This window comes from Geodermatophilus sp. SYSU D00697, assembly GCF_054050175.1.
In genome coordinates this window covers 115,344-158,476 of the sequence record NZ_JBJGYV010000010.1, presented here as the reverse complement: position 1 = coordinate 158,476, position 43,133 = coordinate 115,344, and the positions used below count along the sequence as shown (strand labels likewise).

The 43,133-nt window shown below is 74.1% G+C and carries 35 protein-coding genes (1 of these 35 only partly in view); 10 read left to right on the top strand and 25 right to left on the bottom strand.

All coding sequences use genetic code 11. The features are described from left to right. Window positions 1–30: 30 nt before the first annotated feature. The 6 genes from ACI79C_RS11270 to ACI79C_RS11245 form a co-directional block, all read right to left on the bottom strand. Window positions 31–1,785, bottom strand: a complete 1,755-nt coding sequence (locus ACI79C_RS11270; RefSeq protein WP_456945744.1) for a CocE/NonD family hydrolase — start codon at window positions 1,783–1,785, stop codon at window positions 31–33. Between the two features lie 55 nt (window positions 1,786–1,840). After that, on the bottom strand, window positions 1,841–2,674 hold the full coding sequence (locus tag ACI79C_RS11265) for an ABC transporter ATP-binding protein (RefSeq protein WP_456945743.1): 834 nt from the start codon (window positions 2,672–2,674) through the stop codon (window positions 1,841–1,843). Between the two features lie 26 nt (window positions 2,675–2,700). Then, window positions 2,701–4,464 (bottom strand): CocE/NonD family hydrolase, encoded by a 1,764-nt coding sequence (locus ACI79C_RS11260; protein ID WP_456945742.1) that lies wholly within the window; start codon window positions 4,462–4,464, stop codon window positions 2,701–2,703. Between the two features lie 77 nt (window positions 4,465–4,541). After that, window positions 4,542–5,450: an ABC transporter permease gene (locus ACI79C_RS11255; protein ID WP_456945741.1), complete on the bottom strand. Its 909-nt coding sequence runs from the start codon at window positions 5,448–5,450 to the stop codon at window positions 4,542–4,544. Then, window positions 5,447–6,208 carry an ABC transporter permease gene (locus ACI79C_RS11250; protein WP_456945740.1) on the bottom strand — a complete coding sequence of 254 codons (762 nt, stop codon included), beginning with the start codon at window positions 6,206–6,208 and terminating at the stop codon, window positions 5,447–5,449. The genes ACI79C_RS11255 and ACI79C_RS11250 overlap by 4 nt, the downstream gene beginning before the upstream one ends. A 30-nt stretch (window positions 6,209–6,238) precedes the next feature. Beyond that, window positions 6,239–7,306, bottom strand: a complete 1,068-nt coding sequence (locus ACI79C_RS11245) for an ABC transporter substrate-binding protein (RefSeq protein WP_456945739.1) — start codon at window positions 7,304–7,306, stop codon at window positions 6,239–6,241. Between the two features lie 243 nt (window positions 7,307–7,549). On the opposite strand from ACI79C_RS11245, the gene ACI79C_RS11240 reads away from it, so the two are divergent. Both ACI79C_RS11240 and ACI79C_RS11235 read left to right on the top strand, forming a co-directional pair. Next, window positions 7,550–8,302, top strand: coding sequence for an SDR family oxidoreductase (locus ACI79C_RS11240; RefSeq protein ID WP_456945738.1), 753 nt, complete (start codon window positions 7,550–7,552; stop codon window positions 8,300–8,302). A 4-nt stretch (window positions 8,303–8,306) separates the two neighbouring features. Continuing rightward, entirely contained in the window at window positions 8,307–10,208 is a 1,902-nt protein-coding gene (locus ACI79C_RS11235; protein WP_456945737.1) for an oxidoreductase, read from the top strand. 46 nt (window positions 10,209–10,254) lie between these two features. On the opposite strand, the gene ACI79C_RS11230 is transcribed toward ACI79C_RS11235, so the two are convergent. The 3 genes from ACI79C_RS11230 to ACI79C_RS11220 are packed head-to-tail and all read right to left on the bottom strand — an operon-like array spanning window position 10,255 to window position 13,324. Continuing rightward, on the bottom strand, window positions 10,255–11,007 hold the full coding sequence (locus tag ACI79C_RS11230; protein ID WP_456945736.1) for an SDR family NAD(P)-dependent oxidoreductase: 753 nt from the start codon (window positions 11,005–11,007) through the stop codon (window positions 10,255–10,257). Window positions 11,008–11,045: 38 nt separating this feature from the next. Continuing rightward, on the bottom strand, window positions 11,046–12,029 hold the full coding sequence (locus ACI79C_RS11225) for a cyclase family protein (RefSeq protein WP_456945735.1): 984 nt from the start codon (window positions 12,027–12,029) through the stop codon (window positions 11,046–11,048). A 59-nt stretch (window positions 12,030–12,088) separates the two neighbouring features. Further along, window positions 12,089–13,324 (bottom strand): FAD binding domain-containing protein, encoded by a 1,236-nt coding sequence (locus ACI79C_RS11220; RefSeq protein ID WP_456945734.1) that lies wholly within the window; start codon window positions 13,322–13,324, stop codon window positions 12,089–12,091. A gap of 134 nt (window positions 13,325–13,458) precedes the next feature. On the opposite strand from ACI79C_RS11220, the gene ACI79C_RS11215 reads away from it, so the two are divergent. Beyond that, on the top strand, window positions 13,459–14,706 hold the full coding sequence (locus tag ACI79C_RS11215; RefSeq protein ID WP_456945733.1) for a PucR family transcriptional regulator: 1,248 nt from the start codon (window positions 13,459–13,461) through the stop codon (window positions 14,704–14,706). Between the two features lie 17 nt (window positions 14,707–14,723). Here ACI79C_RS11215 and ACI79C_RS11210 read toward each other — a convergent pair whose 3' ends face one another. Genes ACI79C_RS11210 through ACI79C_RS11195 form a run of 4 tightly spaced genes read right to left on the bottom strand, consistent with a single transcriptional unit; the run spans window position 14,724 to window position 18,089 of the window. Beyond that, window positions 14,724–15,608: an NAD(P)-dependent oxidoreductase gene (locus ACI79C_RS11210; protein WP_456945732.1), complete on the bottom strand. Its 885-nt coding sequence runs from the start codon at window positions 15,606–15,608 to the stop codon at window positions 14,724–14,726. Continuing rightward, a complete protein-coding gene (locus ACI79C_RS11205) occupies window positions 15,605–16,384 on the bottom strand; it encodes an alpha/beta fold hydrolase (protein ID WP_456945731.1) in 780 nt (259 codons plus the stop codon). Before ACI79C_RS11205 ends, ACI79C_RS11210 begins: the two co-directional genes overlap by 4 nt. Next, window positions 16,381–16,956, bottom strand: a complete 576-nt coding sequence (locus ACI79C_RS11200; RefSeq protein ID WP_456945730.1) for a carboxymuconolactone decarboxylase family protein — start codon at window positions 16,954–16,956, stop codon at window positions 16,381–16,383. The genes ACI79C_RS11205 and ACI79C_RS11200 overlap by 4 nt, the downstream gene beginning before the upstream one ends. A 2-nt stretch (window positions 16,957–16,958) precedes the next feature. Next, the gene (locus ACI79C_RS11195; protein ID WP_456945729.1) at window positions 16,959–18,089 is read right to left on the bottom strand and encodes an LLM class flavin-dependent oxidoreductase; all 1,131 of its coding nucleotides are present in this window, start codon (window positions 18,087–18,089) and stop codon (window positions 16,959–16,961) included. Window positions 18,090–18,349: 260 nt separating this feature from the next. Between ACI79C_RS11195 and ACI79C_RS11190 the strand changes: the two genes are divergently transcribed. Next, on the top strand, window positions 18,350–19,498 hold the full coding sequence (locus ACI79C_RS11190) for a flavin reductase (RefSeq protein WP_456945728.1): 1,149 nt from the start codon (window positions 18,350–18,352) through the stop codon (window positions 19,496–19,498). Between the two features lie 11 nt (window positions 19,499–19,509). Here the strand turns inward: ACI79C_RS11190 and ACI79C_RS11185 are convergent, their stop codons facing one another. Further along, the gene (locus tag ACI79C_RS11185) at window positions 19,510–20,532 is read right to left on the bottom strand and encodes an asparaginase (protein ID WP_456945727.1); all 1,023 of its coding nucleotides are present in this window, start codon (window positions 20,530–20,532) and stop codon (window positions 19,510–19,512) included. A gap of 86 nt (window positions 20,533–20,618) precedes the next feature. Between ACI79C_RS11185 and ACI79C_RS11180 the strand changes: the two genes are divergently transcribed. The 4 genes from ACI79C_RS11180 to ACI79C_RS11165 all read left to right on the top strand — a co-directional run bounded on the left by ACI79C_RS11180 (window position 20,619) and on the right by ACI79C_RS11165 (window position 25,059). Next, window positions 20,619–21,992 carry a dihydroorotase gene (locus ACI79C_RS11180; protein WP_456945726.1) on the top strand — a complete coding sequence of 458 codons (1,374 nt, stop codon included), beginning with the start codon at window positions 20,619–20,621 and terminating at the stop codon, window positions 21,990–21,992. Window positions 21,993–22,086: 94 nt separating this feature from the next. Further along, a complete protein-coding gene (locus tag ACI79C_RS11175; protein WP_456945725.1) occupies window positions 22,087–23,625 on the top strand; it encodes an aldehyde dehydrogenase in 1,539 nt (512 codons plus the stop codon). Continuing rightward, window positions 23,625–24,335, top strand: coding sequence for an enoyl-CoA hydratase/isomerase family protein (locus ACI79C_RS11170; RefSeq protein ID WP_456945724.1), 711 nt, complete (start codon window positions 23,625–23,627; stop codon window positions 24,333–24,335). The genes ACI79C_RS11175 and ACI79C_RS11170 overlap by 1 nt, the downstream gene beginning before the upstream one ends. A gap of 58 nt (window positions 24,336–24,393) precedes the next feature. Then, the gene (locus tag ACI79C_RS11165; protein WP_456945723.1) at window positions 24,394–25,059 is read left to right on the top strand and encodes a GntR family transcriptional regulator; all 666 of its coding nucleotides are present in this window, start codon (window positions 24,394–24,396) and stop codon (window positions 25,057–25,059) included. 40 nt (window positions 25,060–25,099) lie between these two features. On the opposite strand, the gene ACI79C_RS11160 is transcribed toward ACI79C_RS11165, so the two are convergent. The 5 genes from ACI79C_RS11160 to serA form a co-directional block, all read right to left on the bottom strand. Beyond that, on the bottom strand, window positions 25,100–27,559 hold the full coding sequence (locus ACI79C_RS11160) for a xanthine dehydrogenase family protein molybdopterin-binding subunit (RefSeq protein ID WP_456945722.1): 2,460 nt from the start codon (window positions 27,557–27,559) through the stop codon (window positions 25,100–25,102). After that, on the bottom strand, window positions 27,556–28,074 hold the full coding sequence (locus ACI79C_RS11155; protein WP_456945721.1) for a (2Fe-2S)-binding protein: 519 nt from the start codon (window positions 28,072–28,074) through the stop codon (window positions 27,556–27,558). Before ACI79C_RS11155 ends, ACI79C_RS11160 begins: the two co-directional genes overlap by 4 nt. A gap of 4 nt (window positions 28,075–28,078) precedes the next feature. Further along, window positions 28,079–28,948, bottom strand: coding sequence for an FAD binding domain-containing protein (locus tag ACI79C_RS11150; RefSeq protein WP_456945720.1), 870 nt, complete (start codon window positions 28,946–28,948; stop codon window positions 28,079–28,081). A 171-nt stretch (window positions 28,949–29,119) separates the two neighbouring features. Further along, a complete protein-coding gene (locus ACI79C_RS11145) occupies window positions 29,120–30,142 on the bottom strand; it encodes a 3-isopropylmalate dehydrogenase (protein WP_456945719.1) in 1,023 nt (340 codons plus the stop codon). Window positions 30,143–30,158: 16 nt separating this feature from the next. Further along, complete coding sequence (gene serA, locus ACI79C_RS11140; protein WP_456945718.1) at window positions 30,159–31,760, bottom strand: phosphoglycerate dehydrogenase; 1,602 nt, start codon at window positions 31,758–31,760, stop codon at window positions 30,159–30,161. 184 nt (window positions 31,761–31,944) lie between these two features. Between serA and ACI79C_RS11135 the strand changes: the two genes are divergently transcribed. Together ACI79C_RS11135 and ACI79C_RS11130 are read left to right on the top strand one after the other, a co-directional pair. Continuing rightward, window positions 31,945–32,679 (top strand): hypothetical protein, encoded by a 735-nt coding sequence (locus ACI79C_RS11135; protein WP_456945717.1) that lies wholly within the window; start codon window positions 31,945–31,947, stop codon window positions 32,677–32,679. 92 nt (window positions 32,680–32,771) lie between these two features. Then, window positions 32,772–33,233, top strand: coding sequence for a hypothetical protein (locus ACI79C_RS11130; RefSeq protein WP_456945716.1), 462 nt, complete (start codon window positions 32,772–32,774; stop codon window positions 33,231–33,233). Between the two features lie 62 nt (window positions 33,234–33,295). Here ACI79C_RS11130 and ilvC read toward each other — a convergent pair whose 3' ends face one another. The 6 genes from ilvC to ilvD form a co-directional block, all read right to left on the bottom strand. Beyond that, entirely contained in the window at window positions 33,296–34,324 is a 1,029-nt protein-coding gene (gene ilvC / locus ACI79C_RS11125; protein WP_456945715.1) for a ketol-acid reductoisomerase, read from the bottom strand. A gap of 101 nt (window positions 34,325–34,425) precedes the next feature. Beyond that, on the bottom strand, window positions 34,426–34,953 hold the full coding sequence (gene ilvN, locus ACI79C_RS11120) for an acetolactate synthase small subunit (protein WP_456945714.1): 528 nt from the start codon (window positions 34,951–34,953) through the stop codon (window positions 34,426–34,428). 93 nt (window positions 34,954–35,046) lie between these two features. Then, window positions 35,047–36,918: an acetolactate synthase large subunit gene (locus ACI79C_RS11115; protein WP_456945713.1), complete on the bottom strand. Its 1,872-nt coding sequence runs from the start codon at window positions 36,916–36,918 to the stop codon at window positions 35,047–35,049. 247 nt (window positions 36,919–37,165) lie between these two features. Then, entirely contained in the window at window positions 37,166–39,907 is a 2,742-nt protein-coding gene (locus ACI79C_RS11110; protein ID WP_456945712.1) for a putative bifunctional diguanylate cyclase/phosphodiesterase, read from the bottom strand. Further along, window positions 39,907–42,531, bottom strand: coding sequence for a putative bifunctional diguanylate cyclase/phosphodiesterase (locus ACI79C_RS11105; protein WP_456945711.1), 2,625 nt, complete (start codon window positions 42,529–42,531; stop codon window positions 39,907–39,909). The genes ACI79C_RS11110 and ACI79C_RS11105 overlap by 1 nt, the downstream gene beginning before the upstream one ends. A gap of 116 nt (window positions 42,532–42,647) precedes the next feature. Next, a protein-coding gene (gene ilvD / locus ACI79C_RS11100; protein ID WP_456945710.1) for a dihydroxy-acid dehydratase crosses the window boundary here: on the bottom strand, window positions 42,648–43,133 show its 3' portion. The gene runs 1,242 nt beyond the window's last position; 486 of the gene's 1,728 nt are visible here — the last part of the coding sequence; its start codon lies beyond the right edge, outside the window; it ends in the stop codon at window positions 42,648–42,650.

Sequence of the window (43,133 nt, the reverse complement as noted above, 5' to 3'; positions counted from 1 at the left end):
GGCCGCCCGGGGCGGCCGCCGCGGCACCGGTCACGTCGAGGGGATCACCGGCAGCAGCAGGTACGACTGCCGGTCCGGGCCGGTGTGGACGGTGACGTCGCCGCCGAAGACCTCCGCGGGGCGGTCCCGGGGGTCGTCGTGCTTGAACGGACCGACGCCGTTCCACACGCCGGCGAGCTTCTCGCCCTCGTCGCTGACGTCGCCGGGGTAGACGTAGTCCTTGCCGCGCACGGTCAGCGCGATGCGGTGCCCCGGGGGGACGACGATGCAGGTCGGCCAGATCTCGACGTCGAGCTCGTAGACCTCACCGGGCGCGAGCGGCTCGATCTCGTCGTGCGTGTGGTAGGGCCGGTACGGCAGGGACAACTCCTTGTCGAGCTTGCGGTGCGAGGCGCGCAGCCAGCCCTGGGCGACCGGGGTGTGCGGGTCCAGTGCCCCGTGGAAGACGACCTCCTTGAGGTCGGGTCCGAAGACCCGCACGACGAGGAAGAGGTCGGCGTCCTCGGTCGCGGAGGAGACGAACAGCTTGGCCGCCAGGGGGCCGGTGATCTCGGTCTCCTCCTGCACCGGCGGCAGGAGGAAGGTCGCGCCGTCGCCCATCCCGGCGTAGGTGACCGAGCCCGCGGCCTCGGGCGCCTCGGTGGAGAGGGTGAGGTCCCGGGCGTCGAGGTGGTACTTGGTCCACCGGGTGCGGGCCAGCGGCCACTCGTCCTCCCGCCGCTCCACGAAGCGCTCCCCCGGGTGCCGCACCTGCAGCAGCACCGGGGGCTGGTCGCCCCAGCCGGTGTCCTCGCCCTTGAGGAAGTGCCCGAAGAACTTCTTCTGCAGGGCCACGCCGTAGTCGGTGTAGAACTCCGTCCAGTGCTCCAGCCCGTGCACCTCCAGCCACTTCTGCGAGCTGGCCGAGCGCACGAAGCCCTCGAAGTTGCCCCGCGGGTGCAGCCCCTGGCCGCCCCAGTTGGCCGAGGAGAGCAGCGGCGTCTGCACCTTGCTCCAGTCGGGCATGCGCGACTGCCAGTACTCGGCGGTGTCGAGCTTGTTGGCCAGGCAGTCCTCGTAGAAGTCGCGCCGGTTGGCGCCCAGCTGCTCGGGGGTCAGCGTCTCCGGCCCGGAGACCCAGTCACCGGTCAGCCGGCTGCGGTAGCCGTTGGTGCCCTTGCCGTTCTGGACGCTCCAGACCTGCGCCTCCGACCACGCCTTGGTGAACCCGTTGCAGAAGATCCCGCCGTGGTGGGCCATGTCCCGGTAGAAGTCGGCCGCGCCCTCCCAGGTGCAGATGGCGGCCAGGTGCTCCGGCTGCAGGGCCGCGGTCTGCCACTGGTTCTCCGCGAAGTAGGAGATCCCGTTGAGGCCGACCTTGCCGTTGGACCACGGCTGCACGCCGGCCCAGTCGACGCAGATCGCGAGGTCCTGCGCCTCCCGCAGCGACCAGATGTCGATGACGCCCTCCGAGGTGCCCGCACCCCGGCTGTCCACGCGGATGACGACGTAGCCGTCGGGCACCCACTTCTCCGGGTCGACGACCTCCCACACCTGGTACTTGTTCGTCGACCCCGTCGGCACGTCGGGGTGCTCGGCACACATCAGGTGCCACTGGAACGCGTAGCCGTCCTCGAAGTGCAGCTGCTTGCCGTAGGGGCCGAGGGTCATGATCACCGGGTAGCGGCCCTCGGCCGGCGGCCGGTAGATGTCGCAGCGCAGCACGACCCCGTCGTCCATCACGATCGGCATGTCCCAGTCGATGAGCATGCCGTCGCGCAGTTCGGTCTTCTCCCGGTGGCGCATGGGTCTCCCTCGTCGTCGGATGCGGGCCGCGGGGCCGCGGACCTGGTGGTGGACCTCAGCCGACCTCGCGCTCGGCGGCGATCACGTCCTGCATGAGCAGGTCCCAGACGTGCGCGGTGACCTCCTGGAACCGCGCGCTCTTCAGCGTCGCGCGGGTGCGGGGGTGCGGGATGCCCACGTCGATGACCTCGTGGATGTGGCTGGGCCGGCCCTTGAGCACCACCACGCGGTCCCCCATGAGGACCGCCTCCTCGATGGAGTGGGTCACGAACATCATCGCGATGGGCCGGGTCTCCCAGATGCGCAGCATCTCGAACTGCAGGATCTCGCGCGTCTGGGCGTCGATGGCGCTGAAGGGCTCGTCCATGAGCAGGACGTGGGGTTCGACGGCCAGCGCCCGGGCCAGGCCCGCGCGCTGCTGCATGCCGCCGGACAGCTGGTGCGGGAAGGCCTTCTCGAAGCCGGCGAGGCCGACCATCTTGATGTACTCCGGGACCACCTCGGCGATGCGTTCCTTGGGCGCCTTCGCCAGCTTCAACCCGTAGGCGACGTTGTTGTAGACGTTCTTCCACGGGAAGAGGCCGAAGTGCTGGAAGACCATGCTCACCCCGGGCGTCGGCCCGTCGACCGGCTTCCCGTCGATGGTCACCGAGCCCGAGTCGAGCCGGGTCAGCCCGTCGACGCTGCGCAGCAGGGTGGTCTTGCCGCAGCCGGACGGGCCCACGATGGAGACGATCTCGCGGTCCTGGATGGTCAGGTCGATGCCGTCGAAGACGGTCAGGTCGCCGTAGCGCACCGCCGCCCCCGAGACGACGACGCGGGGGCCGGTCGCGGGCCCGGTCGCGGCGCCGCCCGGAGCAGCGCCGGGGCCGGTGGTGGATCGGGTCATCGCTGCGCTCCTCGTCCTCGGGTCCCTCAGGCGCCCGGGATGATCGGGAGCAGCAGGTGGGACTGCCGCTCCCCGCCGGTGTGGACGGTGACCGTGCCCTCGAACAGCTCGGCGGGCCGGTCGACGGGGTCGTCGTGCACGAACGGCCCGCACCCGGTCATCGGGTTCTTCATGTTCGACAGGTGCTCGGCCGGGCCGGGGTAGACGTAGTCCTTGCCGCGGACGTCGAGCTGCAGGGTGTAGCCGGCCGGGATCACCAGGCAGGTCGGCCAGATCTCGACGTCGAGCTCGTAGACCGTGCCCGGCTCGAGCGGCTGGATCTCGTCGTGGGTGTGGTAGGGCCGGTACGGCCGGGACAGCTCGGGGTCGAGCTTGCGGTGCGAGGCCCGCAGCCAGCCCTGGGCGACCGGGGTGTGCGGGTCCAGCGCCCCGTGGAACACGACCTCCTCCCCCTCGGGCGAGAAGACGCGCACGACGAGGAACAGGTCGGCGTCGGCGGTGCTGGACTCGACGAAGAGCTTCGCGGCCAGGGGGCCGGTGATCTCGGTCTGCTCGGGGAACGGCCCGAAGGTGAACGACGCGCCGTCGCCCGTGGTGTCGTAGGTGAGCGAGGAGGCGGCGGCCGGCTGCTCCTCGCTGAGGGTCCCGGCGTCGGCGTCCAGGTACAGGCGCGTCCACCGGGTGCGCTCCAGCGGCCAGGACTGCTCGTGGCGCACCACGAAGGTGCTGTCCACGTGCCGGATGTTCAGCTGCACCGGCGGCTGGTCGGCCCAGCCGTTGTCCTCGCCCTTGAGGAAGTGGTCGAAGAAGCGCAGCTGCAGCTCACGGCCGTAGTCGGTGTAGAAGTGGCTCCAGTGCTCGAGGCCGTGCATCTCCAGCCACTTCTGCGACGACGCCGACCGGCCGTAGCCCTCGACGTTGCCGCGCAGGTGCAGCCCCTGCCCGCCCCAGTTGCCGGTGGACAGCAGCGGCACCGTGATCTTCGAGAAGTCCGGCGTCCGCTCGGTGTAGACCTCGTCGTCGAGCGGGTGGCTGCGGTACCGCTCGTCGAGGTCGGTGAGGTTCTCGGCGAGCTGCTCCTTGCTGAGCTTCTCGTCGCCGCAGACCAGCAGGCCGGAGTTCGGGTCCCGTGGGCCGTCCTCGCCGCGGCCGTACTGCACGGTGGTGACCTGCATGGGGATCCAGTTCGCCACGAAGGTGCAGAGGATCCCGCCGTGGTGGCTCATGTCCCGGTACCAGTCGGAGGCGCCCTCCCACACGCAGATCGCCGCCAGGTGCGGGGGCTGCAGCGCGGCCACCTGCCACTGGTTCATGGCGTAGTAGGAGATGCCGTCGAGCCCGACCTTGCCGTTGCTGTAGGGCAGCGTGCCCGCCCACTCGATGCAGTCGTGGAAGTCGCGGGTCTCGCGGGCCGACCAGAGGTCCATCTTGCCCGGCGAGCGGCCGGCGCCCCGGGAGTCGACCCGGATGCAGACGTAGTCGCGGGGCACCCACTTCTCCGGGTCGACGACCTCCCAGTTCTGGAAGCGGTTGGTCGAGCCGGCCGTGACGTCGGGGTGGTTCCTCGCCATGATCTCCCAGGAGGTCTTGTAGCCCTCCTGGAACGGCAGCCCCTTCCCGTAGGGGCCGTAGGTGATCAACACCGGGAAGCGGCCCTCCCGGGCCGGCCGGTAGACGTCGGCGCGCAGCAGCAGGCCGTCGTCCATCTCGATGGGCACGTCCCACTCGATGAAGATGTCCTCGGGCGTGGTCTCGCGGTGGTGGGCGCCGGGGGTCTCGGTCAGGGCCACGGGGGAACTCCTTCTCGACGGGCGACGGGAGCGCGCCGGGGGGCGCAGCGGGGAGGAACGGGTGGAGGGACGGGGAGTCAGCGGCCGTACCAGGGCAGGAACCGCCGCCGGGCCAGCGTCAGCAGGGCGCGGGCGGCGACGACGAAGAGGGTCAGCACGATGACCCCGACGAAGGCCTGGTTCTGCTGGAAGCTGCGGCTCTGCTGCAGGATCGAGTAGCCCAGGCCCGGCACACCGGCGAGGAACTCGACGGCGACGGCGGTGACCAGCGCGCGGGCGATGGCCAGCTGCAGGCCGGCGATGAGGTACGGGATGGCGTTGCGCAGGGCGATCCCGAACCAGATGTTGTGCACCCGCGCCCGGAAGGTGCGGGCCACGTCCAGGTACTCCTTGGGGATGGCGCGCGACCCGTCCGCCGTCGTCACGACGATGGGCAGGAACGCCGACAGGGCCACGGCGACCAGCCGGGTCTCGGGGGTGTAGCCGAGCCAGATGGTCATCAGCGGGACCACCGCGACCATGGGCAGGGTGTAGAGGGCGCTCACGTAGGACGTGAAGAACCAGCGCACGAGCTTGATCCGGCCCATCGCCAGGCCCAGGACCAGCCCCGCCGCAGCCCCGATGAGCACGCCGTAGACGACCGACCCGATCGTGGCCCAGGCGTCCTGCCAGAACCGCTCGCTGGCGAACACCTCCGGGACCGCCTGCGCCACGCCCAGCGGACGGGCGATGAACGGTGACTCGAGCATGCGCGCACCCAGGTCCCAGAGGACCAGGATGAGCACGCCCGTCACCAGACGCAGCAGCCAGTTCGGCGGCCGGCGACGCTCGCGCCGCGCTCGTCCCGGCGGGACCGCCTGTGCCGTGCCCGAGGGCTCGGCGGGCAGCGGTACCGCCTCGGTCGCGGTCGAGCCCTGCCCGGGAGGCGCGCTCACCGGCCGGCCCCCGGCCGCCGGCTCCCTGGTGCCGCTCCGCTTCGTCGTCATCCCGACAGTCCTTCCCGCCAGCCGGCGAAGCGCCGTTCGACGAGCCCGCTGATCCCCATGAGGGCCACCGCGATGACCGAGATGACCAGCGTGACCGCCAGGGCGCCGGCGGAGTCGAAGTTCGTGGAGGCGCGGATCAGCAGGTCCCCGACCCCGGTGGCGTTGAGGAAGAGCTCGGCGATGATCGTGCCGACCAGCGCCCCCGCGATCCCCTGCTTGATGCCGGTGACGGCGTAGGGGACCGTGTACGGGATCACCACGTCGGCCCACAGCTGCCGCTCGCCGGAGCCGTAGGAGTGGGAGACGTCGAGCAGGCGGCGGGGGACGCTGCGGGCCCCCTCCATCGCGCTGATCAGGATCGGGAAGATCGCCGACAGCACGACGACCAGGACCTTCGCCCGGAAGTCGAACCCGATCCCGGCCAGGATGAACGGCACCAGCGTGATCACCGGGATGGCGTAGAGCGCGTACACGTACGTCTCCACCGCCGCGGTGACCAGCGGGAACCGGGCGAAGACCAGCCCGAGCGGGAGCCCCAGCAGGATGGACAGCCCCAGGCCGGTGAGGAAGATCTTCCCGGAGGAGGCCAGCGCGTCCGGCAGCTCCCCGCTGTCGACGAGCTCACCGAGACGGGCCATCGTCTCGGTGAAGCTCGCCAGCAGCACCCCGCTCCGGTCGCCCGCCACCTGCCACACCACCGCGAGCACGACCAGGCTGAGGGCGTAGACGCCCCAGCGCGCCCATCTCTCCGTCGCCATTCCGATCGCTCCCCCTCGGCGGGATGCCGGTCAGTTGGTCGACTCGACCAGCTGCTGGGCCTCGTCGTAGATGCTCGGGTCGATCAGGTCCTCGTAGGTCGGTGCGTTGGCCTCGGTGATGGCGCCGGCGTCGATCTGCTCCTGGATGACACCCTCGATCTTCTGCTGGTCCAGCCCGGAGCCCTCCGGCCAGAACTCGAACTCCAGGAACAGGTCGACGGAAGCCTGGGCCACCTCGACCGGCTGCTGGTTGTACTTCGAGGCGATCTCGGCGAAGCGCTCGGAGTTGGCCGGGTCCCGGACGAACTCGTTGGCCTCGATGTAGGCCGCGGTCAGCCGGACGACGGCCTCGCGGTTCTGCTCGATGTAGTCGGTCGTCGCCACCTGCAGCACGTAGTGCGTGTTCGGGTTGACGTCCTTGACGAGGCTGATGACCTCCTCGACGTTGGTGTCGGTGGTCGCCTCGATGAACGCCTCCTCGTCGTAGTGCAGGTTGGCGATCGTCACCTGGCCCTGGACCAGGGCCTGGATGACCGGCGGGCCGGCGAAGTTGACGAACTCGACGTCGTCCACGGTCAGGCCGCAGGAGGCGAGCATCGTGACCGTGGAGTTGTACCGGGCCCCGCCGGTCTGGTCGACCGCGATGGTCTGGCCCCGGAGGTCCTCGCAGCTGGTGATGGCCGGGTCGGTGGTCGCGATGTAGTAGTCGGGCTTGTCCATGCCGACCATGCCCTTCACGGGCGCGCCCTCGGCGACCACGTTCACCAGGCTCGACGTCGACGTGAGCGCCGCGTCGAGCTGGCCGCCGACGACGGCACGGACGGAGTCGGCGCCGTTGGCGAAGTTCTGGAAGGTGACGTCCAGGCCGTACTTGTCGAGGATCCCCTCCTCGTCGGCCACGTGCATCATCAGGCTGCCGTAGACCACCGGCGTCCCGGCGGTGCCGAAGGTCATGGCGATGGTGTCCCCACCGCCACCACCGCCGCCGCCGGACCCCCCGCCCGAGTCGTCCCCACCACAGGCGGTGGCGGCCAGCAGCACGGCGAGGCCTGCGCCCGCCAGCCGCGAGCGTCGGAGAGTGCGTCGAGGAGCGGTCACGGGCTTGCCTCCGAGCGTGGGAGGGACAGCGGACGGCGATCCGGCCGACACCCCTTCGTCGGAGGACGCCGGGGTGGCTGCCGGGCTCGGGCGAGAAAGCTATCGGTGATGTGACGTACGGCACTCCACGCGACCGACAGATCGGTGGCCGGTTTTTTGGGCCCTGGCACAAGTCGCCCGGCGAGCGTCCGAACACAATGCAAGGGGCCCGAGCGGACCGCACCGACACGCAGGAGAGCACCCATGCAGGACGTGGACGGGCGGATCGCCGTCGTCACCGGCGGAGGGACCGGCATCGGCCGGGCGACGGCGGTGGCCCTCGCCGGCCGGGGGTACCGGGTCGTGGTCGTCGGACGCCGGTCCGGACCGCTCGAGGAGACCGTCGCGGACGTGACGGCCGCGGGCGGGACGGCGACCGCCGCGACGCTCGACGTCACCGACGCCGACGCGGTGCAGCGGCTCGTCGGCGAGGTCACCGATCGGCACGGCCGGCTGGACCTGCTGGTCAACAACGCGGGGGTCAACGTCGCGCGGCGCAGCATGGCGGCCCTGTCGGTGGCCGACTGGCACGCGATCGTCCAGGTCAACCTGACCGGCACGTTCCTCGTGACCCACGCCGCGCTGCCGGCGATGCGGGCGCAGCGGTCCGGGACCGTCGTCAACATCTCCTCGATGGCCGGCTACCGGGCCAGCGCGCTGACCGGGCCGGCCTACAACGCCGCCAAGGCGGGGGTGAACTCGTTCACCGAGTCGATCAACCTCGCCGAGCGGGTCAACGGCATCCGCGCGTGCGCCATCTGCCCGGGCGAGGTCGCCACCCCGATCCTGGAGCAGCGACCGGTGCCGCCCTCCCCCGAGGCGCGGGCGACGATGCTGCAGCCCGAGGACCTCGCCGACACCGTCGTCTTCGTCGCGACGCTGCCGCAGCGGGCCAACGTCGAGCTGCTGACGATCTACCCGACACAGCAGCGCGACTGGACCACGGAGCTGGGGTAGCCCGGTGGCCACCGAGCACGACCAGCGGTACCCCGCGCTGCGCCGGCCGCTGACCCTCGGCGGGCTGCGGCTGGCCAACCGCCTGGTCATGTCGCCGCTGACGACCTACGGGCTACCCGACCCCGACGGCTCCTCCAACGACCGCCACCGCGCCTTCTACGAGCGCCGAGCACGCAGCGGGCTCGGGCTGGTGCACGTGGAGTCCGCCCTGGTGCACCCCTCCGGGCAGTGCTGGCCCAACCACCTGGCCATCCACGACGACCGGTTCGTGCCCGGGCTGGCCGCGCTGGCCGGCGCGATCAAGCAGCACGGGCCGGTGGCCGTCCTGCAGCTGCACCACGGCGGTCGTGTCGCGGTGGAGGCACTCAGCGGCCAGCCGGTGCTCGCCCCCTCGGCGCTCCCGGCGCCGGGGCGGCCGGTGCCGAAGGAGATGACCGTCGAGGAGATCGACACGATGGTCGAGGCCTTCGCGCAGGGAGCGCGTCGGGCGCGGGAGGCCGGCTTCGACGGGGTCGAGCTGCACATGGGCACCGCCTACCTGCTGCTGAGCTTCCTCTCCCCCGCGCAGAACGTCCGCGAGGACGAGTACGGGCGCGACCTCGCCGGCCGGATGCGCTTCCCGCTGCGGATCCTCGAGCGGATCCGCGAGGTGGTCGGCGACGACTACCCCGTCGGCGCCCGGATCGTCGGCTCGGACTACCACGACGGCGGCGTGGATCTCGACTACTGCCTGCGGGTGGCCACCCGGCTGGAGCGGGCCGGGGTCGCCTACCTCGACGTGTCCGCCGGGGCGGGGCCCCACACCGTGCGGGACTCGCCGCTGGTGATGGGCGGCGGGTCGGCGGTGTTCGCCGGGTTCGCCGCGGCGGTGAAGCAGGTGGTCTCCGTCCCGGTGGTCTCGGTCGGCCGCTACTACACGCTGGCGGCGGCGGAGCAGGCCGTCGCCGAGGGCAGCGCCGACCTGGTGGCGCTGGGCCGCGCGCTGATCGCCGACCCCGACGTCGTCGGCAAGTCACTGGCCGGCCGGGAGGACGAGGTCGTCCCCTGCATCGCCTGCCAGGCCTGCCACGGCGGCATCACCACGGCCCTGGGGGTCTCCTGCCTGCTGCACCCGGAGACCGGACACGAGCTGGAGCTGCCCGTCGTGCCGGCCGGGCGGCCGCTCCGGGTCCTGGTGTCCGGCGGGGGCGTCGCGGGCCTGGAACTGGCCCGGGTCGCCGCCCTGCGCGGCCACGAGGTCACCGTCGCGACCGGCGACCTGCCCTTCGGTGGGCTGCTCGCGCTCCGCGCACGGGTCCCTGGCGCCGCCGAGGTCGGCAACGGCGTCGAGTACTTCCGGCGCGAACTGCGCCGCCTCGGGGTCCGGGTCCGGACCGACGCCGGACCGGAGGCGCCCGACGTCACGGTCGACGCGACACCGGGCGCCCCGGTGCTGCCCGACCTGGCCGGCGACGGGACCGTCGCGCTCGCCCCGGCGGACGACGTCCTGACCGGCCGCCTGGACCTCGACGCCGCCGGGGAGCGGGTCGCCGTGGTCGGTCCCGGCCTGCTCGCCGGCGAGACCGCCCTGCTGGTCGCCGCGGCCGGGAGGCAGGTCACCCTCGTCGCGCCCGGTGACCGGCCCATGGCCGACGCCCACCCGCTGGTCGCCGGGACGACGGCGCTGCGCCTCGCCGGGCACGGCGCGGCGACGGTCACCGGGCTGACCGTGCGCGGCGTGGCCGGCTCCCGTCTCGAGGTGGACGGCGCCGACGGGCCGGGCTCCCTGGGCCCGTTCGACCTCCTCGTGTGGGCGGTGGGCTGGGTGCGGTCCGGGACGGCGGCGCACGCCGTGGGTGACACGTGGGACGCCTTCGCCCAGCGCCTGCTGGTGTACGACGCCGCCCGGCTCGCCCGGCAGCTGTGACCCCGGCCCGGCGGCGGGACCGTCCGCCGCCGGAAGGGGTCCTCCTTCAGTACATGACCAGGCCGTTGGCCACGTTGAGGTCCTCGCCGGTGATGGCCGCCGCCCGGGGTGAGGCGAGGAAGGCCACCGCCTCGGCGACGTCCTGCGGGCGGACCAGCCGCTGCAGCGCCGACCCGCCGGCGAACTCGGCGCGGGCCTCCTCGACCGAGATCCCGCGCGAGGCGGCCTGCTGCTCGAGCACCCAGTTGATCCGGGGTCCCTCTACCCCGCCCGGTGAGATCAGATTGACCCGGACCCCGGCGGCGCCGACCTCCCACGCGAGGGTCCGCACCAGGCCGATCAGTGCGGTCTTCGACGCGGCGTAGGGCGTGCGGTTGACCAGCGGCCGCTTGCCGGTCACCGAGCCGATGACCACCACCGAGCCCGACCGGCGGGCGATCATGCCCGGGAGGAAGGCCTTGCAGGCCAGCATCGTCCCGGTCACGTTGACCCGGAAGGTGTCCTCCCACTCCTCGAGCGGCATCTCCACCAGCGGCGTGCTGGGCCCCCCGACGCCGCTGTTGTTGACCAGGACGTCCACCCGGCCGAACTCGGCGTCGGCGGCCTTGGCCGCCGACGTGATCGAGTCCGGGTCGCGCAGGTCCATCGGGACCGGCAGGGCCCGCCGGCCGGCGGCGCGCACCTGCTCGGCGACCTCCTCCATCGCGTCCGTGGAGCGGCCGGTCAGCACGACGTCGGCCCCCTCGGCGGCCAGCCGCAGGGAGATCTCCCGGCCGATCCCGGTGCCCGCGCCGGTCACCGCGGCCACCTGCCCCTCGAGGGGCGCGCCTCCCGGCCTCACTTGACCGCGATCGCGTTCATCGGCGAACCCGCTGCCCCGGTGATCGGCAGCGGGGCGGCGGAGAGCATGAACTCGTAGACGCCGTCCTCGGCGCAGTCCTCGCCGATCGCCTGCAGGTCCCAGATCTCGCCGAAGAGGATGCCCATGTGCACCAGGGCGACGATGTGCAGCGGCTGGAAGAGGTCGATCTCGTTGGGCCGCACCTCACAGCCCCAGGTGTCGGTCGCGATCGCCGCGATGTCGTGCTCGTACAGCCACGGGGCGGTGTGCAGCGACAGGCCCGGTGCCGCGCCGCCGTTGTAGTCGCCCCAGTCGCCGCGCCGGGTCTCGGTCATCCCGGTGCGGACGATGAGCGCGTCGCCGGTGCGGACCTCCACGCCCTGGGCGGCGGCCGTGGCGTCGAGGTCCTCGGCGGTGATCGCGTAGCCGGGCTCGAGGCACTCGACACCCTTGTGCCGGGCCACGTCGAGCAGGACCCCGCGCATGACGAGCTTGTCCTTGGCGACCTGGATGCCGCAGGTCGCCGCCCCCTTGGCGGAGACGTTGCCGGCGTCGAAGCCGTTGTACATCTGCCCCTTCCAGAAGATGTGCGCCAGGCTGTCCCACTGGCTGCCCGACTGGTTGGGGGTGACCAGGACGTCGTCGGAGAAGCCGAACCCCTTCGACGGGCCGAACCCGCCGGGCAGCGGGTCCTGCTTGCCGGCCAGGTAGTCGGTGCCGGTCGCGGTCATCATGTTCAGCGGGTTGGCCCGGAAGCCGCCCGACTGCGGGCCGTTGAGGTCCAGCGGCAGCCCCATCGAGATGACCTTGCCTTGGCGGACCAGCGCGGCGGCCGCGACGACCTGCTCCGGCCCGACGTGGTTGAGCGCCCCGAGCTGGTCGTCCTCCCCCCACCGTCCCCAGTTCGAGAACTTGCCGATGTAGTCGCGGATGACGTCGTCTCCCCGGAAGGGCACGTCATCGGTCGGCGAGGTGGTCATGGTTCCTCCTGACCTGCTGGGTGGACGCGCCCCGGGGCCGGGACGCGGGTCGACCTGGATCACCGCACGGGCATGTCCGCGGAGTCGCCCGGTGCGCGGAGACCGAAGGTGAGCGAGGGGTCCCCGGGGACCCAGTCGCTGCGGAACTGCGCGCCCTCCCCGAGGTCGCGCGTGCGGGCGAGCAGCGCCCGGCCGAGGTCGAGCTGGGCCGGCTCCCACAGCCGCAGGGCCTCCGGGACGTCGGCACCGGAGCGCAGCAGGGCCGCCGCGAGCGCCCACACGTCGTCGGCTCCCTTCGCGGTGGCCGCGGCCGCGTGCGGCCGGACGGCGAAGGCGGCGTCACCGACCAGCGCGACCCGGCCGAAGGCCATCCGGGGCACCTCGACGTCGACCATCACCTGGAGGAAGGGCGCACCGCTCTTGACCGCGACCTCGGCCAGGGGCGGCGGCAGCTGCTCGCGCGCCGTCTCGCGGAAGTCGGCCAGGTGCTCGTCGCGCACCGCGCCGGGCGGCAGGGAGACGTCGCGCCGCTTGCCGGTGCGGTCGGTCAGCAGGTCGGCCAGCGGCTCGCCCTCGGGCACGTTGCGGTACCAGACCAGGTTCATCAGCCGGCGTCCCGGCTCGACCGCGCCGTCGTAGTTGGGGATCGGGTAGGTCAGCGCGTGGCTGTGCGGGCGGACGTAGTAGGTGAGCGAGTCGTCGAGCGCGGCGAACGTCTCCGGGCTCAGCTCGCGCTCGTCCACGACCGCACGCCAGGCCACGTAGCCGCCGTAGCGCTGCTCGACGTCGGGGAGCATGGTCCGGCGGGTGAACGAGGACACACCGTCGGCTCCGACCAGCAGGTCCGCGGTGGCGGTGCGGCCACCGGCGAGGGCGATCTGCACCTCGTCGGGCGTCTGGGTGATGCCGGTCGCCTCGGAGTCGAGGTGGTAGCGGTCCCGGCCGAAGGCGTTCAGCAGGGTGCCGTAGAGGGTGTTGTAGCCGGTGAAGTGGTGCCGGCGGGCGTCCGCGGTGAGGACCGACCCGTCGTCGGCGAGGTAGCGGTGCCAGGACGCCGAGGTGCTGACCGCGGACAGGTCGAGCAGCCGGTTCTCCAGCAGGTAGCGCACCGTCGTGGGGTGGAGCACGATGCCCACCCCTCGGCCCTCCAGCGGGGACCGCGACCGCTCGTAGACGTCGACCTCGCAGCCGATGTCGCGGAACACCAGCGCGGTGGTGAGCCCGATCAGCGAGCCGCCGAGCACGGCCACCCGCAGCGGCCGGCTCCCGGGCAGCCGGGCGGCGTCGCCGCTCACCGGACCGCTCCGCCGCTCGCCGTCAGCACGTCGGGGACCTCCTCACCCGCCGGCGGCACGACCGGCCGGCAGCCTGGAACGTGGTCGGGCTCACGTGTAGCGTCTCGGCGGCTGTCGGTGGAGGGAGGAACCCGGTGCTCGACGCGGCCGACCCCGCGCTCACCGGCCGCGAGCCCCTGCCCGCATGGGTCCGGGCCCTGGCCGCCGACGTCGACCTGACCGCGCTGTGCGACCGGGTCGTGGCCCGCGACGTGGCGGTCGCCTTCCCCGACCTCGCCGACGACCCCGGCTTCGCCGAGCACCTGCGGGCCAGCGTGCAGGAGAACCTCCGGCTGCTGCAGCAGGTCCTCTGCGGCCGGCTGCCGCTGGACGCGGTCCGCCTGGAGCAGCCGCTGGTCTTCGCCCGGGTGCAGGCGGAGCTGCGGATCCCGCAGACCGCGCTGCAGCGCTCCTACCGCGTGGGCTTCGCCGAGATGTGGCAGGCCTGGGCCGACCGGCTGCAGGAGGTCGCCGAGGCCGCGGACGTGCCCCGCGCCGAGGCGGTGCGCGCGCTGGTCCAGCTGACCACCGCGATCTTCGACTACCAGGACCACGTGGCCTCCCTTGTCGCGGAGAACCACGCGCGGGTGGACGAGGCGCTCAGCCGCACCCGCGCGCACGTCCGGCAGGGGCTGGTGCGGGAGATCCTGCGCGGGGACCGCACGTCCCTGGCCCCCTCCGACCTCATCACCCTCGACCACGACCTCGGCGGGGAGCACGTCGTCGTGCTGCTGCCCTCGGTGGCCGAGGGCGCGGCCGGCAGCCTCACGACCGGGGTGCGGGCACGCACCGGCGTCCGCTCGACCCTGGTCCACCCCGTCGACCTGAGCCGGACGGCGGTCTGGCTGACGCTCCCCGGCTGGACCCGCGACGGGCACCAGCGACTGCTGGCAGCGCTGGCCGACACCGGTGTGGAGGCCTCGGTCTCCGAACCGCACAGCGGCCTGGCCGGCTTCCGCGAGGCCTACGCGCAGGCCCAGGACGTCGAGCGGGTGCGCTCGGCGTGGGGCCGCTCCGCCGCGCCGCGCGTCCTCGAACACTCCGACGTGGCCCTGGAGATCCTGCTCCTGCGCGACCCGGAGCGGGCCCGCCGCTTCGTGCGCACCGAGCTCGGCGCGCTGGCCGAGGACACCCCCGAGGCCGCCCGGCTGCGGGAGACGCTCGAGGCCTCCTTCCGGCTGAGCAGCCACGTCGCCGCCGCCGAGCACCTGCAGCTGCACGAGCACACCGTCCGCAACCGGCTGCACCGGGCCGAGGAGCACCTCGGCCGCCCGCTGGCGGAGCGGCGCACCGAGCTGCAGGTGGCCCTCCGGCTCCAGCGGCTGCTGGCCGGCCCGGCCTAGCGCGCCGTCCGCGCCGCTCACTGGCCGGCCAGCCGCTGGAGGACGCCGAACACGCACGCGGTGTCCTGGGTGAGCCGGTCCTGGGCGATCGCGGCCTCGTAGAGCACGCGGGTGGCCGAGAACAGCGGCGTGGGGCTGGCGACGCCGTGCGCGAACTCGGCGATGAGCCCGTTGTCCTTCTGCATGGTGGCGACGGTGGCCGTGGCGGGCTCGTACCGGCCGGCGGCCATGAGGGGGCCGCGGACCTGCAGCATGCGCGAACCGCCGGCACCGTCCCCGACCGCGGTGAGGACCTGCTCCAGGTCCAGCCCGGCGCGCTGGGCGAGCAGCAGCGCCTCCGCGGCGGCCGCGTTGTGCACCGCCACGAGCAGGTTGGCGACGAGCTTCATCGCGGTGCCCTGCCCGAAGGCGCCCAGGTCGTACTGGGCCCGGGTGAAGGCCTCGAGCACGGGCGTCGCCCGCTGTTTGGCCTCCTCCTCCCCGCTGAGGTAGGCGATCAGGTCGCCGTCGCGGGCCTGCTGGCCGGTGCCGCTCATCGGGCAGTCGAGCAGCGTGGCGCCGAAGGCCCGCGCGCGCTCGGCACCGGCGCGCTTGGTCTCCGGGGACAGCGTGCTGGTCTCGACCACCACCAGGCCCGGGCTCGCGCCGGCCCCCAGCCCGTCCTCACCGTCGAGGACGGCGAGCAGCGCGTCGGCGCTCGGCAGCGAGGTGACCACGATCCGCGCTGCGCGGGCCACCTCGGCCGGGCTGGCGCACGCCGTGCCCCCGCGCTGCTCGTGCTCGGCCCGGCGACCCGGGTCGACGTCGAAGCCCGGCACCGGGTACCCGGCGGCGAGCACGTGGGTGCTCATCGCCGAGCCCATGACCCCCAGGCCGACGAACCCGACCGGTTCGCGGGTCATCGGGCGGTCCCGTCCCCCAGGAAGCCGGTCAGGGCCTCGACGAACTGGTCCCGCTGCTCCAGGACGCCGGCGTGCCGTGCGGGCGAGAGCCACACCAGCCGGGCGTCGGGCAGCGTGGCGGCCAGCTCGCGGGCGGCCGCGGTGAACGGCGGGGCGTCGTCCTCCCCGCACACCAGCAGCGTGGGCGCGGTGATCCGGCCGACGACGTCGGTGAGGTCGACCTCCTCCAGCGCCGCGCAGGCGTACGCGTAGCCCCGCGGGTCGGCGTCGGCGACGGTGCGCCGGACCCGTTCGACGACCGGTCCACCGGCCGCCAGCGTGTCCGCGGTGAACCACAGCGACAGCGTCGGGTCGACGAACGGCGCCATGCCCTGTTCGGGTGCGGTCGCCGCACGGTCCCGCCACTGCTGCTTGAGCGGCGGCGGGTAGACCACGACGGCGTCGACCACGACCAGCCGGCGGACCAGCTCCGGGTGACAGGCGGCCAGCCGCTGGGCGACCAGGCCGCCGAGGGAGACGCCGACCACGTCGGCCGGGACGGCGCCGGCCTCGGTCAACAATGCGGCGGCCTGTTCGGTCAGGTCCTCGATCGTGTAGGGCTGCTCGGGCGCCGGCGTCGCCCCGTGGCCGGGGAAGTCGTAGGTGAGCACCTCCGCTCCTCCGAGCGCGGGGACGACGTCGTCCCAGAAGGACGCGTCGACCCCCAGCGGGTGCAGGAGCAGCACCGGCGCGCCCTCCCCGGTCCGGTGCAGGGCCGGGGTCGGCAGCGGGCTCACCGTCGCACCCCCTCGGCACGCAGGTCGGGCAGGATCGAGCCGCCGGGCACCGGGGTGCGGGCCACGTTCATGACCATGGCCAGGGTCGTGTAGTAGCCGGCCGCACCGACCACCTCGACCACCCCGGCGTCCCCGAGCTGCTCGAGCGCGCGGGCGTAGGTGTCGTCGCCGACCCGGCGGGTGCGGTGCAGCTCGTCGAGCAGGTCCCACACCGCTTCCGCGGCCGGGTCCATCCCCTCGGGCCGCCGTCCCTCACCGATGGCGTCGGCGACCGCCGGGTCGAGCCCGGCCTCCAGCGCCAGCGGGTGGTGGTAGCTCCACTCGAAGTCCTGGTCCCACCAGCGGGAGACGAACAGGATCGTCATCTCGAACAGCCGGCGGTCCAGCGGGCTGGACCAGCGCAGGTGCTCGCCGACCTTCTGCAGCCGGGTCATCAGCTCGGGGCTGCGCAGCAGCGGCGCGAACGGGCCGATGACCGCGCCGCGCGGGCCCGAGCGGATCTCGGCGACCGCGGCCCGCTGGGCGTCGGTCAGCTCGCCGTCCGGGGGCAGGGGCAGCCGGTCCTCCCCCATCGTCAGCGCCCCCCGTCGGCGGGGACGGGGCCGTCGTCGGCGCCCAGCGCGTCGTTGACCCGGGGCATGACCTCGGTCGCCATGAGCTCCATCGAGCGGCGGGCCAGGCCGGGGTCGACCCAGTCCAGGCCGGCGTAGACCAGCTCGCCGAACTCCCCGGTCTGCTCGCGCAGCGCCAGGATCTGGTCGGCCACCGAGTCCGGCGTCCCGCAGATCACCAGGTCGCGCAGGACGCCCTCGAGGGAGACCTCCTCGTCGGGCTGCTCGCGGGAGGTCTTGAACAGCGCGAGGCGGCCCAGCGACCGCATCTTGCCGAGCATCTTCCCGTAGTAGTAGCGGTACGGGCTGCCCGCGTCGGCCCGCCCGTAGGCCTCGGCGACGTCGGGGTCGTCGGCGACGAAGACCGTGCGGGCCACCCGCCAGTCCGCCGGCGACGCGGTCGCGCCGACCGACTCCCGGCCCTCGACGTAGTTCGGCCAGTGCGTGGCCACCCACTGCGGCAGCAGGAAGTTGGCCGACAGCGGGTGGAAGTCCTTGGCGCCCATGGCGATGACGCCCTTGGAGAACGGGGCGACGACGGTGCCGACGACCTCCGGCCGGGGCTGCTGCAGCGGCTTGCCGACGATCCCGACGCCCACGTCGCCGTCGTAGGTGTTCGCGGTGCTGACGGTGAACCGGTTGTCGGGGAAGTCGATGTCGTAGGGCGGCTCGCGCTCCCACAGCGCCGTGATGACGTCGATCGCCTCGGCGAAGATCTGGTTGCGGTCCTCCTTGAGCAGGCCCAGGAGCTCCGCGTCCGAGGGCAGCGCCCCGGGGCTGACGCCCAGGATGAACCGGCCACCGGAGAGGTGGTCGAACATCGCGCTGTTGACCGCGACCAGCGCGGGGTGCATGTGGGAGAGGTTCGTCGTCCCGGTGGCCAGCCGGATCCGCTGCGTCTCCGGGATCAGCGTGGCCAGGAAGACCAGGCTGTTGGTGATGTTCTCGTGGCGGTCGGTGAGGTGCTCACCGATGAACGCATCGTGGAAGCCGAGCCGGTCGGCCAGGACGACCGCCTCGCGGTCCTCCTGGAGGGTCTCGGCCCAGGCCCGTCCCTGCGGGTGCATCGGCATGGCGAAGTAGCCCAGTCTCACGACGTCCTCCTCAGGGGTCGGCCGGTGGACCCGCCCAGTCAAGGCCCCGGACCGGGCTCCGGGCAGTGTCGGGAGCCGACAAGTTGGCCGCCGGGCGATGACGGCGGACGTGAGTCGGGACGGCCGGGTGACGGGCCCCGGCATCCCGACCGCCCCGGGGTGACGCGCTCCGCCATGTGCCGGGGACCGCCGCGCCGTTCTACTCGACCGCAGGTCCGCGCCCGCTCGGGGCGCGGCACGGCCCCCGAGGAGGGTCCCCCGTGAGCACTCCCGAGCCGGCAGCTCCCGCCCCGGTCGACGCCGGGACCTTCCGGCACGTCGTCGGTCACCTCGCCAGTGGCGTGACCCTGGTGACCACGCGCACCGCGGACGGCGCGTTCGGCATGACGGCGAGCTCGGTGACCTCCCTGTCGCTGGACCCGCCGATGATGCTGGCCTGCCTGAACACCTCCTCGGCGACCTGCGCCGCGGTCGCCGAGGCCGGCGCCTACGGCGTGAACGTGCTCGGGCAGGGCCAGGGGCACCTCGCCCAGCAGTTCGCGACGCCGACGGCGGACAAGTTCGCCGGGGTGCAGGTCGCCGAGGGCGTCACGGGGGTGCCGCTGCTCACCGAGGCGCTGGCGCGCATCGAGTGCGAGGTGGTCGAGCAGGTCAACGCGGCGACCCACACGATCTTCCTCGGCCGGGTGCGCCAGGCCGAGGCCGACGAGGGCGCTCCGCTGACCTACTTCCGCGGCGGCTTCGGCCGCTTCGAGTTCGCCCGCGACGACGCCGTCTACCAGCGGGCCCGCCAGCAGGTGCTGGAGCGCCGCTACGCCGCCGACACCGTGCTGCTGCTCGACGACCTGGCCTACTCCCTGGACGTGGACAAGCCGGCGGCGTTCTACGCACTCACCCGGCTGGCGGCCGAGGGCCTGGTGCGCCGCGACCCGGAGCGCGGTTACGTCGTCGTCCCGTTCACCACGCGGACCTCCGACGAGACCTTCGACGCCCGCTGCGCCATCGAGCTGGGGGTCATCGACATGGTCTGCGGACGGGTGCCCGAGGCGGAGCTGGCCGAGCTGCGCACCCGGTTCGAGGCCATGGCCGCGCTCCTGGTCGGCGAGCGGTTCGTCGACTTCGACGGCTACCTCGACGCCAACTACGCCTACCACGAGACCCTGGTCGCCCTGGCCCGCAGCGCACCGCTGACCACGGCGTTCGCGCAGCTGCACATCAAGTCGGTGATGACCCGCAGCTTCGGGGCGACGCCGGTGACCTCGCAGAGCTTCATCGAGGCCCAGCGCGGGATCACCGAGGGCCTGGAGCGCGGCGACGCCGAGACGGCGCGGGCGGCGGTGTACCGCTACACCGACCTGGCCAAGCAACGGGTCCGGGAGATCCTCGAGCAGACCGGCGGGCGGCTCTGAGCCGCGCCGGTCTAGGCGGGCCCGCCCGGCGCCGCGCCGCGGGCGGCGACGGTCGCCCGGACGGTCCCGGCGTCCGCGCCGCCGGCCAGGAGGGTCCACAGCAGCAGGCGCGCCTTGCGCGCGTCGAGCCACCCGGCCCGCAGCACACCGCGGCCGAGCAGGTCCTGCTCGCTGCCGACGAACCCGTAGGTGCCCTCCAGCACCGGCCCCCCGCCGGTGCGGGTCGCCAGCACCACGGGGCAGCGCCGCACCACCGCACCGACCACCTCCGCCGCGGCGGCCGACACGTGCCCGGCGCCGAACCCCGCGACGACGACCCCGTCCCACCCCGCCTCGGCGACGAGGGCGAGCAGGTGCCCGTCGTCCCCGAGAGAGGTCTCGAGCAGGGCCACCCGTGGGTCGCGCCCCTCGGCCGGGCGGGGCAGCACCGGCCAGCGCGCCGTCCGGCCGGCGAAGGTCACGGTGCCCTCGTGCACCCGGCCCACGGGCCCGAACGCCCCGGACGTGAAGGCCTGCAGCGCGACGCTGTCGGTCTTGCGGACCCGGCTCGCGGCGTGCACCTCGTCGTTGAGCACCACGAGCACGCCCCGGTCGCGGGCGCCGGGGTCGGCCGCGACGCGGACGGCGGCGAGCAGGTTGGCCGGTCCGTCGGCGCCCGGCGACGACGGGTGCCGCATCGCACCGGTGACGACGACCGGTTCGGGGCGGTCCCAGAGCAGGTCCACGAGGTAGGCGGTCTCCTCGATCGTGTCGGTGCCCTGGACGAGGACGACGCCGGCGGCGCCCGCGGCCGCCTGAGCGGCGGCCCAGTCCGCGGCGGCGACGACGTCGGCCGGGGTGAGCCAGGCGCTCGGCACGGTCTGCAGGGTCGTGGCCGCGATGTCGGCCACCTCGCCCAGGCCCGGCAGGCCGCGCAGCAGGTCGGCCGCGTCCAGCGCCGGCTGCACCCCGCCACCCCCGGCGGGCGCGGTCATCGTGATCGTGCCGCCCAGCGACCCCACGGCCACCCGCGGCCGGCCCACCTGCGTCCCCATGCCCCTGACCTCCCGTTCCCGGCCGCGAGCCCGGTCGGCACCCGGCCGGCCCACCGTAGGGCCCCACTCCCCCGAGAGGACCATCGATGACCGACCTGGACCTGCTCGTCGCGGGCGGCACCGTCGTCACGCCCTCCGGCCGCCGTCGCGCGCACGTCGGCGTGCGGGACGGCGTCGTCGTGCACGTCGGCCCGCCGGTGGCCGACGGCGCGCCGACCGCCGCGCGCACGGTGGACGCCGCCGGCCTGGTCGTGCTGCCCGGCGGGATCGACACGCACGTGCACCTGATGGACCCCGGCAGCCCCGAGCGGGAGGACTTCCCGACCGGGACGGCGGCCGCCGCCGCGGCGGGGGTCACCACGATCGTCGAGCACACCCACGGCGCACCGGTGCGGACCGTCGACGACCTGCGCGACAAGACCGCGTACCTGCGGGAGCGCTCCGAGGTCGACTTCGGGCTGGCCGCGCACGCCTGGCCCGGCGCCGCGGGTGAGGTCGCCGCGCTGTGGGCGGCCGGGGTGACCTTCTTCAAGGTCTTCACCTGCACCACCCACGGGGTCCCCGGGCACGACCCGGCCCGGCTCAAGGAGCACCTGGAGGCGACTGCCCGGGCCGGCGCGGTGAGCCTGCTGCACTGCGAGGACGAGTCCCTGACCGAGGCCGCCGAGGCCCTGCTGCGGGCCGAGGGCCGCACCGACGGAGGGCTGGTCCCCGAGTGGCGCAACCGGGACGCCGAACTGGTCGCCGCCGCGGTCGCGGCGCTGCTGGTCCGGCGGACCGGCGCCCGGGCGACGGTCGCCCACGTGAGCTCCCCCGAGGTCGCCGCGTACCTGTCGGCCGAGCGTGCCCGCGGGGCGGGCCTGGCCGTCGAGGGCTGCCCGCAGTACTTCCTGCTGCGCGAGGACGAGGTGCTCGACGCCGGTGCGCTGCGGAAGTTCACCCCGCCGGCCCGGGCGCGCACCGACGAGGACGAGGCGGAGATGTGGCGGCTGCTGCGGGCCGGCGTCCTCACCCACATGTCCAGCGACCACGCGCCCTCCACGCTGGAGCAGAAGCGCGCCGGTGACATCTGGAACGTGCACTTCGGCCTGCCGGGTCTGGACAGCACGATGCAGCTGCTCCTGGACGCCGTGGCCCGGGGCCACCTGTCCTACGAGGACGTCGCCCGGGTCTACGCCGAGCAGCCCGCCCGGACCTACGGCCTGTGGCCCCGGAAGGGGCGGGTCGCCCCGGGCGCCGACGCCGACCTGGTGCTCGTCGACCCCGGCGGCCGGCGGACGCTGCGGGACGCCGACGTGCTGTCCAAGGCGGGGTGGACGCCCTACGACGGGCGCGCCGTGCAGGGCCGGGTCGTGCAGACGTGGCTGCGCGGGGAGCTGGTCGCCGAGGAGGGCCGCCCGGTGCGCGGCCGCGGCGGGCGCTTCCTCCCCGGACCGGGGGCCCGCCCGGCACCCGCCTGAGGACGCCCTTGCCCTGTCGTGGGTCCGCGGCCTATCGTCGGGCAACCCCGTATACAGGCAGCCGTGCTGCGCATACGACCGACCTGGAGTGCCCGTGACCCTGTCCAACCCCGTCCCCGACGTCGTGGACCTGCCGGTCGCCTCGCTGCCGACCGGACTGCGGATCGGCGGGGAGCTCTCCCCCGGCGGCGCCGAGCCGATCGAGGTCCTCAACCCCGCCACCGGTGAGGTCATCGCCGCCGTGGCCGCCGCCGACGCCGAGGACGTCGACCGGGCCGTGCGGGTGGCCGACGAGACCTTCCGCTCCGGCGTGTGGAGCCGGATGGCCATCCACGACCGCGCCCGGATCATGCACGCGTTCGCCGACGGCATCGAGGCCCGCATGGAGGACCTCTACAAGCTGGAGACGATGAACAACGGCCGGCCGATCACCGAGACCAAGGCGCAGATCACCCGCCTGTCGGAGTGGTACCGGTACAACGCCTCGCTCCTGCTGGCCGACCGGGACGCCGTCGTCCCGCTGCGCGGCGACTACCACGCCTACACCAGCCGCTTCCCGCTCGGCGTCGTCGGCATCCTGGCGCCGTTCAACCACCCGATGATGATCGCCTCGAAGAGCCTCGCGCCGGCCCTCGCGACCGGGAACAGCGTGGTCCTCAAGCCCTCGGAGCAGACCCCGCTCACGGCGATGCTGCTCGGGGACATCGCCGCCGACGCCGGCATCCCCCCGGGCGTGCTGAACGTGGTCAACGGCCTCGGGCACACCGCCGGCGCGGCGCTCACCGAGCACCCGCTGGTCAAGAAGGTCGTCTTCACCGGCGGCACGGAGGTGGGCCGGGCGATCTCGCTGGCCACCGCCCGCCGCTTCGCCAAGGCCACCCTGGAGCTGGGCGGCAAGTCCCCGGTCCTCGTCTTCGACGACACCCCGGTGGACACCGCCGCGCGCGGCGCGGCCTTCGCCGGGTTCATCGGAGCCGGGCAGACCTGCATCGCCGGCAGCCGGCTGCTGGTCCAGCGCGGCATCTACGACGACGTCGTCGACGCGCTCGCCGCGCAGGCACAGCAGATCCGCATCGGGGACCCGGCGCTGCCCGAGACCCAGCTCGGACCGGTCATCTCCGAGCGCGCCCGCACCCGCATCCTGCGGCACGTCGAGAGCGGGATCGTCGAGGGCGCCCGGCTGGTCACCGGCGGCCGGGCCGCCGAGGTGCCGGACCTGCCGGGTGGCTTCTTCATCGAGCCGACCGTCCTGGCCGACGTCCGCAACGACATGCGGATCGCGCAGGAGGAGGTCTTCGGGCCGGTGGTCGTCGTCATCCCGTTCGACGACGAGGACGACGCGATCCGCCAGGCCAACGACTCGCCGTTCGCGCTGGGCTCGGCGATCTGGACCCGCGACGTCGCCCGCGCCCACCGCGTGGCCGCGCAGCTGGAGATGGGGATGGTCTGGGTCAACGACCACCACCGCCTCGACCCGTCCTCACCGTGGGGCGGGCTCAAGGAGAGCGGCACCGGCCGCGAGGGCGGCTGGGAGTCCTTCCACGACTTCACGCACGTCCGCGCGGTCACCGTCCGGACGGCGGCCGACGACGTCGACTGGTACGGCGGCCGCGCGACGGGACGGCTGAACTGATGGCCGGCCTGTCGATCTCCCCGGTCACCGACGGCGTCGTCGTCGCCGAGGTGGACCGGCCCGACGGCCTCTGGGCCCTCGCCGACGTGCGCGCGCTGACCACCCTGCTGGAGGACCCGCCCGAGGGGGCGCACGTGCTCCGGATCCGCTCGGCCGGCGAGACGTTCTGCCTGGGCCGCGAGCGCGGTGGCACCAACGCCGCGCCGGGCGTGGTCCGCGGCGAGGCCGAGACGCTGGTCGCCGCCACCCGCGCCTTCCGCCGGACCCGCCTGGTCACCGTCGCCGAGGTGACCGGTGACGCCGCCGGCTTCGGTGTCGGGGTGCTGGCCGCCTGCGACGTGGCCGTCGCCGTGGCCGACGCCCGCTTCTCCTTCCCCGAGGTCGGCATCGGCCTGGCCCCCGCGCTGGTGCTGGCCTGGCTGCCGCGGAAGGTCGGCGAGCGACAGGCCTTCTGGCTGACCGCGACCGGCGAGCAGGTGACCGCGTCGCGGGCACTCGAGCTCGGCCTGCTCAACGCCGTCGTCGCCTCCGGGGAGGAGCTGCGCAAGGACGTCGACGAGCGGGTCGCCGCGCTGCGGGCCCGCAGCCCGCGGGTGCACGCCGACATCAAGGACATGCTGCGCGCGTTCGGGGCGGTCGGCGACGACGCCGCCCTCGACATGAGCGTCGACCGGCTGGTCGTCGGCTCGCTGCGCCGCGGTGAGGCGTGAGGGACGGCGGTGCGAGCATGTCCCGACGTCCGGGGAACGCCGACCGAGGGAAGCTGAGATGAGCGACGAGTCAGCGGGCAGCCGCGTCGCGCGGGGGCTGCGCGACCGGCTCCGGACCGGGGCCATCCCCCCGGGGACGGTGCTCTCCCAGTCCGACATCGCCGCGGAGTACGGGGTCAGCCGCATCCCGGTGCGCGACGCGCTGCACGTGCTGTCCACGGAGGGCCTGGTCGACCTCGCGGTGACCGGTGCGGTGGTCACCGGGCTGTCCATCCCGGAGCTGCAGGAGCTCTACGAGATGCGGGAGGCCGTCGAGCCGGTGGTCACCGCCATCGCGGTGCCCAACGTCGGCCGCGCGGAGATCGCCCAGATGTCCGCGCTCGCCGCCCGGATGGAGTCCGGGGAGATGACACCCGGGGAGTGGCTGGAGGCCAACGCGCGGTTCCACGCGCTGGTCTACGAGCGGGCCGACCGCCCGCGCATGGTGGCCCTCACCGAGCAGCTGCGCCGGCTGACCGACCGCTACGTGTACCTGCACCTCGACGTCATCGGCGACGTCGGGCACCTGCACGACGAGCACCGGAAGATCCTGGCCGCGGTGCGCCGCGGGGACCCGCGGGAGGTGGCCGAGCTGACCCGCCTACACCTGGCGACGTCGCACGACTTCATCCTGCGGTACCTGCTCCGCACGGCCGCCATGGGCCAGGACGCGGCCACGGGGTGACCCGGGATGGGCCCCGGAACGGTGGGAACCCCGCAGCGGGTCACCGCCGTTCCGGGCCCACCCCCGCCGTGCGGAGCGCCGCGCGCAGCCGGTCGGGGGTCATCGGCAGCTCGGTGACCCGCACCCCGAGCGGGGCGAGGGCGTCGTTGACCGCCGCGTTGAGCGCGGCCGGCGCCATCATCCGGCCACCTTCACCGCCGCCCTTGATCCCGTGCGGGGTGTACGGGGACGGCGTCTCGACGTGCCCGATCCGCAGCTCCGGGACCTCCATCGCCGTCGGGATCGAGTAGTCGAGGAAGCTGCCGGTGGTCAGCTGCCCCTGCTCGTCGTAGACGAACTCCTCGTAGAACGCGGTGCCGATCCCCTGGGCGGTGCCGCCGACGATGTGCCCGGCCAGCGAGCGCGGGTTGACCAGCGTCCCGCAGTCGTGGACGGCGGCGTAGGCGAGGATGGCGACCCGCCCGGTCGCGACGTCGACCTCGACCACGGGCACGTGGCAGGCGTTGCCCATGAAGGGGTAGAAGACGCCGAGGTCGCTGCGGTCGGCCGAGGGCATCGTGGTGTACGGGTGGTCGAAGACCTTGGACTCCTCGAGGCCGGACTCGACGTCCTCGGGGAAGCTGTGCTTGAACATGTGCAGCATGGCCGCGATCTCGTCGAGGCCCTTGCGCTGGTCGGGCACGCCCCGGACGTGGAAGCCGCCGTCGGCCCACTCGAGGTCCTCCGGGTCGACCTCCATGAGGTGCGCCGCGGCCCGCCGCGCCTTGGCCTTGATCTTGGCCGAGGCCCCCTCGACGGCACCGGCGAGCATGACCGTCGTCCGCGAGCCACCCGGCCCGGTCGCCGGCAGCCCGCCGGACGTCCCGTGGTAGATGATCGAGACGTCGTGCGGGTCGCAGTCGAACTCCTCGGCGACCAGCTGGGCGACCATCGTCTCCGGGCTGTTGCCCCAGAAGGCGCACGAGTACAGCGTCGCGGTGATCGTGCCGGTGGCGTCCACCCCCAGCGTCACGCTCTCCGGGCTGCTGGTGACCGGTGCGTTGGGCTCGTCGAACCAGAACCAGAACTCGGTCGCGGAGAAGACGCTGCGCTCCTGGGCGGAGATCACCCCGATGCCGATGTGGCGGCCCTGCTCGCGGAGCCGGGCCTGCTCGGCCCGCCAGCGGTCGTACTCCCCCAGCCGCAGCGCCTCGTCGAGGACGGCGGTGTAGTTGCCGCTGTCGTAGACGTTGCCGCTGGGGATGAAGTACGGGAACTGCTCGGGGCGGATGAAGTTCCGCCGCCGGATCTCGACCGGGTCCATCCCGATCTCCCGGGCGGCCTTGTCGACCATCTGCTCGAGCATCCAGTTGTTGACCTCGGAGCCGAAGCCCCGGTAGGCCCCCTGCTGGTTCTTGTTGGTCAGCGCCGCGCGGACCCGGTAGCGCACGCTGCCGATGGTGTACGGGCCGGTGACCTGGGCCAGGGCGTTGCCGTGGTGGCCGACGCCGAACTGGATGTAGGCGCCGTAGTCGTCGACGCAGTCGATCCTGATGCTGCGCATCGTGCCGTCGCGCATCACGGCCAGCTCGACGTCGTACACCCGGTCGGACCCGTGGTGGTCGGCGTTGGACATGTTGTCGACGCGGTCCTCGAGGTAGGCCACGGGCCGGCCCAGGAGCCGCGAGCACATGCCCGCGATGACGGTCGGCTTGGTGACGAACAGCTTCGAGCCGAAGCTGCCGCCCGCGGGGACCTGGTGCACGTCGAACTTGTTCATGGGGATCCCGAGGGACCCGGCCGCCATGAACATGTAGCTGGTGAAGCTCAGCGAGTTGGTGTGCACGGTGAGCTTGCCGGTGCTGGGGTCGAAGTCGGCGATCGCGCCGACGGTCTCCAGCGGCTGCCCGCCGGAGCGGTGCCAGCGCAGCCGGTCGCGGACGACGACGTCGGCCGTCGCGAAGTCCGCGTCGACGTCTCCGAAGGTGAACTCCCGCTCGTAGGCGACGTTGCTCCCCAGCGCCTCGTGCACCAGCGCGGCGTCGGGGTCGAGTGCGCGCACCGGGTCGACGACCGGGGGCAGCGGCTCGTACTCGACGTCGATCAGCCCGAGGGCGTCCTCGGCGAGGTAGCGGTCGTCGGCGACGACGACGGCCACCCCCTCCCCGGCGTAGCGCACCTTGTCCACGGCCAGGCAGCGCCAGGCGTGCTTGCTCGGGTCGGGGCCGAAGTCGGGCAGCGGGCCGGTCAGCTCAGCAGCCCGGGCGCCGGTGACCACGAGGTGCACCCCGGGAGCGGCCTCCGCCGCCGAGGTGTCGATGGAGACGATCCGGGCGTGCGCCATCGGGCTGCGCAGCACGGCGGCGTGCAGCGTGCCCGGCCGGACGAGGTCGGCGATGTACCCGCCGCGGCCGCGGAGGAACTTGGGGTCCTCGACCTTGCGGATGCTCTTCCCGACCCACCGGCGCCCGTCCTTGTGGACCCGGACCGGAGGGGGCGCCGGGCGGTCGATGGCGGTCATGCCTGGGCTCCCGTCCTGGGCTCGGCGGTGGCGGCGTCGGCCTGCCGCATGCGCTCGCCGGCGGCCACCACGGCCTCGACGATGAACTGGTAGCCGGTGCAGCGGCACAGGTTGCTGGCGATGCCCTCCCGCACCTGCTCGGGGGTGGGGTCGGGGTCGGTCTCGAGGATCTCGACGGCGCGCATCAGCATCCCCGGGGTGCAGTACCCGCACTGCAGCCCCTGCTTGTCCCAGAACTCCTCCTGGAGCGGGTGCAGGTCCGCGCCGTCGCCGAGCCCCTCGACCGTGCGGACCGTCCGTCCGTCGGCCTGCACGGCCAGCGTCGTGCACGACCGGATGCTCGCGCCGTCGAGGAGCACGGTGCACGTGCCGCAGACGCCGTGCTCGCAGCCGATGTGCGTGCCCACCAGGCCGAGGTCGTCGCGCAGCACGTCGACGAGCAGCCGCCGGGGCTCCACGGCGAGGGTGTGCCGGCGGCCGTTGACCGTCAGGGTGACCTCCTGCAGGTGCCTCACCTGTTCACCTCCGGTCACGGGCGCGGCCGACCGCGCGCTGGATCGCCTCGCGCAGGACCGCACGGGTGATGTCGATGCGGGTGGCGGCGCTGGCGTGCACGTCGCCGGCCGGGTCGAGAGCGGCGGTGCCGGCGTCGAGCGCGGTCGCCACCGCGGCCTCGTCGCCTGCCGTGCCCACGAGCGCCTCCTCGGCGGCGGTCAGCCGCACCGGCGTCGGCGCCACGCCGCTGGCCGCGAGCGCCGCCCGCGCGATCCGGCCGTCGTCGAAGCCCACCAGGGCAGCCACCCCGACGACGGCGAAGTTGCCGTGCGTCTGGGCGAACTCGGCGAAGGCGTGGCCGCCGGGGAACGGGGAGAACCGGACCTCGGTGAGGATCTCGTCCGGGGCGAGCGCGGTGGTGAACGGCCCCTGGAAGAAGTCGGCAGCGGGGATGCGCCGCTCCCCCTGCGGTCCCACGGCGGTCATCTCGGCGTCCAGGGCGAGGGCGACCGCCGGCAGCTCGGCCGCCGGGTCGGCGTGCGCGATGCTGCCGACGACGGTGCCGCTGTGCCGGACCGGCGGGTGGGCGACGTGGCTGAGCGCCTCGGCGAGCAGCGGCGCGACCAGGGCCACCTCGGGGCTCCGCTCGGCCGTGGACTGCCGCACCATGGCGCCGACGACGAGGGAGTCGCCGTCGAGCCGGAGGGTGTCGAGGCCCACCACCTGCCGCAGGTCGACCAGGTGCCCCGGCTGGGCCAGCCGGAAGTTCATCAGCGGCACCAGGCTCTGCCCGCCGGCGAGGACCCGCGGGTCCTCCTCGGCGTGCTCGACGAGCAGCGCCACGGCGTCGGGGACGGTGGTGGGGACCGAGTACGTGAACGGCGGTGGTTTCACCGGCGGCTCCTCGCGTCGGGCTCGGCGAGCGTGCCGCGATCCTGCCGGGCGTCCTCCCGGGGCACCATGTGCCCGGCCCCAGGATGTGCACCCTTCCTCCGTGGCCGGCCACAGGTGGGCCTGCCTCCGGACGGGGTACCGGCGGCCGCCGCCGGCGGCCCCCGACCTCCCTCAGCCCCCCGCGAGCGCGGCGAGCCGGTCGCCGACCTCCGCGGTGCGCAGCGAGCCCTGCTTCTCGCGGGTGGACAGGTCGAACGCGACGGCCGCGTTGACCTTCTTCGCCTGGTCGGCGCGCCCGAGGTGCTCGAGGAGCAGGCCGACGGACAGGACGGTGGCGGTCGGGTCGGCGACCCCCTGACCGGCGATGTCGGGCGCCGAGCCGTGCACCGGCTCGAACATGCTCGGGTGGGTTCCGGAGGTGTCCAGGTTGCCGCTGGCGGCCATCCCGATGCCCCCGGTCACCGCCGCGGCGACGTCGGTGACGATGTCGCCGAAGAGGTTGTCGGTGACGATGACGTCGTAGCGCCCGGGGTCGGTGATGAAGAACATCGACGCGGCGTCGACGTGCTGGTAGGCGACGGTGACCTCGGGGAACTCGGCCGAGACCTCCTCCACCGTCCGCGACCACAGCCCTCCGGCGTGGGTGAGCACGTTGGTCTTGTGGATGAGGGTCAGGTGCCGGCGCGGGCGGGTGAGCGCCCGCTCGAAGGCGTACCGGACGACCCGCTCGACGCCGAAGGCGGTGTTGAGGCTGACCTCGGTGGCGATCTCCTGGGGCGTGTCCCGGCGGATCACCCCACCGTTGCCGGCGTAGAGGCCCTCGGTGCCCTCCCGGACGCACAGCATGTCGATGTCACCGGGCTCGGCCAGCGGGCTGCGGACGCCGTCGTAGAGCCGCGCGGGCCGCAGGTTGACGTGGTGGTCGAGCTCGAAGCGCAGGCGCAGCAGCAGGCCGCGCTCGAGGATGCCGCTGGGGACCCCCGGGTCGCCGATGGCGCCGAGCAGGATCGCGTCGTGCTGGCGCAGCTCGTCGAGCACGGTGTCGGGCAGCAGCTCGCCGGTCCGCTGCCACCGTGCGGCCCCGAGGTCGTAGGGGGTGGGCTCCACGTCGGGGGCCACCTCACGGAGGACCTTGAGGCCCTCGGCCACCACCTCCGGACCGATGCCGTCTCCAGGGATCACTGCCAGGCGCATGGGACCAGACCCTAGGTCAGCGGGGGCTGAGGTCCGCCGAGCGGGCCTCACGCGCGCCGATCCGGCCGGCGATGTCGCCCAGCAGCTCCGGGGGGACCGGGCTGTCCACGGTGACGGCCATCAGCGCCTCGCCGCCGCGGTTGGTGCGGCTCACCTGCGCGCCCGCGATGTTGACGGCCGCCTCGCCCAGCGCCGCGCCGACGGTGCCGACGACGCCCGGCCGGTCGGTGTAGACGAAGAAGAGCAGGTAGCCCGACAGGTCCAGGTCCATGTCGAAGCCGCCGATCTCGACCAGCTTGGGCACCTGGTTCTTGCCGAAGAGCGTGCCGGAGACGGTGACCTCGGTGCCGTCGGCCATCGCACCGCGGACGCTGATCAGGTTGCGGTAGTCGGGGCTCTCCACGTCACTGGTCATGGCGACGTCCAGGCCGCGCTGCTCGGCGAACAGCGGGGCGTTGACGTAGGTGACCTGCTCCTCGACGACGTCGGAGAACACGCCCTTGAGGACGGCCAGCTGCACGACCGAGACGTCGTACTCGGCGATCTTGCCGCGCACCTCGACGTTGACCGACTGGGCCAGCCCGCCGGCGACCGCGGTGAAGACCCGGCCGAGCTTCTCGGCCAGCGGCAGGCCGGGCCGGACGTCCTCGGCGACCACGCCGCCGGCCTGGACGTTGACCGCGTCCGGCACGAACTCCCCCTGCAGCGCCAGCCGCACCGAGCGGGCCACGGCCGTGCCCGCCTTGTCCTGCGCCTCGGTGGTCGAGGCGCCCAGGTGCGGCGTGACCACGGTGTTCGGCAGCTGGAACAGCGGGCTGTCGGTGCACGGCTCCGTGGCGTAGACGTCGATGCCCGCCGCCCCGACCTGGCCGGACTTGAGCGCGTCGGCCAGCGCCGCCTCGTCGACGAGCCCGCCGCGGGCGGCGTTGACGATGATCACGCCGCGCTTGGTGGTGGCCAGCTCGGCGGCCCCGATGAGGCCGAGGGTCTCCGGCGTCTTGGGCAGGTGGATGGTGATGAAGTCCGCCTCGCGGAGCAGCTCCTCCAGCGGCACCATGCGGACGCCGAGCTGGGCGGCCCGGCCGGGCTGGATGTAGGGGTCGTAGGCGATGAGCGTGACCCCGAAGGCCGCCAGGCGCTGGGCGACGAGCTGGCCGATCCGGCCCAGGCCCACCACGCCGACGACCTTGTCGGTGACCTCCACCCCGGTGAACTTCGACCGCTTCCAGGTCCCCTCGCGCAGCGACGCGTCAGCAGCGGGGATGTGCCGCGCGGCGGCCAGCAGCAGGGCGACGGCGTGCTCCGCGGCGCTGACGATGTTGGAGGTGGGCGCGTTGACGACCATGACGCCGCGCTCGGTGGCGGCGGCGACGTCGACGTTGTCCAGGCCGATCCCCGCCCGGGCGACCACCTTGAGCTCGGGCGCGGCGGCGAGCGCCTCGGCGTCGATCTGCGTGGCGCTGCGGATCATCACCGCCGAGGCCTCGGCCAGGGCGGGCAGGAGCGCGGCACGGTCGGCGCCGTCGACGTGACGGATCTCCACCTCGCTCCCGAGCACCTCCAGCACGCTCGGGGCGAGTTCTTCGGCGATGAGGACGACGGGCGCGGTCGTGGTCACGGGGAGCAAGCCTAGGGAACGCGGCCGCCCCGCTCCCCCGCCAGCCCCTCCCCGCACCCACCGTCACGTCACGGATGCGCCACGACACCCCCGCGGGAGGGGGAGGTGTGCTTGCCCCTGCCGTGGCGCAGCGGACATCCTGGCCGCGCAGAGTCGGCGAGGGCCGGCGCCGACGGAGGAGACCATGAGCACCAGCGACAACGAGCCCGGCTCGCCGCAGTACGGCCAGCAGGGCTCCGGTCCGCAGGGGTACGGCCAGCAGTACGGCCAGCCCCAGGACGCGGGCCAGGGGTACGGCCAGCAGTACGGCCAGCCCCAGCAGGCCTACGGCCAGCAGTACCAGCCCTCCCCGTACGGCCAGCCCTCCCCCTACGGCCAGCAGCCGGGCTACCCGCAGCAGTACGGCCAGCAGGGCGGCTACCCGCAGCAGTACGGCCAGTACGGCCAGTCGGCGGTGCCGGCCAAGCCCGCCGGCGTCGTCACGGCGGCCGTGCTCGGGTTCGTGTTCGGCGCGATCGGCATCCTGTTCAGCCTCGCCCTCATCTTCGCGGGGGCGCTCTTCGGCGGCGCGGCCGGTGACACCGAGATCCCCGGCTTCGGGGAGGTCGCGGGCGCCGTGGCCGGCATCGCGCTGGTCTTCGGCCTGCTGGCGCTGGCCTGGACCGTCGTCATGATCTGGGGCTCGGTGTGGGCCCTGACCGGGCGCAGCCGGGTGATGCTCCTGGTCGGCGGCTCGATCGCGGTGGCCTTCACCGCCCTCAACTTCTTCGCCAGCCTGGCCGACGCCGACACCAGCGGCGCCGGCGGCATCGTGACCAGCCTGCTGTTCTTCCTCGCGGCGCTGGCCATCGTCGTCCTGCTGGCGATGAAGCCCGCGGCGGCCTTCTTCGCCGCGCACCGCGCGCGCCGGGGTCGCTGACCCGGGCGGCCACACCCGAGCCAGCCCACCCAGCCCCTGTCCGCGCCACCGACCGGCGCGGACAGGGGCTGTCGCACACCAGGAGGACCCCCGTGACCGACCCCCGCCCCGCCGAGCCCGACCCCGGGGACGACCCCCGCCCGACGGACGCCGGGGCGTCGCCGTCCCCGCCCGTGCGGCGCCCGCCGCAGGTGCTGGCCGCGGCCGCCATCGGCTTCTTCCTGGCCTTCTACGTGCTCATGTACGCCCTGCTGCTGCTGGCGGCCACCCGGGTCCTGGGAGCGGCCAGCGCGGCCTTCGGCACCGTGTACCTGGCCGTCGCGGTCGCGAACACCTGGGGCGCGGTCATGGCGCTCAAGGGCAGGGGCAGCGCCGTCCTCAAGGTCGCCGGCCTGGTGACCGCCGGCCTGGCCGTGCTGGGGCTGGTCGTGTCCCTCGCCCAGGGCGGGTTCACCATCTGGTCGGTGCTGCTGATCGCCGCCGGCGCGGGGATCGTCCTCCTGCTCAACCAGCCGTCGTCCCGTCAGTACTTCGCCGCCCGCGGCACCCGCTGACCCGCAGGACCGACAGAGGCCCCCGCTGCCGGACGGCAGCGGGGGCCTCTGTCCGCCGGCGTTCAGCCGCGGGCGGCGGTCCCGGTGTAGTCGTCGGACGCCGACACCCAGCTCATCAGCCCGCGCAGCCGGCGGCCGGTCTCCTCGATCGGGTGCGCCTCGGCCTCGGCCCGGCGCCGCTTGAAGTCCGGCGCACCGGCGTCCTGGTCGGCGATGAACTCCGCCGCCCAGGAGCCGTCCTTGATCCGCGCGAGGACGTCCTTCATGGTGTCCTTCACGTGCTGGTCGATCACCTTCGGGCCGGTGGTGTAGTCCCCGTACTCAGCGGTGTCCGACACCGACCAGCGCTGCTTGGCGATGCCGCCCTCGTACATGAGGTCGACGATCAGCTTCAGCTCGTGGAGGCACTCGAAGTAGGCGATCTCCGGCTGGTAGCCGGCCTCGGTGAGGGTCTCGAAGCCCGCGGTCACCAGCGCCGACATGCCACCGCAGAGCACCGCCTGCTCACCGAACAGGTCGGTCTCGGTCTCCTCGGCGAAGGTGGTCTTGATCACGCCGGCGCGGGCGCCGCCGATGGCCTTGGCGTAGGACAGCGCGAGCTGCAGCGCCTGCCCGCTGGCGTCCTGCTCGACCGCGACCAGGCAGGGCACGCCCTTGCCGTTCTCGAACTCGCGGCGCACCAGGTGGCCGGGGCCCTTGGGGGCGACCATCGCGACGTCGACGCCGGCCGGGGGCTTGATGTAGCCGAACCGGATGTTGAAGCCGTGGCCGAAGAACAGCGCGTCGCCGTCCTGCAGGTTGGGCTCCACCGACTCCTTGTACAGGTTCCGCTGCACGTGGTCGGGCGCGAGGATCATGATCAGGTCGGCCTCGGCGGCCGCCTCGGCGGGGGTCACGACCCGCAGGCCCTCTACCTCGGCCTTGGCGCGGCTCTTGCTGCCCTCGGGCAGCCCGACGCGGACGTCGACGCCCGAGTCGCGCAGCGACAGCGCGTGCGCGTGCCCCTGACTGCCGTAGCCCAGGACGGCGACGGTGCGCCCCTGGATGATCGACAGGTCGGCGTCGTCGTCGTAGAAGATCTCGGCGGCCATGTGCTGTGCGGTTCCCTTCGGTTGGTGCTGGTAGGTGGTGCGCGTGGCCCCGTCCCGGGTCCCGCTCCGAGCCTGCGAGGGGTGGGGAGGGCGGGGTCCTTTCAGGCGGTGCGCTCGACCGGGCGCAACGTACCGGCGCCCGACATCGAGCGCGGACCCCGCCCCAGGGCGACGGTGCCCGACTGCGCCATCTCCTTGATGCCGAGCGGGGCGAGGACGGCCAGCAGCGCCTGGAGCTTGTCCGGCGTGCCGGTCGCCTCCAGGGTCACGGTGTCGGTGTTGACGTCGACCACGTGGGCCCGGAACAGCTCCGCCGTCTGCAGCACCTGGGTGCGGTCGGCCATCGGCGCGCGGACCTTGACCAGCAGCAGCTCGCGCTGGACGGCGGCGGCGGAGTCCAGCTCGACGATCTTGATGACCTCGATCAGCTTGTTCAGCTGCTTGGTGATCTGCTCCAGCGGCGCGGTGTCGGCGTCCACGACGATCGTCATCCGGGAGAGCTCGGGGTTCTCCGTCGGCCCGACGGCCAGGGACTCGATGTTGAAGCCGCGCCGGCTGAACAGCGCCGAGACCCGGGCGAGGACGCCGGCCTTGTTCTCGACGAGGACCGACAGGGTGTGGCGGGTCATGACCCGAGGTTCCTTTCAGGAGGGCAGAGCGGGTGGCCCCCTCCAGGGCCCCGCCGCGAGCGAGCGAGTGGTGGGGAGGAGGGGGTCCTTCGACTACACCTGGCCGTCGCCGAAGACCGGGCGGACGTCGCGCGCGGCCATGATGTCGTCGTTGCTGGCGCCCGCGGCGACCATCGGCCACACCTGGGCGTCGTGGCCGACGACGAAGTCGATGACCACCGGGGCGTCGTGGATGGCCATGGCCTTCTCGATCACCGCGTCGACGTCGTCCTTGCTCTCGCAGCGCAGCCCGACACACCCCAGCGCCTCGGCCAGGGCGACGAAGTCGGGGATGCGCACCGGCTTGGGCGTCCCGTTCTCGTCGACCGGGTGCAGCTTGGTGTTGGAGTAGCGGCCCTCGTAGAAGAGGGTCTGCCACTGCCGGACCATCCCCAGGTTGCCGTTGTTGATGATCGCGACCTTGACCGGGATGCCCTCGATGGCGCAGGTGGCCAGCTCCTGGTTGGTCATCTGGAAGCAGCCGTCGCCGTCGATCGCCCACACGGTGGTGTCGGGGCAGCCGTACTTGGCTCCCATCGCGGCCGGGACGGCGTAGCCCATCGTCCCGAGCCCGCCGGAGTTGAGCCAGGTGCCCGGCTTCTCGTACCGGATGAACTGGGCGGCCCACATCTGGTGCTGGCCGACGCCGGCGGCGTAGATGGCGTCGGGGCCGGCGATGGCACCCAGCCGCTCGATGACGTACTGCGGGGACAGCGCGCCGTCCTCGGGCCAGTCGTAGCCCAGCGGGTACTTCTCCCGCCAGGTGTCCAGCTGCGCCCACCAGGCCGACAGGTCCGGGGTGCGGCCGGCCTCGTGCTCGGCGCGCAGGGCGGTGACCAGCTCGGCGATCGTCTCCCGGGCGTCGCCGACGATCGGGACGTCGGCCCGGCGGTTCTTGCCGATCTCCGCCGGGTCGATGTCGGCGTGGACGACGAGCGCGCCGGGCGCGAAGGAGGACAGCTGGCCGGTCACCCGGTCGTCGAAGCGCGCGCCCAGGGCGACGATGACGTCGGCCTTCTGCAGCGCGGTGACCGCGGCGACGGTCCCGTGCATGCCGGGCATGCCCAGGTGCTGCGGGCTGCTGTCGGGGAACGCGCCGCGCGCCATGAGGGTGGTGACGACGGGCGCGCCGGTGAGCTCGGCGAGCTCGGCGAGCTCCGCAGTGGCCTGCGCCTTGAGCACCCCGCCGCCGACGTAGAGGACCGGCCGGGCGGCCCGGGCGATCAGCGCCGCGGCCTCGCGGACCTGCTTGCCGTGCGGGCGGGTGGTCGGCTTGTAGCCGGGCAGGTCCAGCCGCGGCGGCCAGGCGAAGTCCGTGGTGGCCTGCAGCGCGTCCTTGGAGATGTCGACCAGCACCGGGCCGGGGCGGCCGGTCGCGGCCAGGTGGAACGCCTCGGCGATCTTCTGCGGGATCTCGTCGGCGTCGGTGACCAGGAAGTTGTGCTTGGTGATCGGCATCGTGATGCCGCGGATGTCGGCCTCCTGGAAGGCGTCGGTGCCGATCGAGGCGCTGGGCACCTGACCGGTGATCGCGACGACCGGGACCGAGTCCATGTGCGCGTCGGCCAGCGGGGTCACCAGGTTGGTGGCCCCGGGGCCGGAGGTGGCCATGCAGACGCCGACCCGGCCGGTGGCCTGGGCGTAGCCGGTGGCCGCGTGACCGGCGCCCTGCTCGTGCCGGACCAGCACGTGGCGCACCGTGGAGTCGAACAGCGGGTCGTAGGCCGGGAGGATCGCCCCGCCGGGGATCCCGAAGACGACCTCCACGCCGACCGCCTCGAGCGACCGGACGAGGCTCTGGGCCCCGGTGATGCCGGTGAGCGGCTCGGGGGCGGCCGTCTCGACCGAGCGGGCGGTCGTCTCGACACCGGTGAGCGACGCGGCCGCCTCGCGGCTGGCGGACTCGCCGGGGGTGGTGCTGTTCATGGCGTCTCCTGGCAGTGCCCCGGTCTGGGGGCCGTCGGTTCGGGGGCCGTGCGGTGCGCGGCCGGTCTGCCTGCGGGCGCGGGCCGGCCGCTGTCCGGGACGGTCAGGGGGCCCGCAAACGAAAAACCCCTCGTGCCGCAGGCACAGAGGGGTGAGCGCGTCGGTCGGGCGACCGACGCGCTAGGCGACTACGAGGAGCAGGCTGGCCGGGCGCACCCGCTCACTGTGCGCCTCGACGAGCGGCCCGTCAACCATCCTGTCCCACCAGGTGGACACCGGCGTCCTCAGGCGTGGGACGCGCGCGCGGTGCGCCCGCCCCGGCGAGCACCGTCGGGTCGAACCCGGCGAGCACCGCCGGCAGCGCCTCGGCGGCCACCGGACGGCCCAGCAGGTGGCCCTGCAGGAAGCGGCAACCGAGCCCGGTCAGCGTGGCCAGCTGCCCCGGGGTCTCGACGCCCTCGGCGACGACGTCCATGCCCAGGGTCCGGCCGAGCTCCACGACGCTGCTCACCAGCGCGGCGGTCCGGGGGTCCTCGTCGATGTGGGCGACGAAGGCCCGGTCCATCTTGAGGACGTCGACGGGCAGCCGGGCCAGTCGCGCGAGCGTGGAGTGGCCCTTGCCGAAGTCGTCGAGCGAGACGAGGCAGCCCATGTCCCGCAGCGCGGTCAGGTCGCCGTCGACCCGGTCCTCGGCCCCGAGGAGCACCGACTCGGTGATCTCCAGCATCAGCCGGTGCGCCGGCACCCCGGACTCGGCCAGCGCCCGGGTGACGTCCGGGACGAGGCAGCCGGCCTGCAGGTGACGGACGGACACGTTGACGCCGAGCTGGAGGTCCAGCCCCCGGACCAGCAGCGGCGCGAGGGCCGCGGTGGCGGCGCCGAGCACCCACTGCTGCAGCGCCACGATCAACCCGTCGTCCTCGGCGAGGGCGACGAACTCGTCCGGCGCCACCGCGCCGAACTCCGGGTGCTGCCAGCGCACCAGGGCCTCCAGCCCGAGGACGCGGCGCTCGGCCACCCCCACCACCGGCTGGAAGACCAGGGACAGCCCGCCGCCGGCGATCGCGGCCGGCAGGTCGCGCGCCAGCCGGGCGCGCCGGTCCACCACGCGGTCCAGCGCCTCCCCGGAGGTCCGGACGCAGTTCTTGCCGGCCGCCTTGGCCGTCCGCAGCGCCAGGTCGGCGCGGCGGACGGTCTCGGCGGCGTCGTCGGCCGTCCGCAGCTCGGCCACGCCGACGCTGCCGGAGACGGCGAAGACCGGTCCGCTGCCGGCACTGCCGTCGGGCGCCACGGGCCGGTGGTCCCGGTCGAGCACCTCGACGAGCCGCTCGGCCAGCGCCGTGGCCTCCGCCCGCCCGGCGCGCACCAGGACGGCGAACTCGTCGCCGCCCAGCCGCGCGACGAGGTCCTCCTCGCGGGCGGCGGTGCGCAGCTGGTCGGCGACCTCGCACAGCAGCCGGTCGCCCGCGTCGTGGCCGGCGACGTCGTTGACCGCCTTGAACCCGTCGAGGTCGACCAGCAGCACGCTCCCCGACCGGCCGGTGGCCAGCGCCTCGTCGAGGGCGGCCATGAAGCGGGCCCGGTTCGGCAGGCCGGTGAGGAAGTCGGTGTAGGCCAGCCGCTCCAGCTCGCGCTGGCTGCTGCGCCGGTCGGTGACGTCGCGCAGGTGCAGCACCAGCCCGTCGCGGCTTCGGGTGCCCGCCCCGGCCCGCGCGGCACCGGAGACCTCGACGTCGCGCCACGCGCCCTCCCGCGTCCGCAGCCGCACCGTCGCGGGCAGGCCGTCGGTGCCGGTCCGGTTGCCGACCGCGGCGCGCACCCGGTCGACGAGGTCGCGGTCGTCGGGGTGTAGCAGCGGGGCGAGCGGGGTGCCGGCGAGCTCGGCCTCGGACCAGCCCAGCTGGGTCTGGACCGGTCCCGAGGCCCAGCCGATCCGCCCGGAGGCGTCGAGGACGACGGTGACGGCGTCGCCGCTGTGCACCAGGGCGCGGAAGTAGCCCTCGGCGCGCTGCAGACGCCCGGTGAGCCGGTGCCCGTCCCGGGTCAGCAGCACGGTGCGGACGGCGGTCAGCACGACCAGCACCGCTCCCCCGCCGGCCTCGGCCACGGGCAGGGGGCGCCCGGCGAGGGCCCCGGCGAGGAGCATGAGCAGGACGCCGAAGGACGCGGCGTAGGCCAGCGCGATGCCGCGCACCGGCAGGCTCAGGCCGTCGTCGTCGGGGGTGACCGGGTCCCCGGGGTCGGCGGCGACCCCGAGCACGCCGGCGGCGAGCATCGCCAGCCAGGCCAGCTCGGTGACGACCGCGGGACCGGTCCCGCCGTCCGTGCGGCCCAGGGCGCCGCCCACGGCGACGACCGCCATCGCGGCGAAGCACAGCAGCAGCCAGGTGGCCGCCGGCCGCCGGGGACCGGGCACGCCGGTCACGGTGACCAGCCCGATGCCGCACAGCAGCGCCCCGACGGCCGGGTACCCCACCGAGATCAGCCCGTCGGCCGCTCCCTGCAGGTCGGCCAGCAGCGGGCTCAGGAGCACGTGACCCAGCACGGCGACGGCGAGGGTGACGACCGCGCCGTCGAGCAGCACCCGGGAGCCCAGCCGGCGGCCCTCGCGGGGCGGCAGCAGCCAGCCCGCGGCGGCCATCGCGACGGGCACCGCGACGAGCATCGGGAGGTCCTCCACGCCACCGGAGGACAGGTCACCGCCCGCGGCGCGCAGCACGGCCAGGCACTGCCCGAGGGCCAGCAGCCCGGCGGCGAGGGCCAGGCCCCGCCAGGGCCGGCCCGCCCGCCCGGGCAGCCGCGCGGCGCTGCGGTCGACGGCGACCGCGGCCGCGGCGGACCCCAGCGCCAGGCACACCGGGACCAGCCGGGAGGCGTGCGGGGAGCCGGTCCCCTCGAGGACGGCGGTGACCGTCGCCAGCACCCCGAGCAGGGCCAGCGTGAGCACCCGGGCCCGGCCGCCGGCACGGGGCGTCGGCACGGCGGCCATCAGCGGGAGCCGACCAGACCCGGCCACAGCAGGCCGGTGCCCTCGGCGAGGAGCTCGGTGAGCTCGCCCGGCCGCATCGGGCGGGACAGCAGGAAGCCCTGCGCGAAGCCGCAGCCCAGGGCGCGCAGCGCACCGAGCTGGGCCGGCGTCTCCACTCCCTCGGCGACCACGTCCAGGCCCAGCGCCCGGCCGATGGTGACCACCGACTCGCAGAGGGCCCGGCTCTTCGGGTCGCGGTCGACGCGGCCGACCAGCGGGCGGTCGAGCTTGAGCACGTCGATCGGCAGCCGGGTCAGGTCGGCCAGCGACGAGCGGCCGGCACCGAAGTCGTCCAGGGCCACGTGCACGCCCATCAGGCGCAGCGCCTCGATGTCCACGGCCACGTGGTCGCCCTCGGCGAGCACGGTCGCCTCGGTGATCTCCAGGATCAGCCGCTCCGGTGCCAGCCCGGTGCCGTGCAGCACCGAGGCGACGTCGCCGACCAGCGTGCGGGCCGCGACGTGGGAGGCGGAGATGTTCACGCCCAGGCGCAGCGGGGCGCCGGTCTGCGGCAGCCCGACGACGACGGTCGCCGCGTGCTCGAGCGCCCACCGCTGCAGGTCACCGATGACACCGGCGCGCTCGGCGATCGGCACGAACTCCGCGGGCGGGACCTCGCCCAGCTCGGGGTGCCGCCACCGCAGGAGCGCCTCGACGCCGGTGACCCGCTGCTCCTCGAGGGAGACCACGGGCTGGAACAGCACGGAGAGCTCCCCGCGGGTCCAGGCGCCGGGCAGGTCGTCGCGCAGCCGGCTGCGCCGGGCGGCGGCGCTGCCCAGCGCCGGCCGGTAGCGCAGCGCGCTCCCCGGGCCGGAGGCCGCGGCCGCCCGGACGGCGAGCTCGGCGCGGGCCAGCAGGTCGGCGACCGACTGGCAGGGCTCCAGCTCGACGGTGCCGACGCTGGCGGTGAGGTCGAAGATCCCGGCCGGCGTGTCGACGGGCTGCTCGATGACCGACAGGCACCGGTCGGCGAGCAGGTCGACGGCGTGCGGCGCACCCTCGGCGAGGACGGCGAACGACCCGCCGCTCACGCGGGCGACCACGTCGGCGTCCCGGACCGTGGCCCGCAGCCGCCGGCCGACCTCGACCAGCACGGCGGTGGCCACGTCCAGCCCGGCGGTCTCGCGTACCGCGTCGACGCCGTCGAGCTCGATCAGCAGCAGGCTGCGGCACGGCGCCCCGGGACGGGCGAGGGCGTCCAGGACCACCCGCTCGCAGCCGGCCCGGTTGGGCAGCCCGGTGAGCGGGTCGGTGAAGGCCACCTGCTCCAGGTCGCGCTCGCGCTGGACGCGCTCGGTGGTGTCGCGGCAGTGCAGCACGACCGCGCTCACGTCCGCGTCGCGGCGCAGGTCGGAGACGCTGGCCTCCAGGTGCCGCCAGGTGCCGTCGGCGTGCCGCACCCGCATCGGGAGCAGGCCGCTCACCGGCGCGCCGTCGGCCTCGGGCTCCAGGGCGCGGGCCACCGGCAGCGCGTCCTCGGGGTGGACCAGCTCCAGCAGGTCCCGGCCGGCCACGACCCGATCGGGGTCCCCCAGCGTCGTCGCGACCGTCGGCGAGGTCCAGGTGACCCGCAGGTCGCCGTCGAGGATGAGCACGGCGTCGCCGCTGGCCGAGACCAGGGAACGGAAGTAGGCCTCGCTGCGCCGCAGCCGGGCTCCCAGGCGCTGCTCGTCGCGGGCGGTGACCCAGCGGTGCACCGCGGCGAGGACGGCGCAGGCCATGACCCCGACGATCACGACGGGGTTGCTCCGGCCGGTGAGCAGCGCGTCGCCGGCGCCGACGAGCAGGGCCGCGACCATCGCCACGTGCGGGAGCAACTGGCCCAGGCGGGTGGACCGGCCGCTGCGCGGGCGGGGCCGGGCACCGGCGTCCGGGCTGGGGCCGGGGTCGGCGAGCGCGGCGGCGGCGAGCAGGCCCAGGCCGCCGACGACGAGGAACCGGCTGAGGTCGGTCGCCCCGGGACCACCGGAGAGCATCGCCGAGGTGCTCAGCGCCCGGCCGGCGGTGGTGAGCAGCGCGCCGGCGAGCAGCACGAGGGCCATCCGCTGGCGCGAGCTCTCCACCACGCCGAGCAGGACCAGGGCGGAGGTCACCGTGGCGGAGGTGACCAGGACGGCGGCGCCCAGCACGGCCGCCTGCGCCGGACGCAGCTCCAGCCAGCTGCGGCCGGGGCCGAGGACGAGCAACTGGACCGCGAGCACGCAGGCGGTGCCGAAGAGGGCGACCTCGACGCCCGAGCGCAGCCCGCGGCGCACCCGGCCCCGGTCGACCAGGCTGAGGCAGCCGAGCACGACGAGCAGGTAGCCGGGGACCGTGGGCACCCAGCGGAGCAGCACGGACTGCATCGGGTCGGCCGGGGCGGCCGCGACCACGGCGACGTGGCCGGCGACGGGGAGCAGGGGCGCGACGGCGATCAGCCGCCACCCGCGCGCCCCGCAGAGGCGGGACCCGGCGGCACGCCACATCACCCCGGACGCGGCCAGCCCCATCGCCGCGACGGCGACGTCGGCGGCGGCGCCGGGACCGGGCGTGACGGCGGCCACCGCACAGGTGACCACTCCGAGCAGGGTGCTCCCCAGGAGCACCCATCGCAGCCTGTCCACACGTGCTGTCTCGGCACGAGGACGCAGCCGCAACAGCGCAGCGGGGCGGGCCTCACCCCAACGGGGGGCCCGCCCCGACCCGCGCGGTCAGGCCGGGCTCAGCCGCAGATGGCCCCCTGCGCGGCGGACCCGACCAGCTTGGCGTACTTGCCGAGGACGCCGGTGGTGTAGCGCGGCGGCAGCGGGGTCCACCCCTCCCGGCGGCGGGCCAGCTCGTCCTCGTCGACCAGCAGGTCGAGGGTGCGGGAGCGCAGGTCCAGCCGGATCCGGTCGCCGTCCTGGACGAACGCGATCGGGCCGCCGTCGGTGGCCTCGGGCGCGACGTGGCCGACGCACAGGCCCGTCGTCCCGCCGGAGAACCGGCCGTCGGTGAGCAGCAGGACGTCCTTGCCCAGGCCCGCGCCCTTGATCGCGCCGGTGACGGCGAGCATCTCGCGCATGCCCGGCCCGCCCCGGGGGCCCTCGTAGCGGATCACCACGACGTCGCCGGCCTGCAGGGTGCCCTCGGTGACGGCGTCCATCGCGCCCTGCTCGCCGTCGAAGACGCGGGCGGTGCCCTCGAAGACGTCGGCGTCGAAGCCGGC

Excerpts from the sequence above, each read along its gene's own strand:
- ACI79C_RS11270 (WP_456945744.1), bottom strand. The coding sequence starts at position 1,785 with ATGCGCCACCGGGAGAAGACCGAACTGCGCGACGGCATGCTCATCGAC.
- ACI79C_RS11265 (WP_456945743.1), bottom strand. The coding sequence starts at position 2,674 with ATGACCCGATCCACCACCGGCCCCGGCGCTGCTCCGGGCGGCGCCGCG.
- ACI79C_RS11255 (WP_456945741.1), bottom strand. The coding sequence starts at position 5,450 with ATGACGACGAAGCGGAGCGGCACCAGGGAGCCGGCGGCCGGGGGCCGG.
- ACI79C_RS11250 (WP_456945740.1), bottom strand. The coding sequence starts at position 6,208 with ATGGCGACGGAGAGATGGGCGCGCTGGGGCGTCTACGCCCTCAGCCTG.
- ACI79C_RS11240 (WP_456945738.1), top strand. The coding sequence starts at position 7,550 with ATGCAGGACGTGGACGGGCGGATCGCCGTCGTCACCGGCGGAGGGACC.
- ACI79C_RS11225 (WP_456945735.1), bottom strand. The coding sequence starts at position 12,029 with ATGACCACCTCGCCGACCGATGACGTGCCCTTCCGGGGAGACGACGTC.
- ACI79C_RS11210 (WP_456945732.1), bottom strand. The coding sequence starts at position 15,608 with ATGACCCGCGAACCGGTCGGGTTCGTCGGCCTGGGGGTCATGGGCTCG.
- ACI79C_RS11200 (WP_456945730.1), bottom strand. The coding sequence starts at position 16,956 with ATGGGGGAGGACCGGCTGCCCCTGCCCCCGGACGGCGAGCTGACCGAC.
- ACI79C_RS11185 (WP_456945727.1), bottom strand. The coding sequence starts at position 20,532 with ATGGGGACGCAGGTGGGCCGGCCGCGGGTGGCCGTGGGGTCGCTGGGC.
- ACI79C_RS11180 (WP_456945726.1), top strand. The coding sequence starts at position 20,619 with ATGACCGACCTGGACCTGCTCGTCGCGGGCGGCACCGTCGTCACGCCC.
- ACI79C_RS11170 (WP_456945724.1), top strand. The coding sequence starts at position 23,625 with ATGGCCGGCCTGTCGATCTCCCCGGTCACCGACGGCGTCGTCGTCGCC.
- ACI79C_RS11165 (WP_456945723.1), top strand. The coding sequence starts at position 24,394 with ATGAGCGACGAGTCAGCGGGCAGCCGCGTCGCGCGGGGGCTGCGCGAC.
- ACI79C_RS11160 (WP_456945722.1), bottom strand. The coding sequence starts at position 27,559 with ATGACCGCCATCGACCGCCCGGCGCCCCCTCCGGTCCGGGTCCACAAG.
- ACI79C_RS11145 (WP_456945719.1), bottom strand. The coding sequence starts at position 30,142 with ATGCGCCTGGCAGTGATCCCTGGAGACGGCATCGGTCCGGAGGTGGTG.
- ACI79C_RS11135 (WP_456945717.1), top strand. The coding sequence starts at position 31,945 with ATGAGCACCAGCGACAACGAGCCCGGCTCGCCGCAGTACGGCCAGCAG.
- ilvC (WP_456945715.1), bottom strand. The coding sequence starts at position 34,324 with ATGGCCGCCGAGATCTTCTACGACGACGACGCCGACCTGTCGATCATC.
- ilvN (WP_456945714.1), bottom strand. The coding sequence starts at position 34,953 with ATGACCCGCCACACCCTGTCGGTCCTCGTCGAGAACAAGGCCGGCGTC.
- ACI79C_RS11115 (WP_456945713.1), bottom strand. The coding sequence starts at position 36,918 with ATGAACAGCACCACCCCCGGCGAGTCCGCCAGCCGCGAGGCGGCCGCG.
- ACI79C_RS11110 (WP_456945712.1), bottom strand. The coding sequence starts at position 39,907 with ATGGCCGCCGTGCCGACGCCCCGTGCCGGCGGCCGGGCCCGGGTGCTC.